A 57,671-nucleotide genomic window follows, 5' to 3' on the forward strand; every position below is an offset into this window, starting at 1 on the left:
CGCCGCGGTTGTCCCTGCTGCACGGCGTGGCCGCGGGGCGGGATTTCGAGGGCTACCTGCGACGACGCGCCGCGCGCAGTGATCCGTTCGCAGTCGGGTTCCCCGGGTTTCCGCCGGTGCTGTTCACCGGAACTGCCGAGGGCGCACGCGCGTTGTTCCGGGCGCCGGTGGCGCTGCTGGAGCCGCCGCGGCCCAATCCGATCGAGCCGATGGTCGGGGCCGCATCGCTGATTCTGAGTTCGGGGACGCGCCATCGCACCGATCGCGCGCTGCTGGCGCCCGCACTGCACGGCGCGCGGGTGCGACTGCTGGGCAAGGTGATTCGCGAGGCGACACTGAACGAGATCCATCATGGTGCACGAGGTCCCTGGCAACTCGGCACGCGAATCGATGCGCTCGCGGCCGCGCGCGCCATCACCTTGCGCGTCATCCTCGCCGCGGTGTTCGGCGCCGATTCCGATCGCGCGGCCGAATACGGCGGCGTGGTCACCGATTTCCTCACCGCCTTCACCACCCCGCTTCTGGTGGCACCCGTATTGCGCCGTGACATCGGCGGTTTCGGTCCGTGGGAGCGGTTCACCGCGGCTCGGGAGCGGCTCGACGAGCTGATCCTGGCCGACATCACTCGCCGGCGCCGCACCGGCCCCGCCGACGGTGACCTGCTCGATCTCCTCCTCGCCACCCGCTACGACGACGGCACCACCCTCACCGACGCCGAACTGTTCGAGCAGCTGCGCACCCTGCTCGTCGCGGGCCACGAAACCACCGCGACCACTCTCACCTGGGCGCTCTACCACCTGCACCGCGAACCCGGCCTGCTCGCCCGACTGCTCACCGAACTACCCGCCGCGGGCGGCGACCCGGCCGAGCAAGCCCGGCTACCGCTGCTCGACGCCGTCTGCCAAGAAGCCCTGCGCCTGCATCCACCGGTGCCGATCGTGCTGCGCACGGTGAAGGAGCCGCTGCGCTGGCTCGGGGTCGACGTGGCGGCGGGCGCCACCATCGGCCTCGCCGTCGGCGTCCTGCACAGCCAACCGTCCACCTGGCCCGCACCGCACCTGTTCCACCCCGACCGGTTCCTCGACCGCACCGTCACGCCGTTCGAGTTCGCGCCGTTCGGCGGTGGTCACCGGCGCTGTATCGGCGCGACGCTGGCCGACTACGAGCTGCGGATCGTGCTGGCAACGCTGCTGACCGAGGTCCGGTTGACCCTGGATCCCGCGCTGGCGCTCGGTGGACGACCGCGCACCGTGCCCCGCAATCTCGCGACCGCACCGGATCGGGCGATCCACTTCACACGCATCGGGTGATCTGCCTCACGTGACGTTTGAGAGTCACACCGGTGTGTTTCCCCGCTGTTCGCACGCACCGCCGCCGACTCGCCGCTGTGAGCGCGGCGTTTGACGGAAGCCGATGAATAACAGCATGTTATGTGACCCACGGCACATAGTTGCGCGCCTGTTATCACCGCTCGGCGCGGCTGGCACCGTGTCACCTGGTGCGGGTAGTAATGGAGGGTCAGGGTCGGGGAAGTCGTTACCCCGTAGAGACCCGTTGCGGCCTCTACGGCATATGAGAACGAGCGTCACTGAGTAGATCTCGCGCCGCCGCATGCGGAACGAGAGATGGAATGGACGAGAAACCTATGCACTACGAGGCAAATATGCGGCAATCGCACTGGCTCCGCCGGGGTCTGCTGCTGTCGGCGGCGATCGCAGCGACCGGCGCGTTGATCGCCGTGCCCGCGCAGGCTCAGCCGACTCTGCCGGGCTTCGGCGCCGGTTCGAGCCAGCCCGCGGTGAACGAGCCCGCGCAGCAGGCGCCCTTCGCGCCGCCGAACATCAACATCGCCGACGGCGAGACCGTCGGCGTCGCGCAGCCGATCATCATCACCTTCCAGGAGCCGGTCGAGGACCGCGCGGCCGCCGAGCGGGCCATCAAGGTCACCTCGAGCACCAACGCGCCCGGCTACTTCTACTGGACCTCGAGCAAGCAGGTCCGCTGGAAGCCCACCGAGTTCTGGCCGGCCAACACCAACGTGACCGTGGTCGCGGGTGGTACCTCCAGCGCGTTCCACATCGGTGACGCGTTCGTCGCCACCGTCGACGACGCCACCAAGATGATCGTCGTGACGATCAACGGTGAAGTCGTGCGCGAGATGCCGACCTCGCTCGGCAAGACCGGCCACGAGACCCCCAACGGCACCTACATCGTGGGTGAGCGGCTCGAGAAGATGACCATGGACTCGTCCACCTACGGCGTGCCGGTCACCGATCCCGAGGGCTACAAGCTCGAGGTCGAATACGCGACCCGCATCTCCAACAGCGGCATCTTCGTGCACGCCGCACCGTGGTCGGTTGCGCAGCAGGGCTATTCCAACGCCAGCCACGGCTGCCTCAACGTGAGCACCGAGGACGCGAAGTGGTTCCTGGAGAACTCGCACCGTGGTGACGCCGTGGTCATCACCGGCACCCAGGGCGGAACCCTCAGTGCGGGCGACGGTCTCGGCGACTGGAACTGATGTACTGAGCGCACTGCGCTGAACAAAACCCGAACAATACGATCAATCGAGGTCGTGTTGTTCGGGTTTTTGCTGTAATCGGCACTGTGTGCCCGATGTTCAGGAAATCGGCGGGCAGGGTTAACCAATGGTTCGCCATGCACCGTAAAGCTGCCGCGGTGCGAAAGAGTCCAGAGCGGGTACTCCCCGGGAGAAGCCGTCCGTGGCAGGACTACGCGCTGTTCGCGGTACTCGTGGTGCCGAACCTGGCGCTGCTCACCCTGTTCGTTTACCGACCGCTTGCCGATAACATCCGGCTATCGTTCACCGACTGGAATATCGCTGACCCGGTGGCGAATTCGGTCGGGTTCGACAACTACATCGAGTGGTGGCAGCGCGACGACTCATGGAAGGTCGTCAGCAATACGCTGATCTTCACCGTGGCGGCGGTTGTGGTGAGTATGGCGCTCGGTCTCGCGCTCGCCATGCTGCTCGATCGAAAACTGTTCGGGCGCAATGTAGTCCGCTCGGCGATTTTCGCCCCGTTCGTGATTTCGGGCGCGGCGATCGGCGTAGCTTTTCAATTCATCTTCGATCCGAGTTTCGGTCTGGTACAAGACGTCCTGCACCGGCTCGGCGTCGACAATGTGCCGGATTTCTATCAGGACCCGAATTGGGCCCTGTTCATGGTGACGCTCACCTACATCTGGAAGAACCTCGGCTATGCCTTCGTGATCTATCTGGCCGCGCTGCAAGGCGTGCGCGCCGAATTGCTCGAAGCAGCCGAAATGGATGGCGCGAGCAGCTGGACCCGATTCACGAAAGTTCTTCTGCCACAACTGCGTCCGACAACCTTCTTTCTGTCGATCACCGTGTTGCTGAACTCGCTGCAAGTCTTCGACATCATCAATGTGATGACGCGCGGCGGACCGCTCGGCAACGGCACGACGACGATGGTGTTCCAGGTGTACGAGGAGTCGTTCCGCAATTTCCGGGCCGGCTACGGCGCCACCGTGGCCACGATCATGTTCGTGGTGCTGCTGGTGGTCACGTTGATCCAGGTGCGCGTGATGGACCGAGGCGAACGATGAAACATGTAGGCCCGCAGACACTCTCGTACAGGCGGCGCGAACGTGCCGTCACCGGACTCGGCTACGCGGCGATGGTGTGTGTGCTGATCATCGTCGGAGTCCCGCTGTTCTGGATCCTGATCACCTCGCTCAAGGACCGCTCCGACATCTACACCCAGCCCGCGGTCTACTGGCCGCACAGCTGGCACCCGGAGAACTACAGCCACGCCACCACCACGGTGCCGTTCTGGACTTTCCTGCGCAACTCGCTGATCGTCACCGGCGTGGTGTCGGTGGTGAAGTTCGCGCTCGGGGTGTTCAGCGCGTACGGCCTGGTGTTCCTGCGCTTCCCCGGCAAGAACATCGTGTTCCTGGTGATCATCGCGGCGCTGATGGTGCCCAACCAGATCACCGTCATCTCCAACTACGCGTTCATCGCGCAGCTCGGCTGGCGAAACACCTTCCAGGGCATCATCATTCCGCTCTGCGGGGTCGCCTTCGGCACCTTCCTGATGCGCAACCACTTCCTGTCGCTGCCCGCCGAGGTGATCGAGGCGGCGCGGATGGACGGGGCGAACTGGTGGCGGCTGCTCACTCGCGTGGTGCTGCCCATGTCGGGACCGACGATGGTGGCGTTCGCGGTGGTGACGCTGGTCAACGAATGGAACGAGTACCTCTGGCCGTTCCTGATGGCCGATTCCGCCGATGTCGCGACGCTGCCGGTGGGGCTGACCCTGCTGCAGAACACCGAGAACCCCAGCGTCACCAACTGGGGGCCGGTGATGGCGGGCACCGTGCTCACCATGTTGCCGATCCTCATCGTCTTCCTTGCCCTGCAACGTCACATGATCAAGGGCCTCACCTCCGGTGCGGTCAAGGGATAGATCTCGAACAGGAGTTCGCCAGTGTCCAACTCACGATTCCCGGCGTTGAGCCGCCGTGGCTTCCTCGGCCTGACCGGCGGCGTCGCCGCTGCCGCGGCGCTGTCCGCGTGCGCGGGCACCGGCGGCGGATCCGGTGATTCCGGTGACGCCAACACCATCACCTTCTGGTCCAACCACCCCGGCACCTCCAAGGAGCTGGAGCTGGAGCTGATCAACCGGTTCCAGGCGAAGAACCCCGACCTGAAGGTGAACCTGGTCGACGCGGGCAAGAACTACGAGGAGGTGGCGCAGAAGTTCAACGCCGCGCTCACCGGTGGTGACCTGCCCGATGTCGTTGTGCTGTCGGATGTCTGGTGGTTCAACTACGCGCTGAGCAAGGCCATCGAACCGCTCGACGGACACTTCGGCGCCGCGGGTGTGCAGCTGAGCGACTACGTCGACTCCCTCGCCGCCGACTACCTGTTCGACGGCAAGCACTACGCGCTGCCCTACGCCCGCTCGACGCCGCTGTTCTACTACAACAAGGACGTCTGGGCGAAGGCCGGACTGCCCGACCGCGGCCCGAACTCCTGGCAGGAATTCGACGAGTGGGGCCCGAAGCTGCAGTCGCTCGTCGGCGCCGACAAGTTCGCGCACGCCTGGGGTGACGCGAAGAACTACCTGGGCTGGACCTTCCAGGGCCCTAACTGGACCTTCGGCGGCGCCTACTCCGATCAGTGGAAGCTGAAGTTCACCGATCCGGGTTCGATCGCCGCGGCCACGTACCTGCGCGACTCGATCAACGTCAAGAAGTACGCCGCGATCCGCCCGCAGATCGCGGTCGACTTCGGCACCGGCGTCGCGGCCTCGACCATCGCCTCCACCGGCGACCTCAAGGGCATCAAGAAGAACGCCGACGGCAAGTTCGAGGTCGGCACCGCGTTCCTGCCGCACCCGAACGGTCCCGGCGTCACCACCGGCGGCGCCGGTCTGGCGATTCCGTCGCGGATCTCGGATACGCGAAAGGTCAACGCGCTCAAGTTCATCGAGTTCATCACCAATGCGGCCAACACGGCGTACTTCACGCAGAACACGGGCTATATGCCGGTGCGCAAGTCGGCCGTGACCGACCCCAGCGAGATCGACTTCCTGGCGAAGAACCCCAACTCCAAGGTCGCCATCGACCAGCTCTCGGTGGCGAAGTCGCAGGACTACGCGCGCGTGTTCGTGCCCGGCGCCGATCAGATCATCGGTACCGGCTACGAGCAGATCGGTCTCCAGAACGCCGATCCGGCAACGGTTCTCGCGAAGGTGGCCGCCGACGTGCAGGCGATCATCGACCGGCAGATCACGCCCAAGCTGCCCAAGTAGTTCCCCCACGGGCCGGTGGTTCGTTGTGACCACCGGCCCGTTTCGCTTTCCCCGCTAGGAGAATTCGCCATGGCGACAGTGCAGTTCGACGGTGTGACCCATCGCTATCCCGGCGCCGACGCCCCCGCCGTCGACGCACTCGACATCGACATCGCCGATGGTGAATTCCTCGTGCTGGTCGGCCCATCGGGCTGCGGCAAGTCGACCAGTCTGCGGATGCTGGCCGGACTCGAATCCGTCGAGGCGGGCACGATTCGGATCGGTGAGCGCGATGTCACCGACCTGCCGCCGCGCGCCCGCGACGTGGCGATGGTGTTCCAGAGCTACGCGCTCTACCCGAACATGACCGTCGCCGAGAACATGGGCTTCGCGCTGCGCAACGCGGGAATGTCGAAGTCCGACACCTTGGTTCGGGTGAAGGAAGCCGCGGCGATGCTCGAACTCGAGCCGCTGCTCGACCGCAAACCGGCCAAGCTCTCCGGCGGCCAGCGTCAGCGCGTGGCCATGGGCCGGGCCATCGTGCGCCGCCCCCAGGTGTTCTGCATGGACGAGCCGCTGTCCAACCTGGACGCGAAGTTGCGGGTGAGCACCCGATCCCAGATCGCCGCGTTGCAGCAGCGACTCGGCACGACCACTGTCTACGTCACCCACGACCAGGTGGAGGCGATGACGATGGGGCACCGTGTCGCGGTGCTGCGCGACGGAAGGTTGCAGCAGATCGCGTCTCCGCGTGAGCTGTACGACAATCCGCTGAACACCTTTGTCGCCGGGTTCATCGGCTCGCCCGGCATGAACCTGCTCGAAGCGCCCGTCGTCGACGGCGAGGCGGTGCTCGACGGACTGCGAATCCCGGTGCCCCGCACTGTTTCCGGTACGCGCGTCGTTCTGGGCATCCGCCCCGAATCCTGGGAAGTCACCACCGATCCCGCCGGGATCACCGTCGTCGCCGAACTACTCGAGGAACTCGGCGCCGAATCCTTCGTCTACACCCACGGCGCGGGCACCGACTGGTCCACCCGCTCGGGCAAGATCGTGGTCCGAGTCGATCGCCGGTTCCAGACCACGCTCGGCGAGACCTTGCACCTGCGGCCGAAGCCGGAGGAAGTCTTCTTCTTCGACGCCGGCACCGAACTGCGTTTGCGCTGATCAGGGCATTCGGTCAGGCGGTACCGCGACGCTGCGGAGCGGCCTGCGCTAGGACAGGCCCGCCGCGGTGCGTCGGCCGATCGCGGCGTTGAGGGCGTCGAGTTCGGCGAGGATGTCGGTGGCGGCCCATATTCGGTTTCGTTTGGAGTCGGAGACGACGTCGAGGATCCCCACGTCGACGAGTCGTTCGAGGGCACGGTAGGTAGCCGAATCGGTGGTCGCCGTGATGGCGTTCGCGCCGGCGACAGTGAGAATCGGGTGCTCGACCAGGTTCGCCAGGAGCGCTTCGTCCGCGGAACCGCCGCGAGGGCGGGCGCGGTCTCGCCATCGCTGGGGGAGCGCGGCGAGCGTGCGGGCCGAGTCGATCGCCGCCTCGCTGGCGTACACCGCGGCGAGCGCCAGATAGATGACGAATTCGTCGGCGGCGCCGGCGCGGTAGGCGGCCAGTTGGGCGAAATAGCGCGAGGTGTCGGCGAGCATGACCGATGCCAGGGGAACGGTGACTCTGTCGGTCAGCCCGCGTCTGCGCAGAATGGCGCTCACCAGGGCGCGTCCGATCCGGCCGTTGCCGCTGACGAACGGGTGGATCGACACGAACTGCGCGTGCGCGATCGCGGCTTGGACCAGGATCGGCAGATCACCACGCGCGACGAAGGCCAGCAGGTCGGCGACCAATTCGGGCACGAGTTCCGGTGGCGGCGGTACGTACAGGGCGTGCAGCGGCGTGTAATCGCTTCCGCCGATCCAGGTTTGGACGGTCCGGAAGCGTCCCGCCTTCTCCCATTCCGGAGCGATCAGCACGCGATGGGCGCTGAGCAGATTCGCCTCCGTGATCCGGCCGGTCGCCGCACTGTCGACCAGTCCGGTGAGAGCCCGGACCGCACTGACCTGTGACGCCGCCTCAGGTCCGGTCGTCGCGCCGCCGAAGGATTTGCTGAATGCTCGCCACCCCGCATCGATGTGCTCGATCCGCGACGACGCGACAGCCTCGCTGCGCAGCAGGAATTCGCGCAGCGGTGCCGAATACTGGCCCTGGCCGGCTTCGAGATGTGTCACCGCGATCACCGCGGCCTCGCTCGCCGATGTTGTTCGCCTGGTGGCGAAGTCGAGTTCGGCGATGCGCGGTGGGATCGACACCGCTGCCTGCTCGGGGACGGGGCCGACTCGCGGACTTCGTCCGTCACGCGCCTGCCAGGAATGTTGTTCCGTGCGGTGGGCCGGCCAATCCATCTGCTCTTACTGTACTTTCGCTATCGCAAACTCTACTTACCTGGTCACTACTCGCGTTTGCCCAGAGTGACGACAGCAATCAGCTGACTACTCGTTATTCGCGCCGTTCGGTTCTCGCGTGGGTTCGCGCACGGTCGACAGCTTGCCGGATGCCCTCGGTGAAGGGGGCACCGTGGCCGGGGAGAACCAGATCGGCGGCGAGCGCCTCGAGGGCCTCGAGTGCGGTGAGGGTTTCCGGGGTCGAGTGGTTGAAGAAGTCGGGAAGTAATTGGGGGCCTGTAAATTTCGAGGTGGGATGCGCGGTAACCAGGGTGTCGCCGGTGACTACCGCACCGGCCGCTGCGAGATGGAAGGCCGAATGGCCCGAGGTGTGTCCCGGGGTGGCGATCGGCGTGGGGCGGCCGGGAAGATCCAGCTCGCCCGCGGTGCGGAAGGGCTGGATATGGGGGACCGGGTTCTTGCGGAGGCCACCCGCGCGAGTGATCCGCAGCGCCCAGCCGCAGGTGGAGACGTCGGTGAGCCTTTTGATGACGTCGAGCGGAGTGGCGGACTCGTGGACCTCACCTTTGGCATGGGCCACCTCGAGCCGGCTGGTGTAGGCGGGGATGCCGTACTTCGCGTGGAGGTGGTTGAGGGCGCCGACGTGATCCAGGTGCGCATGGGTCAGCAGAACCGCGGCGATGTCTTCGACGCGATGACCGAGGGCCTCGACACTGGCTTCGATCAGGCCGGCGTCGCCGTACCACCCCGCGTCGATCAGCGTGAGGTCACGGCCCTCGCGGAGTAGGACCATGTTCACGTCTGTACCCGCGATGGTGAAGACGTTGTCGGCTACCTGCTGGTGACGCATGAGATTGCCCCTCTGCGATGGAGTGGTGTCGACCCTACCGGCGACCGGCAGGGTCGAGACCTCGTCACCAGATGGTCACACGTTCCTCCGGCTTCAAGTAGAGCTTGTCTTCCGGAGTCACGCCGAAAGCGTCATAGAAGCTGTCGATATTGCGGATCACCGCGTTGCAGCGGAACTCCGGCGGGGAGTGCGGGTCGACGGCGAGGCGGCGGATGGCCTCCTCGGTGCGGGCCTTGGTGCGCCAGACCTGCGCCCAGCCGTAGAAGACGCGCTGCAGACCGGTGAGGCCGTCGATCACCGGAGGCTGCTTGCCTTCGAGCGAAATCTTGTAGGCGGCAAGGGCGATGGACAGTCCGCCGAGGTCGCCGATGTTCTCACCGATGGTGAATTCGCCGTTCACGGTGTGCTCGTCGTCCAGGTCGGCGGGGGAGAGCACGTTGTACTGGTCGATCAGGGCCTTGGTGCGCTTGCCGAACTCGGCGCGATCCTCGTCGGTCCACCAGTCCTGCATGTTGCCGTCGCCGTCGTATTTCGCGCCCTGGTCGTCGAAGCCGTGGCCGATCTCGTGGCCGATCACCGCGCCGATCCCGCCGTAGTTGGCGGCGTCGTCGGCGTTCATGTCGAAGAACGGCGGCTGCAGGATCGCCGCGGGGAACACGATCTCGTTCATGCCGGGGTTGTAGTAGGCGTTCACGGTCTGCGGGGTCATGAACCATTCGCCGCGATCGACTTCGCCACCCAGTTTGCCCAGGTCGCGGTCGTGCTCGGCGGCATGGCCACGGCGGTAGTTGCCGACGAGGTCGCTCGCGTCGATCTCGACCGCGGAGTAGTCGCGCCAGGTGTCGGGGTAGCCGATCTTGGGGGTGAACTTCTCCAGCTTGGTCAGTGCGGCCGCGCGGGTGTCGGGCCCCATCCATTCGAGGTCGGCGATATTGCGGCGGTAGGCCTCCTGGAGATTGGCCACCAGCTCCACCATGCGGGCCTTGGCCTGCGGCGGGAAGTGCCGGGCCACATACAATTTGCCGACCGCTTCGCCGAGCAGTTCCTGCACCAGCGACACTCCGCGCTTCCAGCGTTCGCGGTTCTCCTCGGCACCGGTGAGGGTGCGTCCGTAGAAGTCGAAGTACTCCTCGACGATCTCGTCGGTGAGGAACCCTGAGCGCGCGTGCAGCACCTGCCACGCCGCCCACGCTTGCCAATCCGCCTGCGGCACCTCAGCCCAGGCGGTGGCGAAGGCGCGCAGGTAGCCGGGCTGGCGCACGACGAGCTCGGCGAACAGGTCCTTGCCGTCACGGTCGAGTCCGGTGGCGACACCGTCTACCCAAGCGGCCCAGTCGAATTCCGGGTTCTCGGCGACCAGGTCGGCGAAAGTGGTGAGGTTGTAGCTCTTCTCGGCGTCGCGGCGCCGCACGACATCCCAATGACCCGCGGCGAGTGTGCGTTCCAGCTCGAACACGCGACGGGCGGCGTCGGCCGGGTCGGCGGGGAGCAGGCCCGCCAGCGACGCGTCCGCGGCGGCGATGGTGAACGTCTTGGTGATGTGCGCGAGGTACGCGTCGCGGATGTCCGCGAACTCGTCGGCGCGGTAGTAGGACTCGTCGGGCAGCCCGATGCCCGACTGGGTCGCGTGCACGAGGTAGCGGGTGGAGTTCTTGTCGTCGGTGTCCACGTAGTAGGCGAGCGCGCCACGGACCCCCGTGCGCTGCAAGCGCCCGAGCAGCGCGGCGAACGCGCTCGGATCGCCGACCTCGGCGATCGCGCGCAGCTCCTCGGCGACAGGCGTGAACCCGGCCGCCGCGACCACATCGGTGGCCATGAAGCTCGAGAACAGATCCCCGATCTTGCGGGCATCGGCATCGTCGGCGGCACCGGCCGCGCTATCGGTGATGATCGCCTGCACATCTAGCTCGGCCTGGTCGTAGAGCGTGCGAAACGCACCGTCGACAGCCCGGTCGGCCGGGATCTCGTACCCGGCCAACCACTGCCCGTTGACATGCGCGAACAGATCGTCCTGCACCCGCACATCCTGATCGCGGAAGGACAGATCAATACCGGAGGGAGCGCTCAGATCAGAAGTCACGCCCCCCAGTATGCCGAAATACCGATGGCCGGCGATGTGGTCTTACACGCAGGCGAACTCGTCGTCTCGGACGCCGGCGGTGAAGGCATTCCACTCTTCGGGGGTGAAGTGCAGCAGGACGGCTTCGTGGCGGAGCGTGGTCGAGCCGTCGGAGGAGGTGCGGGCTACCAGGTCCGGGTGGGGGCGGGCAGTGAGCAGGCAGTGGAGGAAGGCTGTCCACAGGGGGGCGTCGACGGTGATGACGGGCTCGACCAAGCCGGCGTTCATCGGGTTGCGGCGAAATTTGCTGTCTCGTATCTGGACAGCGTCTCCGTCGAAACGAACCTCGACACACTGGTTGCCGTTATTCGAGCGTGACGAGGTGAACCAGCCGTGTTCGGCCGGGCGGCGGCGAGCGGTGGTGGACATAACCAGAATCTTACACGCTTGCATACTCCCTGATCAGGGCGAGAGATTCGGTGCGGGAAAGGGATTGCTCGCGGGCGCGTACGTAGGCGAAGCCGAGATCGCGGACCTGTTCGGCATCGTCGACATGGCCGCCGAACACCGCGCTCTCAGCCCAGGCGAAGGTAGGTAGCTGATCGCTTGCGAAGTCGAGCAGATGGAAGCTGGAACCGCCGAGCACGGCCCCCTCGGGCGCGCTGAACGGGATGACGCGCACGTCGACGGTGTCGAGTTCGCGCACCAGCGCGACCAGGTGCCGCAACTGCCCGCGCAGCACCTCGCCACCGCCGGTCTGCTGACGCAAGGTCGCCTCGCCGAGCACCGCGGTGAGTTCCAGCGGATCGGGCCCGCGCAGCCGCTGCTGGCGGCGTAGTCGTATCGAGACTAATTGGTCAACCTGAACCGGGCGGATCATCACATCGGCACTGATCAGCGCCCGCGCGTACGCCTCGGTCTGCAGCAGACCGGGCACGATCATGCTGTCGTAGCTGCGGATACTCTGCGCGCCCGCCTCCATCCCGTACAGCCGCTGCAACTCGGGACCGATCAGCGCCGAGGAGGCCGTCGTCCACCAGCCGCGCTGTTTACTCGCCTCGAGCAGGGCGAGCAGTTCGCGGCGTTCGTCGGGTGTCACATCGAGAACATCGAGGACCGGCTCGATGGTGGTGCGGGTGAGCACCCGCCTGCCCTTCTCGACATGCGACCAGTTCGCGGGCGTGAACCCGACACGACGGGCGAACCCGGCCGAATCGAATCCGCGCTGCTCGCGGAGTTCGCGCAGCCGCAGGACGAGTTCCCAGCGCGCGACGGTCGGCGAAACGGGAGCCATGGGCGAATATCGTACGCCGATCGACACGCCAGCTACTGACTATTGTCAGCATGGTTGTGCGGCTATAGGCTGTCCGGAACGGTCTTTTTCTCTCACGTCCTGCCGTTATGAAAAAGTTTCCCGCGCCACCCGGTCGTAATGCTCCACCACCCACCGAGTTTCGCCCCGATCGAGCGAACTCACAGCTACATCGAACCACCGTCGACAGAGACGAGGTCGTGATGAGCACGTTGCACACCGATGAGGACAAGGGCGGGTATACGGCGGCCGAGGAATACTCGGCCACCCAGGACGCTTTGGCGCGCTGTCGCCAATACCGCAAGCACCATGGCCTCTACGGCGTCGTCGACGCGGCGCTGGGGCGGATCGTGCTCGAGATCGGCTCGGTCGGCGCGGTGGTGATGCCGTCGACGCTGGGCGAACGGGTCCGCGGGCTGCTCGTCACGCGGGGCCTGCGCTGCGGGCCGATCATCGCCCACCCGCGCTCCGGTCGCTGGACCTTCCTCACCGGCCCGGTAGACAACTCCTACCTCGACACCGTGCTGTTCGCCGAGCTGTTCCGGGTCTGCGCCTCGGTCGCCCTGCCCGGTAGCGAGGTGGTGCTGCCCTCACCGGCCGACGAGCGCAGCGGATATCGCACCTGGATGCAGGCGCCAGACGGCGACTTCCGACCCGAATTCGCGCAGATCGTCGCCGCTACCAGGACAAATGCCAAGTCGGCGACCTTGACCCGGCAGCCGGGTTCAGCCTGAGCTACCCGCCGCCGAGGCGCGCGTGCATCTCCCAGACGAGCACCTCGGCGTCGCCGTGCGGACGGATCAACTGACCACCGGAGCGGGTCAGCCGAATCGCGTCGCCCTGGGACAGGGTGCCGAGGCCCTCGACGTCGACCTCACCGCGTGCGACGAAGACATGCAGGTAGGGAGCGTCGGGGAGGGTGACGCCGGGACTGTCGGCCGTCATCCTGGCAACGTGCATGGCGGCATGTGAGGAATTGATCGCGATGGCCGTGCGGTCGCGATAGCGGGGTAGGCCCGACGCGACCGTCACCAGATCGCCGCGCGCGAGTTCGTCGTCGATCTCGAGCTGCTGGTAGCCGGGGTCGACGCCCGGCTCATCCGGAACCACCCACATCTGCACGAAGTGCACCGGCTCGTCGTGGGTCTTGCCGTCGAGGCGCCACGAATCGTTCTTCTCCGAGTGCTGGATGCCGGTGCCCGCGCTCATCCGCTGGGCCAGACCCGGATAGATGACGCCGTTGTGGCCGAGCGAATCCTGATGCACGAGGCTGCCGCCGAGCACCCAGGTGACGATTTCCATGTCCCGATGCGGATGGGTATCGAAGCCCTCGCCGGGCAGCACCACGTCCTCGTTGTTCACCAGCAGCAGCCCGTGATGGGTGTTGTCGGGGTCGTAGTGCTCGCCGAAGGAGAACGAATGCTTGGAGTCGAGCCACGGGATCCGCGTCTTCATCCGGTCGCCACCGCGGTGTAGTTCGATCCGCGGCGGTGTCGTCGATGTGGGCGTCACCCTTCAATTCTGGCACCACTATGGTCATGACGTGTCGACTCATCCCCCTGACGGCTCGAATACGGCGGATGAGCAGCCGATCTCGATGAGACATCTGCTTCGCGACACCCGCGAGGTGGTCCGCCGGAACCCGCGGGTGCCACGTCTGGCCCTGCTGCGGCTGGCCGCGCAGTTCGGTGACGGGATGTTCCAGGCGGCCCTGTCGGGCGCGATCCTGTTCAACCCGGAACGCGAGACCGATCCGCTGGCCATCGCCGCCGGTTTCGCGGTGCTGCTGCTGCCCTATTCGGTGCTCGGGCCGTACGCGGGCGCGCTGCTGGATCGATGGGATCGGCGCAATGTGCTGCTGGTGGCGAGTGTGGCGCGGGCGGTGCTGATCGGCGTGGCCGCGATCGGGCTGTTCGTGGGCGTGGGGGAGACGCCACTGCTGGTGCTGGCGCTGGCGACGGTGGGGATCAGCAGGTTCGTGCTGGCCGGTGTGTCGGCGGCGCTGCCGCGCGTGCTCGAACAGCGCTGGCTGGTGCCGATGAATTCGGTGCTGGCGACGGTGGCCTCGGTATGTGCCGGGATCGGCGCCGCGGCGTCGGTGGCGGTGATCGCGCTGATCGGCGCGGGTGACGCGGCCTCGGCGGTCGCGGTCGCGTTGAGCGGGATCGGCTCGCTGGTCGGCGCGGTGCTGGCCTTGGGGTTCCGCCCGCATGTGCTCGGTCCCGACCGCGGCTCGGCGGGGACCGAGAGCACCGTGCACGCCATCGCGACCGGTCTGCGCACCGGCGCACGGGCCGTGTGGCATTCGGCCCAGGTGACCACGGCGATGATCGGGATCGGCGCGCATCGCGTCGTCTTCGGGATGAACACGCTGATCATGGTGCTGGTGCTGCGTCAGCCCACCGACGGCACCGAGATGAGCGGCGGGCTGGTCGGGTTCGGGGTCGCGATCGGCTTCGCGGCGGCGGGCATGCTGCTGGCCGCGATCGGCGCGCCGATCCTGATTCCGCGACTCGGCAGGCCGCGCACGGTACTGGTGGGGCTCTCGACGGCGGTGATCGTGCAACTCACGCTCGTGACGCCCATCGCGCTGGCCACCGGTCCCGCGGTCGACAACGCGCACCGGCTGCTGCTGGCAGGCGCGTTCGGGCTCGGCCTCGCCGGGCAGACGATCAAGCTCACCGGCGACGCGAGCATGCAGATCGACATCGACGACGACCAGCGCGGGCAGGTATTCGCCCTGCAGGACACGGTTTTCAACGTCTGCTTCGTCTTGGCGATCGCGGTGACCGCGCTGGTGATCCCGGCCGACGGACGTTCGATCGGGGTGGTGCTGGCCGGCGCCGGGGTGTACGCCCTCGGCATCGCGGCCATCGCGCTCAATTCCCGTCGAGCCAGGGTGGCCTGCTGAGGGTGCCCGCGGTTTCCTGGGCCAGCACCGTGCGGTGATCGGCGGTGGCCAGCGGGATATCGGGGAGGAGCGTGTCGTGGTCGATGCCGGTGTCGTAATCGATCCAGAGGGCGTCGACGACGCTCGTGTCGGCCAGTTCGTCGTGGCTCGACCAGTGGTGCACGACCGCGTCGCCGGTTCCGAAGACGTACTCGATTTCGTTCACATGTGTTTGGACGCACGGCAACAGCGATCGGTTCCGGTAAGTTCTCACAAGATCACAGGTGTTCCTCGCCGACACCGATTCGAGGGAGCCAGATGCGCGCAAGACCGGTATCGCACGGAACTGCCGCCGTGGGTGTGGTGCTGTCCGCCATCCTCGCCGTCCCCGCGCAGGCGGGCCCACTGCCGTGGGTGCCTCCGCCGGTGAATCTCTGCGGAGAAACAGGATTCGACCCGGTCAACCGGCTGCCGGACCCGGCCGCACCGCCGGCGCCGGTCCTGCCGCCGAGCATCGACATCCCCGTCTGGGTGCCGCAGCTGACGCCGGTACCGATTCCCGACCCGCCGCACGACAACACGCGCGTCGCACAGGTTCCGCTGCCCACCGATCCGTGCCGCAATCCGTGCCCGGAGGTCCGTGACACGCCGGAACCCGAACCCGAAAGTTCGGACGAGTCCACCTCGACCGGATCGGCGATCGCGTTGCCGCGGATCAGGATCAACCCGGAGATCGAGCCGATTCCGATCCCGGTGCCCGGCGGCGAGAGCGAACCGGCCCAGGAAGCGCCGGAACCGGTGATCCGGCCGATCGAACGTGGCCCGCTCGCGGCGCCGGTCGCGCCCGCGAAGGTGGAGTCCGTCCGCCTCGTGGACCAGGTCACCGGACACGGCTCGACCAACCGGACCGATATGCGCTGGCAGGTCGACGGCACCGACCTCGGGCTGTTCTGGGAAACCGAACCGGGCAAGGTGGCCATGGTGTTCGGCGACACCTTCGGCGAGGGCTGGGCCTACGGCGGCGCGGGCTCCGACGGCGCCGACTGGCGATCGAATGTGCTGGCCTACAGCACCGACAAGGATCTGAACGACGGCATCACCATCGACTCGATGGTGCAGGACAGCCCCTGTCACGCCGCCGAACTCCTCGGCAGCCGCAAGATCAAGAACTGGGAGACCACCACGATCCCGACCTCGGGGTTCGCGCTCGGCAAACGGCAGTTCATGAGCTACATGTCGGTGAACCACTGGTCGAAGATCCCCGGCATGTGGATGACGAACTACGGCGGACTCGCCTACTCCGACGACGGCGGCTCGACCTGGACCAAAGATCAGCATGCCCGCTGGGAGAACATGTTCGGTCTCGGGCAGTTCCAGGTGGCGGCGATGGTGCCGCACGGGGATTACGTCTACATGTTCGGCACGCCCAACGGCCGGATCGGGATGATCGGCCTGGCCAGGGTGCGCAAGGCCGACGTGCTCAACAAGACCGCCTATCAGTACTGGGTGGACGGCAATTGGGCGCCCGCGGCGCAGAACTCGGCGACACCGCTCGTGAACGGGATGGCCAGCGAGCTGTCGGTGCGGTTCGACGAGGAAAGCCGGCAGTGGCAGATGGTCTATCTCGATTCGGCCGCGAGCCAGATCGTGTTGCGGACCGCGGGCCAGCCGCAGGGCGCCTGGACCTCGACCGTGCCGCTGGTGTCCACCGAGATGTATCCGAAGGCGTACGGCGGGTTCATCCATCCCTGGTCGACCGCGCAGGACCTCTACTTCACGATGTCGGCGTGGGACAGCTACAACGTGTACCTCATGCACGCGCGATTGAATCCGCCGCGCTGAGTCAGGACGCCGCCACGAACAGCAGCCGGTCGCCGGGGCGAGCCTGCGCGACACGGTCGACATCGGCATCGAGGACGACGGCGATCACCGGATAACCGCCGGTGATCGGGTGATCGGCCAGGAAGACGACGGGCTGACCGCTCGGTGGCACCTGCACCGAGCCCAGCGCCACACCCTCGGAGGGCAATTCGCGGCCGATCGACCGCACCAGCGGGGGTCCGTCGGCGCGATCCAGCCGGGCGCCGACCCGGTCGGTGTCGGTGGAAACGATCCAGGAACCGCGGAACAGCTGATCGGGATCGGTGAACCAGTCCGCGCGCGGGCCCGGACACGCTCGGACCGTGAGCACTTTCGGCGGCAACGGAACCGGCGCGAATTCCACGGTCGGCAGGGTGCGCGGCGGGGGACCGACCGGCAACTGCGTGCCGACCACCAGCGGGTCGGGACCGATACCGGACAAGGTGTCGCGGCTACGCGAACCCAGCACCTTGGCCACATCGATACCGCCACGCACCGCCACGTAGCTGCGCAGACCGGTATTCGCGAGGCCGAGTCGCAGCACCTGGCCCTCGTCGAGTTCGAGCACACTCGCATGCCCGACCGGGGTGCCGTCGACGGTGGCGGGGGCGGGCGCGCCGGTGACCGCGACGGTGAGGTGACCGTCGGCGCGCAGGGCGAGGCCGCCGAGCAGTGCTTCGATGGCGGCGAAGTTCTCCGGATTGCCGACCAGCCGGTTCGCCAGCCGCAGCGACCCGCGGTCGGCCGCACCCGCCTGGCCGACGCCGGAATCGAACCAGCCCTGTCTGCCCAGGTCCTGCACTGTCGCGAGCGGCCCCACCCGTTCGATGAAGATCAGCATTCGATCTCTCCCCGATTCGCTGTCGAGGCGGCGCACCGTTGAGCAGCCCTTGATTTTCCGCCGAAGCAGCTATTCCTCGGAAGCGACGAACCTGATCGCCGAACCCGCCCGCACCAGCGCGGGTGGATCGCGGTCCACCGCCCACATTCGCAGATCGGTGGTGCCGATCAACTGCCAACCGCCCGGCGTGCCGCGCGGGTAGACCGCCGAATATCCGCCGGCCAGCGCCACCGCGCCCGCCGGGATGGCCGTGCGGGCATGGGTGCGGCGTGGCACCGTGAGCCTGCCGTCGGGCGAGGTGAGGTAGCCGAAACCGGGCGCGAAACCGACGAACGCGCACCGCCAGACAGTGCCGGTGTGCGCCGCGATCACCTCCGGGATCGACAGGTCGAGCAACCGGGCCACCTCGGGCAGGTCCGCGCCGTCGTAGTGCACCGGGATCTCCACGACCGCCTCGGTATCCGGCACTGTTCCACGGGAAACATCCGGCGAATCCGCTTGCGGTGGCTCGTGATCCAGCCGGTCGAGCAGCGCGACGAGTTCACGGCGGACCTGCACGCCATAACTCACCGAATGCATGGTGACCAGCACGGTTTCCGCCGCGGGCAGCACATCCTCGACACCGGCTATCGCGTGCACGCGCAGCGCGGAGGCCAACCGCTGTACCGGGCGCGGGTCGTCGAGGGTGATGAGCACGGCGCGGTCACCCGCGGGCCGGATCCGCGCGTTCCAATCGATGTCCATCGTGCCTCCCACCCCTCAGCTGAACGGCTCCACCGGTATCCCGGCTTCGTCGAGCGCCCCCCGGATCCGGCGGGCCATCTCGACGGCCGCCGGAGAGTCGCCGTGGACGCACACGCTGGCCACGGACACGGCGACCGTACCGGGACCGTCTACGGTACGCGCGGTCCCCGACAGCGCAAGAGTTGTCGCCTGGGCCACGGCGTCGTCGGCCGACAGCACCGCCCCGGCAACTCCGCGCGGGGCCAGCGAACCCGTTGCAGTGTAAGCCCGGTCGGCGAATCCCTCACCGACGAAACGCACCCGCTGAGCGGCCCGTTCCAGTTCGGTACCCGCCGGTCCGAGCAGCGCGAGACCGGGTTCGGCTTCGGCCACCGCGGCGACAAGGGCTTCGGCGAGCAGGCGATCGCGGGCGGCCGCGTGGTAGAGCGCGCCGTGCGGTTTCACATAGCGGACCCGGTCGCCCGCCGCCCGCGCGAAGGCCGCGAGCGCGCCGATCTGATAGAGCACCTCGTCGCGCAGATCGGCCGGGGCGATGGCGATATCGCGGCGGCCGAAACCGACCAGATCGCGATAGCCGACGTGCGCGCCGATCCGCACACCCTTGGCCACGGCGAGTTCGCAGGTGCGGCGCATGGTGGCCGGATCGCCTGCATGGAAACCACACGCGATGTTCGCGCTGGTCACGATGTCGAGCATGGCGGCGTCGTCGCCCATCCGCCACGGGCCGAAGCCCTCGCCCAGATCACTGTTCAGGTCCAGCGGCATGTGATGCCCTCCGGTCTTCGCGGGTCACTCGCCGGGAATGTACCCCGGTATTTCGAGCATGAACGCACAGATTCATACCGTTATCACCCGGGGCGTGGTTCAGCAGGCGTACACGCGGACCTCGGTGGCCTTCACCGCGAAGTACACCCGCGCACCGATAGTGAGCTGGAGTTGGGCGACGGCCGCCGGGGTCAGATCGGCACACAGGCCGGGAGCCCGCGGTGCGTCACCGCGGACTCGGACGATGCCGCCCCGGTCGGTGATCTCCGCGATGTCGACGGTGAAGACGTTGCGTGGGCTGCCGCCGGGCCGGGTGCGGAAGACCGACACCGCGGCCGGGGAGAACACCGCGGCCGCGCGGGCACCGGGTACGAAATCCCCGACAACGCGGCCGTCGACGCCGAGATCTTCGACCAGCACAGTCCCGAAGGCCGGGGCCTGCTCGTCGAGGGGCGTACGCGGCATCGCCGGTTCATCGGCACCTGGCTGATCCGCTGAACTCGGCTGATCCCAGGATTGAGCCGCCGACGCGGGCAGCAGCGCCGACTCGACCCCGGTGCCGCGCAGGAGGTTGAGGCCGGCGACGCGGGCGGCGAAGGGGTTGCGCGGATGCGACATCACCTCCGCGACCGGGCCGGACTCGACGATGCGGCCCGCCTCCAGAACGACGAGGCGGTCAGCGAGGGTGATGGCATCGATGATGTCGTGGGTGACCAGGACGGCGCATCGGGGGTGGGCGCGGCCGGGTTCGTCGCGCAGGACACGACGCAGCAGGGTGCGCATGGCCGGGGCCACGTCGACGTCGAGCGCCGACATGGGTTCGTCGAGGAGCAGCAGGTCGGGGTCGACAGCGAGGGCGCGGGCCAGGGCGACGCGCTGAGCCTGGCCGCCGGAGAGGGCACCGGGGTGGCGGTCGGCGAAGGCGGTCGCGTCGACCGCGGTCAGCCAGTCTTCCGCGATTTTCCGGGCGGTGCGGGTGCTCGCGCCGCGGCTGCGCGGGCCGAACGCGACGTTGTCGCGCACGCTGAGGTGGGGGAACAGGAGCGGATCCTGGGCGAGGAGGGAGACGGCGCGTCGATGTGGCGGTAGCGCGATGCCTTCGGCGGTGTCGGTGAGGCTGCGATCGCCGAGTCGTACGTGGCCTTCGTCTGGGACGACCAGCCCGGCGATCACCTGGAGCAGACTGGATTTACCCGCACCGTTGGGGCCGAGCACGGCAAGCACCTCGCCCGGGGCGACGTCGATCCGCACGTCGAGATCGCGGGCGGCGATCCGCGCCGATACCGACAGACCGGTCGGACGGTTCGACGCCGCAGCGGGCGAGGACGCGGATTCCTCGGTCACTTCACGCCGCCGATCGCTCGCGGAGCACCGGCGCCGCTGCGCAGCTGGGTGCCGGGGATCGGGCTGGTGCGGCGGTAGGCGAGCAGGACGATCAGGACGGCGACGACGATCAGCACCACCGACAGGGCGACGGCAGCGTCGGGATCGGCTTCCCGCTGGAGGTAGATCTCCAGCGGGAGGGTGCGGGTGCGGCCTTGGAGACTGCCCGCGAAGGTGAGGGTGGCGCCGAATTCGCCGAGGGCGCGGGCGAAGGCGAGGACCGCGCCGGAGATCAGCGCGGGTCGAAGCAGGGGCAGGGTGATCCGCCACCAGACCGTATTCGGACCCGCACCCAGCGTCGCGGCGATCTGCTCGTAGCGGCTACCCGCCGTCCGCAACGCCCCTTCGAGGGTGAGCACCAGAAAGGGCAGTGCCACAAAGGTTTGCGCCAGCACGACCGCGGTCGTGCTGAACGCGATCTGAATCCCCGCGGCTTCCAGGTGCTCGCCGAGCAGCCCCCGTCGGCCGAAGGTGTAGAGCAGCGCGATACCGCCGACCACCGGCGGTAATACCAAGGGCAACAACACCAGAGCGCGCAACACCGGCATCCCCGGCCACCGGGCCCGGGCCAGCACCGCCGCCATCGGCACCCCGAACACCAGGCACAGCACGGTGCTCGCGGTCGCGGTGCGCAGGCTCAACCACAGTGCGTCCCTTGATGCTTCGGTACTCACCAGCTCGACGAACCGACCCCACTCCACTCCCCAGGCCAACGCGGCCAGCGGAAGCACCACCAGCGCGAACCCGATGACGGCGGGCACCGGCAACCACCGAGGCAACCCGGTGCTCACGCGACACCGACCCCCGGCCGATCCGGAATCTTCACGACACCAGCCAACCAGCAGGACCGGGCACCGCCCGCGCAACACGCGGCGATGCCGGGTCCGCCTGCGCCGCCGATGCCGACACCGATCACGGCGCGCCGAACCCCGCCGCGGCCAGGGCTGCCCGACCGGTGGGGCCGGTGACCAGTTCGGAGAATTTCTGCGCGTTCGCGGCCTGCTTCGAATCCGCCACCACGGCAATCGGATACGAGTTCACGGCCGCCGACGCCTCGGGCACCGCCACGACGCCCACCTTCGCGCCCGCGGCGGACGCATCGGTGACGTAGACGAAGCCGGCGTCGGCCTGGCCGGAGGTCACCTTGGTGAGAACATCGGCCACGGAGGACTCCTCACTCACCGGACGCAGCGTGGCGCCCGCGGCGTCGGCGACCTTCTTCGTCGCCCGGCCGCACGGAACCTGGGGAGCACAGACCACCAGGGTGGCGTCGGCGAGGTCGTTGATTCCGGTGATGCCCTTGGGATTTCCCGGTGCGGTGACCAAGGTGAGGACGTTGGTGGCGAAAGTGGCCGGGGCCGCGGTGATTCGGCCGCTCTGGACCGCCTTGTCCATGGTCGGCTGGTCGGCCGAGGCGAAAACATCAGCGGGAGCGCCCGCTTGGAGCTGGGCGGCCAGATCCGACGAACCGGCGAACGAGAACTGCACATCCACACCGGGATTGGCGGTCTCGAAGTCCTTCTCCAAACCGGTGAACACGCTCTTCAGCGACGCCGCGGCGAACACGGTGAGCGTGGATTGCTCGGTATCGCCACTCCCGCAACCACTCACGGTGACCAGCACCAGCGCGGCACCGAGCGCGACCCGGCCGATCATTCGGCGGCCTTCTCGACCACCACTGTCGTGGCCTTGACGCTCGCCAGCGCGACGCTGCCCGGCTCGAGCCCCAGCTCGCGCACCGATTCGCTGCTCATCAGCGAAACCACCGTGAAAGGACCGCATTGCATCTCCACCTGTGCCATCACCGTGTCGGTCACCACGCGAGTGACCAGACCCGGAAACCGATTGCGTGCCGAACTGGCACTACCCACCTGGGTGTGTGGCGTGCGTGCCTGGTCGACGGCGTGTTCGGCCAGCTCCCGGCCGTCCAGCACCAGGCGGCCCGCGGCGTCCTTGGTCGCCGTGAGGGCGCCCGTGTCGATCCAGCGACGCACCGTGTCGTCGCTGACACCGAGCAGATCGGCCGCTTCCTTGATTCGCAGTTTCGCCACCCGATCAGGATATGTCCGCATATTCGGATGTAACAAGAAAACAACTCCGCACCTTCGGAAGCAACCGGTGGTGATATCCCATAATCGGGTCACACTTCATGGCCACCGGCGACGCGGCCAAGTACGCTCGGAGCCATCATGGCCACGTATTTCGATCCGAAGTCCTGGTCACTGGCAGGCGCTGTCGATATGGGCAAACGTCTGCTCGACCCGTCATGGATCGACCAGTGGCTCGGCTTCACCACGTCCTGGGCCGACCCCGTCGCCGACCTCGGTTCCGGCACCGTCACCGCGCTCATGCCCGATGTGCTGATGACCGTGCTCAGCGAGGGCATCCTCAGCCGTTTCGGCGGCCAGGAGATCAGTGCCACGCTGCTCGGGCACGACCTCACCGCCACCCTCGACACGTTCAAGCTGCGCAGACGCGGCGCTCACTTCCAGAGCAAGACCGTGCTGTCGAACCTGGTCTGGGACTCACATCCGTTCGACACGGTCACCGTGGTCGCGCACGGTGTGCGGCTGATTCCCGGTGTGCCCACCAAGGTCCGGGTCCAGCAACTCGACATCGAGGGCGCCATCGGCATCGGCGCGCTGGCGGACTGGGTGGACGCCCAGAACCTGGATTGGCGGGTGCGCCTCGACCAGCGCGGACAGATCGTCGCGACGCATCGCACGCGCAAGATGCGGGCGGTCGTCGACGGGCAGGTCTACGACAACCTGCTCACCCTCGACATCCGCAAGGCCAGTTGGTACGGCATCCGGCTCCCCAAGCGCGTGGTGCCCGCGCCCGCGCTACTGCTCGACGACCTGCCCAACCGGGCCAGCATCTCCTACGCGCACCGGCGCGGTGACGTGGTGAAATTCCGGCTCGAACTGCCCGAGACCACCGGCTCGTTCGACCTGACCCAGATCCGCGACGCCATCATCGCGGGAACAACGCTGATCGTCTTCTGATCAGTTCTGCGTGGCCCACCATTCCCGCAGGGCGGCTTCGGCCTCGTCGCGGGTCATCGGGCCGCGGTCGAGTCGCAGATCCTTCAGGTACTTCCATGCCTTACCGACCTGCGGCCCCGGCGGCAGCCCGAGCAGTTCCATGATCGCGTTGCCGTCCAGATCCGGGCGCACCCGGGCCAGGTCCTCCTGCTCGCGCAGCGCCGCGATCCGCTCCTCCAGCTCGTCGTAGGTCGAGCGCAGGGCCGCGGCGCGGCGCTTGTTGCGGGTGGTGCAGTCGGCGCGCACGAGCTTGTGCAGGCGTTCGAGCAGGTCGTCGGCGTCGGTGACGTATCGGCGCACCGCCGAATCCGTCCACTGTCCCTTGCCGTAACCGTGGAAACGCAGGTGCAGGAACACCAGGCGCGCAACCTCTTCGGTGAATGCCTTCGGGTACTTCAGCGCTCGCATCCGCTTGCGCACCATCTTCGCGCCGACCACCTCGTGGTGGTGGAAACTCACGCCGCCCGCGGGCTCGTTGCGTTTGGTGTCGGGCTTGCCGATGTCGTGCAGCAGTGCCGCCCAGCGCAATACCAGGTCGGCGTCGCCTTCCTCCTGGTCGATCGCCTGCTGCAGCACGGTCAGCGAATGCTGGTACACGTCCTTGTGCTGGTGGTGCTCGTCGATCTCGAGCTTCATCGCGGGCACCTCGGGCAGCACGCGCTGCGCCAGTCCGGTGTCGCACATGAGGTTGATGCCGTCGATCGGGTGGTCGGCGCCGATCAGTTTGTCGAGTTCGGCGCGCACCCGCTCGGCGGTGATCCGGTCGATCTGATCGGCCATCTCGATGATCGCCGCACGCACCCGCGGCGCGACCTCGAAACCCAGCTGGGCGACGAAGCGCGCGGCCCGCAGCATCCGCAGCGGATCGTCGTCGAACGAATCCTGTGGCGCCGCAGGAGTATCCAGCACGCCTTCGAGCAGCGCTTCGATCCCGTTGAGCGGGTCGACGAATTCCAGCGACCCGTCGGCGGCGATCTTGACCGCCATCGCGTTCACCGTGAAATCGCGGCGCACCAGGTCGCCCTCGAGTGAGTCGCCGAAGGTGACCTCGGGATTACGCGAGACCCGGTCGTAGGTATCGGCGCGGAAGGTGGTGATCTCGAGCTGCTGATCTTTCTTGGCCGCGCTGACCGTACCGAAGGCCAAGCCGCCGGTATCCCACAGGTGGTCGGCCCACCCACGCATCAGCTCCTGCACGACCTCCGGCCGCGCGTCGGTGGTGAAATCCAGGTCGTTGCCGAGCCGGCCGAGCACCGCGTCACGCACGCTGCCACCGACCAGATAAAGACTGTGCCCCTTCTCGGCGAACATCGCCCCCAACGGCGTCAAAACATCATTGAGCTGCCCCAAAGTCACCGCCGCCCCCGCCAGCAGGCGAGCACGACGATCCGCCACAGCATCAGGGACAACATCGGGGGAAACCACGAACGTCGACTTTACCGACCCGGTCCAATCGATTGCGCCCCTGCCGCCTCTGAGCGCCCCCAACTGCGGGACACCAGGGGGCGCAAACCCCGCGGCACCGCAGGTGCCGCAAAAACAAACCCAGCTAAGCTGGCGAGGTGTCTCCTCCGGCCGATCGCGCGAACAGTCGACGCCGCCAGCCGCGGCGGCGCGGTTCGGCGAACAACGCCGGCAAACCCCGCATGCGCACCGTCCGGGAAACCTCGGCGGGCGGCCTGGTCGTCGAAGGGCTCGACGGCCCCAAGGAACAGCGCACCGCCGCGCTGATCGGGCGCACCGACCGTCGCGGACGACTGTTGTGGTCGCTGCCCAAAGGGCATATCGAAGAGGGCGAGACCTCCGAGCAGACCGCGATCCGCGAAGTCGCCGAGGAAACCGGAATCGACGGGGAAGTGGTCGCCGAGCTCGGCAGCATCGATTACTGGTTCGTCACCGAGGGCAGACGGGTACACAAGACCGTGCACCATTTTCTGCTGCGGTGTCTGGGCGGTGAGCTGTCCGACGCCGACGTCGAAGTGACCCAGGTTGCGTGGGTTCCGTTGAGCGAGTTGGATTCCCGACTGGCCTACGCCGACGAACGGCGGTTGGCCGAAGTGGCGAACCGATTGATCGACCGGATGGAGACCGGCAAGCGATGACGGGTGGACTGATCCGGCTGATCACGGCGGTCCTGACCATCTTGGGTTCGATGACGCTGCTGCCCGCGGTCGCGCACGCTCAAACGGACGGGTCGGGAACGCCGAAGTTTCTCAAGCTGACCCTGGACGCGGTGGCGCCGGGCACGGTCACCACCGGCAGCGACCCGAAGCTGACCATCTCCGGCACAGTCACCAATATCGGCGACCGGGTCGTCGACGACGTGAGCGTGCGGATCCAACGGGCCGCCGCGGTGGCTTCGCCGAGTGGGTTGCGCAGTTCGCTACGGCTGGACCAGGTGAACTACGAGGTGACCGGTCCGTTCCAGGATGTGGCGCCGCAGTTGAGTCCCGGTCAGCGCAAACAGTTCTCGGTGAGCATCGCGTTGCGCGCGGGCTCGGAGGCATCGCTCGGGCTCACCGATCCCGGGGTGTATCCGCTGCTGCTCAACGTCAACGGTGAACCCGCCTACGGCACCCAGGCCAGGCTCGACGACGCGCGCTTCCTGCTCCCCGTCCTCGGACTGCCGCCGACCGGTGTGGACGGCAGCGCGGAACCGGCGGTGACACCGCCGCCGGAAGCGTCACCGATCGCGACCACGATGATCTGGCCGCTGGCCGACCGGCCGCGCATGGTCGCGGGCAAGCCCGGCTCGGTGAACGGCCAGGCCGAACTGCTCGATGACGAACTGGCGGCCTCGGTCGGCAAGGGCGGGCGGCTCGAACAGCTCGTCGCCGCGCTGGAATCGGTGGTGCCCGCGCCGGGCAAGGACAGAAGTGTGGCCGGATCGGTGTGTATCGCCATCGATCCGGACCTGGTCTCGACCGTGCAGACGATGACGCGCGGCTATCGGGTGCTGGCCAGTCCGTCGGATCCGAGCGGGGCGACCAGGGAAGGGACCGGGGCGGCCAACGCGCAAGCCTGGCTCGACCGGTTGCGTGCGCTGGCCGGGTCGATGTGCACGGTGGCCCTGCCGTTCGCGCAGGTCGACGTGTCGGCACTGGCTGCGGTGAACGATCCGGGTCTGTCGGCGCGGGCCCTGCTCGCGCCCGCCGACGTCGTGGACTCGATCCTCGGCACGCAGTCGCTGCGCGGGGTGAGCCTGCCCGATTCGGGCAGCATCGACGATCCGGCCGGGCTGTTGTTGCGCGAGCACGGATACGGCACGGCGGTGCTGGCCGGTTCCGCGGTGTCGGGTGACGGGTCGCCCGCCGATACCGACAACGCGCTCACCTCCGCTCCGACCACGCTCACGCCCGATGTGGTCGTCGGTGGGGAACAGTCCGCGCCCGATGTCGTGCGGGTGCCGGGCGTGAGCGTGGAACCGCCCGCCGGCGCCGCCGCCGGGACCGATCCCGCGCTGCGGGTGACCACCTTCGACATCTGGTCGGCGACCGCGCTGGCCGCGGTCGGCTCGAACCCCCCGACGCCGTCGTTCACACCGTCGAAGGTGCGGTTCGACGTCACCAACGACTCACGCGCGGCCCGGTTGCAGGACGCGCTCGGCGCGATGGCCTGGAGTGCGCTCAATCCGTCGCCGGACCGGCCGCGCTCGCAGCTGCTGATGCCACCGCAGCAGTGGGGTGCCAGCCGGGAGGAGGGCGTCGCGCTGCTCAAGCAGGTCGAACTGCTCACCCGCAACAACCTCGCCGGCCCGCGCAGCTTCACCGACCTCGTCACACAGGCACCCGACCCGCGGCCGTTCGCGCTGGAGTATCTGCCGCGCGCCGCCCAGGACGCCGCGCCGGAACAGTTCATCGGACCGGTGCACGACCAGGGCGCCCGGGTGACCGAGCTGATGCGCGCGCTGGTCGAACTGCCCGAATCCGAGCTCACCCCGCACGCGTTCCTCACCCCGGCACGCGAGGATCTGCTGCGCGCGCTGAGCCTGTCCGACCGCAGGGCCGACAACGACACGCTCGCCGACCTGCACGCCCAGCGGCGCATCGACCAGGCGACCCGCGAACTGGACACGATGTTCTCCTCGGTCTCGGTGCTGCCACCGGGCGGGGTGTACACGCTGGCCTCCGAGCAGAGCCCGTTGTTGCTGGTGGCGCGCAATGAACTGCCCGTCGCCATCCGGGTGATGTTCCGGATCGAAGCGCCCGCCGAGACGAACATCACCGATATCGGCGAACAGCTGCTTCCGCCGTCCGGGACCCGGTCGTTCCAGATCCCGACCGAGGTGAGCGACAGCCGTAAGCTGGTCATTCCGATCGCCCTTACCACCCCGGACGGGATAGCGCTAGGAGAGGCGACCTCGGTCTCGGTGCGCTCGAACGCCTACGGTCAGGCCCTGGCCATAATTACCGCATGTGCCGCGATACTGCTGTTGCTGCTGGCCGGGCGCCGACTGCTGCGGCGGTTCCGCGGACAGCCCGACCCCGCCGACGAAGGGTTCACCCCGGAGACGGTCGAACGGGCGGGTCGGTTGCGGCGCGCACGTCAGCGGCTGCAACGGCAGTGAACACCCGCGCCTGACGCGCGGTCAGGGCACCATGACAGACAAGGACGAGAGTGGCACTGGTGAGCGAAACGCTCATCGGACCGGCGGGATTCGCGGGTTACGCCGGGTACAGGAGGCATGATGGGCGACGATGATTCCGCTCATCGGCGTGACCACGACGACGACCCGACCCTGCGCCGGGCGCCCAGTGCTCCGTGGGAACGCGGGATGACGGCCGGACAGGACGCCGACCGCGACGAGGCTGCACAGCACGTGGATCGGCGGCCCGGCGCGCCTGGTCATCGACCGGACGCCGCGCCTCGCGATGGCCGACCGCCGGTACGCCCCGGTGATCCGGCGTTCGAACAGCCCGGTGGATTTCGTCAGCCGGGGAATCGGCCCGCGGTGGATCTGCCCGGCGCGCCACGTCATCCCGCTGCGCCAGGTGCTCGGCCCGGGGTGCGGCCCGAACAGGCCGGATACCGTCCCGGGCCGGATCACGGCGCCGCGCCGGCTCCCGGTCGCCCCACTGAACAGCCACCGGCCGGGTTCCGCCCGGCACAGGGTCAGCCACGCCCGGCCGACTACCGCCCGGATCAGCAGCGCCCGCCCCAGGGCGACCGCCAAGGGCGCGGGCCCGCTCCACGTCAACGACCGCCCGGCCAGGCGAATCGTTCGGGTGAATTCCCGCAGCAGCAACGTCCCGGACCGCCGCCGCGCCCCGGTGTAGGCGGCCCTCCCGGCGCACCGCAGCCTCCTGCCGGTCCGCCCGGCCTGCCACCGCGCCCCCCTGCTTACGGGCCGGACGGTCGCCCTGTACCTCCCCAGCAACGCCACGCACCTGGTTCCGGCGCGCGCTCGGGCGAATTCCCGCAACAGCAACGGCCCGGACCTGGTTCCGCCGGCCGTTCGGGCGAATTCCCGCAACAGCAGCGCCCCGGACCTGGTTCCGCCGGGCGCTCGGGTGAGTTTCCGCAGCAGCAACGTCCCGGACCGGACGGATTCGCCCCGCGGCGATCCGGGCCGAACCCGTCGGGCGAGTTCCCCCAGCAACGACCGGTCCCGCCGCGCGGTGGGCAGTCCGGCGCCATTCCGAGACAGGATCGGCCCGATCAGGCCGGTGGCCGCAGGCAAGGCCCGCCGGAGCAGGGACGTCCGATGCCGTCGCGGGGGAGTTTCCCCGGGATGCCCGCCGCGGACCCCGCCCGGGATGGCCGCCAGGCAGGCGCCGGATTCGGCGATCGTGGCCGGAACGCGAGCGGTGTGCCCGCCGGCGATCGGTCAGCGGAGCGGACTCAGGTCATCGCCCGGCCCCAGAAGGTAGCGGCCGAACCTGCCGGCAAGGCGGGCGGCGCCCCGATGAGTGCCAACGCGAAGCTGCTCAAGGACTCGGGTTCGATCGCCGTCGCGACGCTGATCAGCCGGATCACCGGATTCGCCAAGCAGCTGCTGTTGCTGACCGTGCTCGGTCCGGCCATCGCGAGTGCGTTCATCTCGGCGAACCTGATCCCGAACATGGTCGCCGAGCTCGTCCTCGGCGCCGTGCTCACCGCCATCGTCGTGCCGACCCTGATCCGCGCCGAGCAGGAGGACGCCGACAACGGCGCCGCGTTCGTGCGCAGATTGGTGACAGCGGCCTTCACCGTGCTGTTCGTCGCCACGGTGCTCACCTTGGCGGCCACGCCGATCCTGGCCGGTCACGTGCTCGTCTCCTCCGACGGCAAGGTGAATACGAACCTGACCGTCGCGCTGACCTACCTACTGGCACCCGCGCTGCTCTTCTATGGCATGTCCGCGCTGTTCACCGCGATCCTCAACACCAGACAGGCGTTCAAACCGGGTGCGTGGGCACCCGTGATGAACAATGTGGTCGCGTTGACGGTGCTGGCGGTCTACGCGCTGACACCCGGCGAGATCACGCTCGACCCGGTACGCATGAGCGACCCGAAACTGCTGGTCCTCGGCCTCGGCATCACCGCGGGCGTGGCGACACAGGCACTCTGTCTGCTGCCCGCGATCCGCAGGCACGGGATCAACCTGCGTCCGCTGTGGGGAGTCGACGCGCGGCTCAAGCAGTTCGGCAAGATGGGCATCGCGATCATCTTGTACGTGCTGATCAGCCAGGTCGGCTTGGTGGTCGCGAACAACATCGCCTCCTCGGCCGACGAAGCGGGTCCCGCGATCTTCGCGAACGCGTGGGCGCTGTTGCAGCTGCCCTACGGCGTGATCGGGGTAACCCTGCTCACCGCGATCATGCCGAGGCTGAGCCGCAGCGCCGCCGACGACGACACCCCCGCCGTGGTCGACGACCTGTCCGTAGCCACGCGACTCACGATGATCGCGATGCTGCCGATCGTCACCTTCATGACGCTCGCGGGCCCGGAGATCGGCCAGGCGCTCTACGGCTACGCGCGATTCTCCGGTGACGCCGAACGGCTCGGCAGCGCGGTGAGCTGGTCGGCGTTCTCGCTCATCCCGTATTCGCTTGTACTCATCCATCTGCGGGTGTTCTACGCGCGCGAGCAGGCATGGACACCGACCTGGATCATCCTCGGCATCACGACGATCAAGATCCTGATCTCGGCGCTGGCACCGGTCATCGCCCGCGACAGCGACGACGTGGTGATCGTTCTCGGTGTCGCCACCGGCCTCGGTTTCACCGCGGGCGCGGTGATCGGCGGCGTGCTGCTGCACCGCAGCCTCGGCGACCTGCGAATGGTCAATGTCGGCCGAACTGTGACCAGAGTGTTGCTCGCCTCGATCGCGGGCGGCGCGGTGATGCTGATCGTCGACTCGGTGACCGGACTCGACCGCGTCTCCGGCGGCGCGGGCTCGCTGCTGCGCGTCGTCGTCGATTCGCTGGTCATGTTCTCGGTGGCCTTCGGCCTGATGCGTCTGGCCGGTATCCCCGAGGTCGTCGCCATCACCGTGGCGATCTCGCGCAAGCTCGGCATCACCCCGCCCGCGCCGGATCTCGGACTCGACGACACCCCGGCAGACGACATCTACGCGACCACCGTCCTGCGCCGTCCCGATACCTACGGATTCCCCGCATATGGGCAGTCTTTGGACACCCAGACCATGGTGCTTCCCGTCATTCGACCGGGCGCTGTTGACAGCACCGGTAAAGCACAGTTCCCGTACGCTGTTCCGCAGACCGACACGGGTTTTCAGGCCGAAGGAGGACCGAGGGTGAGCGATGACGCGGTGGGCGGCGTCCCGGCCGCTGATTCTGCGGCGCGCGCGGCAGCAGGAATGTCCACCGAGGTCGGGCCCGATGCGCCGAACTCGACGGATTCCGAACATACCGACGCGCCAGACGAAGGCGATACGCACGAAGACGACGCACGTTCGGCCATGCCGCCGCACGGTCCGACATACGACACCGGCATGCTGCCGATTCCCCCGCAGGTGCCCCCGAGCGCCGCGGCCAACCGTGGGCAGCGTGGCCCCAAGCTCATCCCCGGCGCGTCCGTCGCCGGTGGCCGGTACCGATTGCTGGCCGGTCACGGGGGTGCGCGCGGGCTGAAGTTCTGGCAGGCACTCGATATCAAGCTCGATCGCGAGGTCGCGCTGACCTTCGTGGACGCGGATCAGACCTCGGGCGAGAACTCCGGTCACGACGGCCCGCAGGCGGTGCTGTCGCGCACGCTGCGATTGGGCCGGATCAATTCGCCCGGCCTGGCCAGGGTGCTCGACGTGGTCCGTGGCAGCTCCGGCGGCATCGTCGTGGCCGAGTGGACCCCCGGTCGTTCGCTGCGTGAGATGGCCGAGACCGTGCCGTCGCCGGTCGGCGCGGCCAGGGCCATCAGGGCGCTCGCCTCGGCGGCCGAACTCGCGCACCGTGGCGGCGGCTCGCTGTCGATCGATCACCCCGATCGGATCCGGATCAGTGCCTCCGGTGACGCCGTCCTCGCGTTCCCCGGCACCCTCGGCGATTCCGACGCGCAAGGCGACGTCCGTGGCCTCGGCGCGATGCTCTACGCCCTGATCACCGCACGCTGGCCGATTCGCGTCGGCGGTGTCACCGGGTCGGCGGCCACCATCGGCGGCCTGCGACTGGCCGATTTCGGGCCGGACGGCACGCCGGTGGAACCGCGGCAGATCCGGCCGGAGGTGCCGTTCGAGATCTCGGCCGTCGCGGTTCGCTCGCTGGAATCCAACAAGGGCGTGCGCACCGCTGCCACCGTGCAGCACGTGCTCGAGCAGGCCTCGGTCGTCGATCAGAAGACCGACTTCATTCCGGTCTTACGTCTGGGTCAGCGGGCTGTGGCCCCCGGTGCCGATTCACTCGCCGACCCGGAACTGCTCGCGGCCGAGCGGGAACGCTCCAAGCGGATGATGTGGATCATGGTCGGCCTCGGCGTGCTCGCCGCGCTGGTGGTCGGCGTGCTGATCTGGTGGATGGTCAGCATCTTCGCGCCCGGCGCGTCGGACAAGCCGCTGGACCAGCAGATCAATATCGGCCTCACCTCGAGTGTGGCTCCGCCCGCGGCGTCCGCACCGCCCGCCGACGACCCCGCGGCACCGCCGACGAGTGTGCCGGTGCCGGTCACCGGTGCCGCGGTGTTCTCCCCGGAGGGCACCCCCGACGGCGCCGCGGCGGCGGGCGCGGTGCTCGACCACAACGCGGCGACGGTGTGGCGCACCGATCAGTACTTCCAGCAGTTCCCCGCCCTCAAGAAGGGCGTGGGGCTGCTGGCCACGCTGCCGACGCCGGCCAAGCTCACCAATGTGTCGATCACCTCACCCAGTGCGGGCAGCACGGTCGAGATCCGTACCTCGCCCACCGAGGCGCCCACGCTCGACCAGACCCAGCTGATCGGTTCGGCCAAGCTCGGTGACGGCGTCACCGATATCGCCGTGCAGACCGATCAGGCCGCTCGTTTCGTGCTCGTCTGGATCACCGGACTGGCGAATTCCGGCGGTCAGTTCCAGACCGCGATCGCCGACGTCCGCTTCGACGCGGCCCCTTAGTCTCATCGCGCCGTAAAACCCTCCCACCTCTGCTATCTGCGCAGGTGGTCGATCATTTCCGGGCCCACTGTCGATCTTCATCGAACCGCGGTCCGGTTGGTGCGTAATTGTTATCAACGATATGATCCCCCCGCGCTCTCGGTTGAGAGTTACCCAGGATTTGTTGACGTCGATCCTGGACGTCGCGTTGTAGTCAGGTGATGGATCGGCCTTGTTCGTCGGCTCGAAGTCGCCGTAATGAGCGCTGTCCAAGGGGTCAGTTTTGTCGCCGGATGTCAACGAGCAAGTCCGCGGTGTGCCACCGCGGCAGGTCGCGCCCAGCGTCCGCTCGTTCCTGGAGAACGGCAGCGACAAGCAACTGCTTGCCGCCCACGTTCGCGGGGAACCGTATGTCTTCGCCGAACTGCTGCGCAGGCATTCCGACCATCTCTGGCAGACCGCGCTGCGCACGTCCTACAACCGCGAGGACGCTGCCGACTGTCTGCAGGACGCCTTGTTCTCGGCCCATCGCACCGCCGACTCGTTCCGCGCCGAATCCGAGGTGCGCAGCTGGCTGCACGCGATCGTGGTGAATGCCTGCCTCGACCGGATCCGGCGCAACAAGACCCGTCGCGCCGTGTCGATCCTGCCCGACACCATGCCCGAGGCGGTCGACCCGCACGACGCCTTCGCGCACTACGAACTGTCCACCGTCGTGAGCGAGGCGCTGTTCACCCTCCCTGACGAACAACGATTAGCCCTGGTCATGACCGAGATGGAGGGCCGCAGCGTCGCCGAAACCGCCGCTGCGCTCGGCGTGGCGCCGGGCACGATCAAGAGCCGATGCGCCCGAGCGCGCGTACGTTTGCAAGAACGTTTGGAATTTTTCCGGGATCCAGGGAACCGGATGTAGTCGGGATGCGTCATTAACAGTGACGAACAAGTCAGCGATGTAAATCCTGCGATCCGATATCGACAGAACAGGGGAGGTGCGAGGGTGTCTCGATCCGTGCCGCAGCCTCCGTTCCCGTCGGAACTGCTGGCCGATCTGCATGCCGACAACCTCGCGCCCGAATTGTGCGAGCAGCTGTGGCCCGTGGTCCGCACCGACGAAGACGCGCTGCACTACCTGAACAAGCTCGACGAGGTGAACACCCACCTCCGCACGCTCGCCACCGACGAGCGGGTCATGCACCGCATGCCCGACGACGTGGCCGACCGCATGTTCCGATTCGTCGCCGAACTCGACGCGGGGGAGGGCCCGACCGAGCGCATCACGCCGCTCGCTGCTGTTCCCCCCGCACCGGCCGGCGAGGCCCCGATCTCGCTGGATCGCTACCGCTCCCGGCGCCGACTGGGGCTACTCGCCGCGGCCGCCGCCACCGTGGCCGTCCTGGCGGGCGCCGGTGCCGTGTTCAGCACGTTCGACACCACCGAGGGCACCCCCACCGCCGCGCCGTTCACCGAACCGGCGGCCGCCGACGAACTCACCACCGCCGCCGCACTCCGCGCACTGGGCAAACGCGACGTGATCGGCCCGCTGGCCGACGAAGCAGCCCTCACCCGCTGCGTGCAAGCCAACGGCATCGACCGCGCGGTACTGGGAGCGTCGAATATCACTTTCCGTGGCTCCGACGCCGTCCTGGTCCTCGTCCAGGGCGAGCAGGCCCCCACCATCACCGCCCTGGTGGTCGGTACCGGCTGCACCACCGGCACCCCGGAACGGCTCACCCTGCGCGACATCGGTTGAGGGACCAGCCGCAAAGAAATACCGGGAACAACACCGTTTAGGCTGTTGTTGACCGACACGTCCCAGCTTTACTTCTCGGAAGGTCCCCATGAGCACGCCAGTTCGCGACCTGATCATCGTCGGCTCAGGACCCGCCGGCTACACGGCGGCCGTCTACGCCGCCCGCGCGGAGCTTTCGCCGCTGGTCTTCGAGGGCACCCAGTTCGGTGGCGCCCTGATGACCACCACCGAGGTGGAGAACTTCCCCGGCTTCCGCGACGGCATCATGGGCCCCGACCTCATGGAGCAGATGCGCGACCAGGCCAAGCGTTTCGGCGCCGAGCTGCGCACCGAGGACGTCGACGCGATCGACCTGTCCGGCCCCGTGAAGAAGGTCACCGTCGGTGACGAGACCTTCGAGGCCTACGCCGTGATCCTCGCGATGGGTTCGGCCGCGCGCTACCTGAACGTGCCGGGGGAGCAGGACCTGCTCGGCCGCGGTGTGAGCGCCTGCGCCACCTGCGACGGCTTCTTCTTCAAGGGCCAGGACATCGTCGTGGTCGGCGGCGGCGACTCCGCCATGGAGGAAGCGACCTTCCTCACCAAGTTCGCCGCGAGCGTCACCATCGTGCACCGCCGTGAGGAGTTCCGTGCGTCACGGATCATGCTCGAGCGTGCCAAGGCCAACGAGAAGATCAAGTTCCAGCTCAACTCCGAGGTCGTGAAGGTCAACGGTGAGAAGAGCGTCACCAGCCTCACCCTGCGCGACACCCGCACCGGCGCGGAGTCCGAGCTCGACGCGACCGGCCTGTTCGTCGCCATCGGGCACGATCCGCGCAGCGAACTCGTCAAGGGCCAGGTCGCACTCGACGGCGAAGGCTATGTGCAGGTGACCGATCCGGGCACCGCCACCGATGTCGCGGGCGTTTTCGCCGTGGGCGACCTCGTCGACCACACCTACCGGCAGGCGATCACCGCCGCGGGCACCGGCTGCCGCGCCGCGATCGACGCCGAACGCTGGCTCGCCGAGCAGGGCGACATCACCGCCAACACGCTCGACCACGCCGATGGCCCGGCCGCCGTGCGCGCCAACTGATTTCGAGTTCCACCCCTGTCGAGGAGACACCCATGGCCGAGAGTGCCAACACCATCACCGTCACCGACCAGTCCTTCGCCGACGACGTCCTGCTCAGCGAAAAGCCGGTGCTCGTCGACTTCTGGGCCGACTGGTGCGGCCCGTGCAAGATGGTCGCCCCCGTGCTGGAGGAGATCGCAGGCACCCACGCCGACAAGCTGACCATCGCCAAGCTCGACACCGAGGCCAATCCCGGCACCGCCCGCGACTACCAGATCCTGTCGCTGCCCACGATGATCTTGTTCCAGGGTGGCAAGCCGGTGAAGCAGATCGTCGGCGCGAAAGGTAAGGCGGCGCTGCTGCGCGAGCTCGACGGTCTCATCTAACACAGAGCATCCGATAAAAGCGTCTCCTACCGGCCGACGCGCCGTAGGATGCCTGGACCCGGGATTCCCGCAAAGCGGCCCGGGTCTGAGACAATCGACGGACGCTCCGGCCGAAGGAAAGGGCTCTTACGCATGCACCGACTTCGTCACGGCGATTCAGGACCAGCCGTCGCAGAGGTTCGGAGCACCCTCGCAAGCCTCGGTTTCCTGCATCTCCCACACGTCGAATCCACTGACGGACCGGAGTATTGGAAGGACACCGAGGCGGTGTTCGATCGGCCCCTCGATTCGGCGATCCGCGCGTTCCAGCAGCAGCGCGGTCTTCTCGTCGACGGGGTGGTCGGTCCGGCCACCTATCGCGCGCTGAAGGAAGCCTCCTACCGGCTGGGTGCTCGCACGTTGATCTACCAATTGTCGGCGCCGCTCTACGGTGACGACGTGGCCACCCTGCAGCGCAAGCTGCAGGATCTCGGCTTCTACGTGTACCGGGTGGACGGGCACTTCGGCCCGCACACCCACGACGGGCTCAGCGCGTTCCAGCGCGAGATCGGCCTGTCCGCCGACGGTATCTGCGGACCCGACACCTTGCGCTCGCTGGATCTGCTCGGCGCGCGCGTGACCGGTGGCAACCCGCATCGCATCGCCGAGGAAGAAGTGGTGCACCGGGCGGGCCCGCAGCTCACCGGCAAGCGGATCGTCATCGACCCCGGATTCGGCGGCGCCGACAAGGGTTTCGCGGTACCCACCGAATACGGTGACGTCTACGAGTCGGAGATCCTGTGGGATCTCGCTTCCAGGCTCGAAGGCCGGATGGCCGCGACCGGTATGGAAACCTTCCTGTCCCGGCCGTGGGGCGCCAACCCCACCGATGTCGAACGCGCCGACACCTCCAACGCCTTCGATGCCGACCTGATGATCTCGCTGCGCTGCGCGACCAGTGACAACCCGTCCGCTAAGGGAGTGGCCGGTTTCTACTGGGGCAACTCGCACGGTTCGGTGTCGATGATCGGTCAGGTACTGGCCGGTTTCATCCAGCGCGAAGTGGTGGCCCGAACCTCGGTGCAGGACTGCCGGACTCATCAGCGCACTTGGGACCTGTTGCGCCTGACCAAGATGCCGACCGTGCAGGTCGACCTCGGCTACCTCACCAACGACTACGACGCCTCGGTGCTCACCAACCCGCGCATGCGCGACGTGATCGCCGAAGCGATTCTGATCTCGGTGAAGCGGCTCTATCTACTCGGCCAGGACGACCAGCCGACCGGCACCTATACCTTCGCCGAGTTGCTCGCCGAAGAACTGGCGGCCGCCGACGCGGGCAACGTTCCCGCCCCGCGCGTCTAGCCCCACACAAGACCAACGGCCCCGCGGTTGTCCGCGGGGCCGTTCTTGTTGTCTCGGGTCAGTGCGCGCCGACGCGCGAGGGCGGTTCCATCGACGCCGCCGCCAGGAGTTGGTCGAGCGCGCGCTCGACGTCTTCCTTCCAGCCGTGATCGGAGTCGAGTTCCAGGCGCAGCCGGGGGAAGCGGTGGTGCGGGGCCACCACTTCGAAACCGACCTCGGCGAGGAAATCCGCGTCGATCATGCAGGTTTCGGGAGTGCACCTCGTCGCGGACGACGGGTCCCGCAGCGGCGCCGCGATCCGTTCCATCAACCGCATCGACGATCCGAAGCCGCGATCGGCTACCGAACTCGACGGTGGGCCGTTGCGAATGCCGAATGCTTCCAGCGCTCGCACGCCACGACGCACCAGATCGGCCACCACGGCCTGAACAAGGCGATGGGCTACATCGGCCTCATCGTAGGGGAATTCGGCCTGCAGCGTGGTCAGCAGGACCGCGTCCGGGCTTACTGGGGACGTGGGGAACAGCGCGGAACGTGGCACGGCACTCGGGGGGGAGTACAGCGCACAGCCCGCGAGGTTGTTGTCCACGTGGGCCACCTGCCCGCACGAACCCCACTCGAGCATCACCGTCGAGAGCCAGGCTTCCTTTTCGAAGACTGGATCGCTGAACGCGTGCGAGTCCGCGGCGACGGCCGGGTCGAGCTCCCAGAACACACACCGCCGGGTGTGCGCCGGGAGCTGACCGAGCCCGTCGAGAGTCAAAGCCGTGACGCTGGTCGACACCGCTCTGTTCAGCCTCCAGCTGTCGGATTCATCCACGCTCACGCCACATCACTATCCACAGTACGTGCCGCCTCTTTCAGTCACAGTGACGTTTCGGGGCCGACTTGCTCCATCAGCGCCACGATGCGCTCGAGATCTTCGACGGACCCGAACTCGACAACGATCTTGCCCTTGTTCTTGCCGAGGCTGACCGTGACTCGGGTGTCGTAGGACCCCGACAGTCTCTCGGCAACATCTTGCAGGCCCGGCATGTGGATCGGTTTGCGCTTCGGTGCCGGGGGAGCGGTCGGCGTGGGCTCGCGGTTCGCGAGTTGCACCGCTTCCTCCGTAGACCGAACCGACATTCCCTCACGAACGATTCGTGCAGCCAATTCTTCCTGTGCGTCCGCGCCGGCATCCAAGCCGAGCAGCGCCCTGGCGTGTCCGGCCGAGAGCACCCCGGCGGCCACCCGACGCTGCACGGGAATCGGCAGCTTCAGCAAACGAATCATATTCGTCACCACCGGCCGCGAGCGACCGATTCGCGAAGCCAATTCCTCGTGCGTGACGTCGAACTCCTCGAGCAGCTGCTGATAGGCCGCCGCCTCCTCGAGGGGGTTCAGCTGCACGCGGTGAATGTTCTCCAGGAGCGCGTCGCGCAGCATCGAGCCGTCGTCGGTGTCCCGGATGATGGCCGGGATCGTGGCGAGTCCGGCCTCTTGGCATGCGCGCCAGCGGCGCTCGCCCATGACCAACTGGAACTTGTCGACGCCCGGTTCGACGCGGCGCACGACGATCGGCTGCATGAGACCGAACTCGCGAATCGAGTGCACGAGCTCCGCGAGTGCGTCTTCCTCGAAGACCTGACGCGGCTGCTTCGGGTTCGGCTCGATCAGGTCGGCGGGGACCTCGCGGTACACCGCGCCGCCGGGGGAGACCAGATCGGATTCGGGCTCGGGCTCGGGCTCCGGCGCGGGCTCCGCGTCCGGAACACGATGCAGGAACGCCTCGGCCGGTTGCGGGCCGATCGGGTTGATTCCGATCACGCTCGCGGCGGCACTGCTCAAGCCCGGCGCCACTGCCGGACCCGTCGGGATCAATGCGGCCAACCCGCGACCGAGACCGCCCTTTTTCGCCTGACTCATCGGCTACCGATCCCTTCCTCGTTCCAACTCACGCTTAAGACGCGTCTTGCTTCAGCTGCGCACGAGCGGCCAGCTCGCGCCCCGCGTCCATGTAGCTCATCGCACCGCGCGAGCCTGGATCGTAATCGAGCACGGTCATCCCATAGCCCGGCGCCTCCGAGACCTTCACGCTGCGCGGGATCATCGACTTGAGGACCACATCGCCGAAGTGATTACGCACTTCCTCGGCCACCTGGTCGGCCAGCTTGGTGCGGCCGTCGTACATCGTCAGCAGGACGGTCGACACGTGTAGCTCCGGGTTCAGGTGCGCCTGCACCAGCCCGATATTGCGGAGCAGCTGACCGACACCCTCCAGCGCGTAGTACTCACACTGGATCGGAATCAGCACCTCCTTGGCCGCCACGAGCGCGTTGACCGTGAGCAAACCGAGGGAGGGCGGGCAGTCGATCAACACGTAATCGATGTCGAAGCCGACCATGCCCGCCTCGCGGATCGCGGTCTTCAACCGGCCTTCCCGGGCGACCATCGAGACCAGTTCGATCTCCGCGCCGGCCAGGTCGATCGTGGCCGGGACACACAGCAATCGCTCGCTGTGCGGGCTCACTTGGATCGCGTCCTTGACCGTCACTTCACCGATCAGGAGCTCGTAGCTGGACGGCACACCCGAGTTGTGTGCGACGCCCAGCGCCGTACTCGCGTTGCCCTGCGGATCAAGATCGACCACAAGGACCATCATTCCCTGGTGCGCTAGCGCCGCAGCGAGATTGACCGTCGTAGTCGTCTTACCGACGCCGCCCTTCTGGTTGGCGATAGTGATGATCCGTTGCTCGCGAGGTTTCGGCACAGTGACCTTTCCTGGATGCAGAATCTGGCTGGCGCGTTGCGCTTCCGCCGCGATCGGGGTCTCGGCCGGGGAGATGTGCCCGAAAGGAGTATTCCCGAACGTCTCCGCGTCGAAGCTGCTGGAATCCAGCATCCCCGGGACCCGCGACGCTGTTTCCCGTGAAACATTCGCCGGACCGCTCGACATAGATTGCTCCTAACCCGAGAAACTTCAGATCACGTATCCCCGACGAACGTCGGCGCCGTGTCGTCACAAACTAACTGTGTCGGTGGAGAACTCGAAGACTCGAGGAGGGTGGCTCACTCCCGCCCGACTCTGACAGCTTGCCAGCCTCGAGACACTTAGGAAAGCTGAATCGCGGCACGCCGACAAGGACACACCCAACACTCACAAATTAGAGCCCGCGATCGATGTTTCACGGGAAACAACGGGGGAGCGGGGCACCACATCAGACGGCCGATGAGTGCGTCAACGCATGGTCCGAGCTCGCCCAAGAGCTCCCACACTCAGCCCGCCCCATCCACCCCTGCCCTCAAATCCATCTGGGGTCCGCACTCCCACCCAGCATCCAGACCACGCACCGCACTCCCATCCAGACAGCACGCCCAGCCACACCGCACTCCCCAGATCCGCCATGACCGCACACCCAACCCCGCACCCGCGACCCCTAGGGAGCGGCGGCCACGAAGTGGCCGGTCCGCGGCCGGGTCGCCGGTCAGCGCTCGAAGCGCATGCGCCGCAGGCGCGAGTCTCGAGCGCTAACCGGCGGCCCCTCAGGGCCGCGGACACGCGCGCGCCAGCGCGCCAAAAACACAGCCTCAAACCCCTGGGACTACCGAACACCCAATCCCAGCCACAAATCCCACCCGCACTCCCCATCACCCACGCACCCCGGAGTCAGCCGAGAAGCACCCCCCTCAGCATCGGCACAGCACCCCAACCAATTCACCACTCGCCCCGCGCCCCATCTCACACAGATCCACATGAATCGTCGGCCAACAGTCCCAGCCCGTCTCGCCGACATCCGACCCGCCAAGTTTCTGACCCCACCCCTACGTGGACCAAACGACGCCCGATCACCACCAGACTTCTCCGCACCGATCTCCACACACCCAAGCGATCGACGAGCGTCCGGCCGAACACGTCGCCCACGACGACCACCGTGTCGCTACTCAACGAGAGAAGCGGAGCCCAGCTGCCACCGAGAAGAACCGATGCCACACATCTTCCGATAAGACACCAACGCCCATTGCTGATCGGCAAACACGCGCTGCCGAACACGCTCGCTCACAGCAACTTCCATCCCAGGAACTGCCACACAACAGACGACCAGATTTTCCCTCGACTTCGCCGACGCTCACCCACCCAACGGACGCCCGACGATCACCCCCACCCATGAGCCCGAAGATTCGATCTCACCAGACCTGCCTCGACTCACAGGCAACGCACTTCCCGGACAGATCGCGTTCCGCTTCAAACCGAGCGAGCTAATCCACCACGACCAAACCCGACTGGCGAAGCCCGCCCGACGCATACGAAATTCGATCAACAACGAAGAGGAGCGGCTGTCGCGTTCCACGTGAAACACTTCCGCTCCCCGAACGCGACACCCATCCGCGACTACCGAAAATAGACCCGCCTCAAGCCCATACAACGACCCTCGGCATGATTCGTCACGTTACGAAACGCGCGAACCCGCTAGATGGAAGAGATTTCAGGTCGATCAGGATTCGCGACGCTTCCGAGCCTTCTTCTCCACTCCGGCGGCCTTCCGTTCACTGCGACGAGTCGGACGCTCGGCGCGGGGGAGTAGCTCGGCACTGATGACAAGAGTGGGGATTTCCACGATGCCGGCGCCACACCCGACAACCCGGAGATCGGTCGCACCGTCACGAATCAGCTCGGCACCATCGCGCTCGAGTTCTTCGGCGGCACTGGTTCCTTTGAGAGCGAGCATGCGACCGTGGTCGCGAAGAAGGGGGAGCGACCAGTGGGCGAGTTTGGCGAGAGGAGCCACCGCGCGCGAAGTGACGACATCCGCGCCGCCCGCTTCTTTGATCACGCCGGACTGCTCCGCCCGACCTCGAACCACCGTGACATCCAACCCGGCTTCTTCGATGAACTCGCTCAGGAAGATCGTCCGCCGCAGCAGCGGTTCCACGAGCGTGATGCGAAGGTCGGGCCGGGCGATCGCGAGGGGGATTCCGGGAAGCCCGGCACCGCTGCCGATATCGACAACCGAAGCGCCTTCATCGATCAGCTCGCCGATGACGGCACAGTTGAGAATGTGGCGCTCCCACAGCCGGGGAACCTCACGGGGACCGATGAGACCGCGTTCCACACCGGCCGTCGCCAGCGCCGCGTAGTACCGGCGGGCGATGTCCAAGCGGTCGCCGAACACTCGGGCAGCGGCGGCGGGCGGTTCCTGCTCGTCGGACGGCGCACCCAGTTCTCGTTCCACGTGAAACATCCTTCCGAGTGATGGCAATGAAAAAGCCCCCGGTCCGAGACCGGAGGCCTAATCACATCGTTCGTGGTTACGGCGGAAGTCAGCCTACTCGGGCACTACCACCACATGACGATTCGGCTCGACGCCTTCGCTCTCGCTCGCTACGCCATCGATATCGGCGACAGCATCGTGCACGATCTTGCGCTCGAACGGAGTCATCGCGGACAGCGCTTCGGGTGCGCCCGACTCGAGCACCCGCTTCGCGGCGGCGACGCCGATCTCGCTCAGATCGGTCCGGCGCTGTGCACGCCAGCCGGCCACATCGAGCATCAGACGGCTACGCACGCCGGTCGCCTGCTGCACGGCGAGCCGAGTCAGCTCCTGCAGCGCGTCGAGCACTTCACCGTTTCGCCCGACGAGCTTGGTCAGATCACGGCCGCCGTCGATGCTCACGATGGCGCGGTCGCCCTCGACATCGAGGTCGATATCGCCGTCGAAGTCGAGCACATCGAGTAGCTGCTCGAGGTAGTCGCCCGCGATCTCGCCCTCTTCGATCAACGCTTCTTCGGCGTCGTTCACGACGTCAACAGCAGTCGTCGCCACAGTGGCGTCCCCTCCGTCGGTCTCGGTCTCAACAGTCATTGGATTCCCTCTATCCGATCGCGTCTCAGCGCTTACGCTTCTGGTTCGCACGGCCACGGTTACCCGGCCGCTGCTGCCCGCCGGGCCTGCGCTTGCCACCGCCCTGCTTGGCCGACTGTTTAGGAGTGGTGCCGTTGGTCGCCGCGGTGCCGTTCACCGAAGGCTCGTCATCGACGGCCGGGGCGTCCTGCTTCTTGCGGACGTCGACCGGCTTGGCACCGGGCTTGGGCGCGTTCTGCGACCGCAGCTCCAGCTTCTTCTGCTTACGCTCTTCGTCTTCCTTTTCCATCCGGCCGAACACCAGGTGCTGCTGTCCGTAGGTCCAGATGTTGTTGGCCACCCAGTAGAGCAGGATGCCGATCATCAGGAAGGGGCCACCGACCATCACGCCGAGCGGGAAGACCCACAGCGACAGCTTGTTCATGATGGCGGCCTGCGGGTTGGCGGCGGCTTCGGGAGTCTGCCGCTGCACCGAGGCGCGGGCGTTGAAGTGGGTCGCCAGACCGGCGATGATCATCAGCGGCACGGCGACGAGAGCGATGTTCAGCTTCGTGGGCGTACCGCCCCAGTCCGCGAAGGCTTCCAGCTGCTCGGGCGGCGCGGTGATGAACGCCGCGATCGGCGCACCGAAGATACGGGCACTCAGGAACGACTGGACGTCGGCCGCGCTGAAGATGTAGTTCGCGGTATGCGCGTTGTCATAGTTCGACATCCCGACCTGGCCCCAGCCGGTGCCGGTTCGGTTGAACGAACGAAGCACGTGGAACAGACCGAGGAAGACCGGCACCTGCACCAGGACGGGCAGGCAGCCCATGAGCGGGTTGAAGCCGTGCTCCTTCTGGAGCTTCTGCATCTCCTTCGCCATGGTCTCGCGGTCGTTCTTGTACTTCTTCTGCAGCTCCTTGATCTGGGGCTGCAGCTCTTGCATCTGTTTGGTTGTGCGTACCTGCTTGACGAACGGCTTGTACAGCACCAGGCGCAGCGTGAACACGAGGAACACGATCGCCAGTGCCCAAGTGAGACCGCTGTCAGGCCCGAACACAAAGCCGAAGGCTTTGTGCCAGAACCACAGAATTGCGGATACCGGCCAATAGATGATGTCGAGCACGGCTCTAGGTACTCCCGTCGTTCGTATCGCCGATCAGCGCGGGCGATGACTTTGTGCAGGCATTCGACCCGCGCTCTGGCACGGGATCCCACCCTCCAGGGTGCCAGGGCGCGCATTTCGCGAGCCGCACGACCGTGAGGGCCGATCCGACGACCAGCCCGCGGGTACGCAAGGCAGTCACCGCGTACTCACTGCAGGTGGGGGTGAACCGGCAGATCGGCATTCGGGTGGGGGAGACATAGGTCCGGTAGAGCTCGATCAGGGCGATCAGGGCTTTCGCGGGCAGGCGGGTGAGGGTCCTCATCGCCGTTCACCGGCCGAGGTGCGACCGAGCGCGAGCTCCGGTTCCCCGCGCAAGCCGAGCTTGCGCAGGCCGGTGCGCAGCTGGCGCAGCAACTCGGCGGAATCGGCGGTGGCGGCGCCGGGCAGTGCCCGGATCACGACATCGGTGCCGACCGGCAGTTCATCGACCACCTGGGCGCACATATGACGCAGGCGGCGGGCCACCCGGTGGCGAACCACCGCGTTTCCCACCGCCTTGCTGACAATCAGTCCGAACCGAGGACCACCTACGCGGACCAGAGAATCGCCGTCGGCGACATCGTCGTACGCGTGCGTGAGCGCGTGTACGACGAGATCTCGCCTCCCGATTCGCTGACCGCGGCGCACCGTGCGGGAGAATTCGGCACGGTGGTGCAACCGATACGGCTCAGGCAACACCCGAGCGTCCGACTACGCGCGATCAGGCAGTCAGTTCGGTACGGCCCTTACGGCGACGCGCCGCAACGATGGCGCGGCCCGCACGGGTCCGCATCCGGAGACGGAAGCCGTGGACGCGCGCCCGACGACGGTTGTTCGGCTGGAACGTCCGCTTGCCCTTGGCCACGGTCAACACTCCTGTAGTAGGTGGGCACCATTCGGCGCCCGAAGTCTGTACAAATGATTTGTCTGCGCTGCGGACCGCGGTCTACGCACAGATTGCCTTGGCGATCGATGTGCAGCAGACAGCCGCCAACCGCGCCAAGGGGTGACTGTACGAGGGTACTTATCCCGAAGGAACGGGTCAAACTCGGCCCCCACGTACCTGTCACCGGCACAGGTCAAGGCTACCGGACGCCCGAACGGACCAGAGGTCTGGCCCGACCAGGCACGACACGCCCGGGCCGCAGTGACGCATGCGGCCACTTTTCGTGAGTTCTTCCACACCCCTGGCGTTGTGCGGCGCGGCCAGCTAGCCTCTGTAGCCGGGGGATTGCTGAAGAACCGCAGGTCCAGCCCCATTCACTGCCACACGCTGGCAGAATTCCTTTATCCCCAGGTTTGTCCACATCTGTGGATAATTATGTGGACAGACGGCCGCAGTGGCATATTCGTAAGGCCGTCGGTGCCCGCGCCGCAGTCCGAATTACCGGGCCACAGCGTTCGAACCGGCTTCGGTTGTACGCAGGATCACTGGATTACACCTGTTCACGGGTGCTTTCCGGCGTGCGCGAAGGCCGTGGGCCCCAACAAACCGGTCCGGGGAGGACGCTGTATGGACGACGAGCAGAACGTGCTGGCCACAGTGTGGCCGGAGGTGGTTGCCGAGCTCACCACCGGCTCTGCCGACGGCGCCATCCCCGCGGTGAGTCGTGCACAGCAGGCCTGGTTGAAGCTGGTGAAGCCGCTCACCGTCGCGCAGGGTTTCGCGTTGCTGTCGGTCCCGTCCTCGCTGGCACAGGAGGCGATCGAGCGTGATCTGCGCGAGCCGATCCTGCGATCGCTCGGCCGTCGGCTGGGTCCCCAGGTGGAAGGACTCGGGGTGCGCATCGCCGCGCCGAGCCCAGCCGCGGGGGAGCGGGCCGGTAGTTCGCCCCGGCACGCCAGGATGACGAGCAGGCCGGAGCGTCCGCGCGAGCAGGTGCGCCCACCCGCCGGTTATCCCGGTCCCGATTTCAGTGTTCCCGATTACGCCACCCGTGGTGAGTACGGCAGGCCGCGCTACGGCGCGGGCGAGTACCCCGGCCAGGGTGGCGAGTACGGCAACGACTATCAGTCGTCCCCCGACTATCCGGCCAACGGCGAGTACCCGAGCAGCTACGGCGGCCGTGAGTACCCCGGGCAGGCCGGCGAGTACGGCGAGCGCAACGACTACGCGGGGCACCGCGAGTACCCGGCCGAATCGGAGTACCAGCAGCAACAGCCCGATTACCAGCAACAGCCGGATTACCAGCAGAATCCGTCGGAATTCGGCCAGCAGCCCGAGTACCAGCAGGCACCGCCGGAGTACGGCCAGCAACCGGAGTACAAGCAGCCGCCCGCGGAATACGGCCAGCAGCCCGAATACCAGCAGGCACCGTCCGATTTCGGCCAGCCTGCCGAGTACCAGGGCGACCGCAACGAGTTCCCCGGCACCGATTTCGAGCCGACTGGGGCGTACCCCGTCCCCGACTATCCCGGCGCCGAGTTCGGTGGGCGCGGTGAGTTCCGTGGCGCGCGTCCGGACCAGCGAGTTCCCGAGACCGCACCGCCCGCCCGCCGCGAGCAAGCCGCGGCACCGCGTCGCGACCACTCCGGCCAGGAGTCGCTGTTCACTCCCGACCCGGCGCCGCAGCGCGCGCCGAACCGCGGCAGGCCGTCCGAAGAGCCCGCCGCCGCTCGTGCCGAGGAACCGAGCGCCGAGGGCCAGGACAAGCCGTTCCCCGGTCAGCCCGGCGCGCAGCCGGCCGACGACGAACCCGTGGTGAGCAACCGCAACAACTGGCCGACCTATTTCAGCAAGTCGCCCGAGGCGCCGCCGCAGTCCTCCTCGTCGGCCAGTCTCAATGCCAAGTACACGTTCGAGACCTTCGTCATCGGCGCGTCCAACCGGTTCGCGCATGCTGCCGCGGTCGCCATCGCGGAGGCGCCTGCGCGCGCCTACAACCCGCTGTTCGTCTGGGGCGCTTCGGGATTGGGCAAAACCCACCTGCTGCACGCGGCGGGTCACTACGCACAGCGGCTGTTCCCCGGCATGCGGGTGAAGTACGTCTCGACCGAGGAATTCACCAACGACTTCATCAACAGCCTGCGCGACGACCGCAAGGTCGCGTTCAAGCGGCGCTACCGCGAGACCGACATCCTGCTGGTCGACGACATCCAGTTCATCGAGGGCAAGGAAGGCATCCAGGAGGAGTTCTTCCACACCTTCAACACCCTGCACAACGCGAACAAGCAGATCGTGGTGTCCTCGGACCGCCCGCCCAAGCAGCTGGCCACCCTGGAGGAACGGCTGCGGACTCGCTTCGAGTGGGGCCTGATCACCGATGTGCAGCCGCCTGAGCTGGAGACTCGCATCGCGATTCTGCGCAAGAAGGCGCGGATGGACCGGCTCGATGTGCCGCACGACGTGCTCGAGCTGATCGCGAGCCGGGTGGAGCGCAATATCCGCGAGCTCGAGGGTGCGCTGATCCGGGTGACGGCGTTCGCCTCGCTCAACGGTCAGCCGCTCGACCTCTCGCTGGCCGAGGTGGTGCTGCGCGACCTGATGCCCGACACGGCGGCACTGGAGATCAACGCGGCGACGATCATGGCTGTCACCGCCGAGTACTTCAACACCACGCTCGAGGAGCTGACCGGCCCGGGTAAGGCGCGTCCGCTGGCGCAGGCCAGGCAGATCGCGATGTACCTGTGCCGCGAGCTCACCGATCTGTCGCTGCCCAAGATCGGGCAGGCGTTCGGTCGAGACCACACCACGGTGATGTACGCGGAGAAAAAAGTCCGCAAGGAGATGACCGAGCGCCGTCGGGTCTACGACCAGGTCCAAGAACTCACAGCCCGAATCAAACAGCGCTCCCGCTGATTTCATCCCCAACCCGGAACACCGCCCTGACCTGGGGCGGTGTTCTTTTTTGCCCTGGGGATTCCTCGAGGAATTCCTGTGGATTCCTCGAGGAATCCACACCTTTGTGCACCGGTCGGTGCACAGGGTGTTGGGCGAGGGTGTGCAGCGTTCATGCACAGGCAGTTGTCCACATCATCCACAAGACGCTCCACTAACACCTGTGCACTAGCGGTGACCTGCGGCGTCACCGAATCCGGCCTGTGGATTCCTCGAGGAGTCCCTGTGGAGTCCTCGAGGAATCCACACCGTTGCCACCAGGCTGACCCGACGTGTGAACAACTGGGTGAATCCGGTGGAACAACTCGAGGACAACTCGAGGATGGAATGGGGACAACTTCACGCCTCCACAGCCACCGCTGATTCATCCTCGAGTCACCCCAAGGCCATCCCCATGCCATCAAGCGCTCTGACCTGCGGATTCGGGCGAAATCCACAGATTCCACAGTGCCTACTACTACTTCAGTTCTCCTTCTAGAGAGAACTCTTTTAAAACAGGGTGTGTGGAAACTCGGTTGGGGAGGCTCGAGTCGAGCGGTCGTTCACTCACAGACAGGCAAGGAGGAACGGAGTGGTTCGACGAGCGGGAATCGACCGGGAGGGTCGATGCGGAGTTCGCGCACTGCACGGGTACCGTTTGGTTGTCGGTCGGTTGTGCGAGACTCAATGCGCGGCCGACACAGCAGTTCAACTCCGCTGACACACACCCGCACACGGATTCGAAACTCGGAGAGGACAAATCGGGCGATGGAGCTTGCGAGCATGAAGTTTCGGGTCGCCCGAGAGGACTTCGCCGAATCGGTGGCCTGGGTGGCGCGCAGTCTCCCGTCCCGGCCTCCGGTGCCTGTTCTGGGCGGTGTGCTGCTGGTGGCCGACGAGAACGGCCTGACGGTCTCCGGGTTCGACTACGAGGTCTCCGCGCAGATGCGCGTCGCGGCCGAGGTCGCCGGTCCCGGCCAGGTGCTGGTCTCGGGCCGCCTGCTCGCCGACATCACCAAGTCGCTGTCGAACAAGCCGGTCGATGTCTCCGTCGACGGCACCCGTGTGCTCATCGCCTGTGGCAGCGCGAAGTTCTCGCTGCCGACCATGCCGGTCGAGGACTATCCCCAACTGCCCGAGGTTCCGCAGCAGACCGGTGAACTCACCGTCGACGTGTTCGCCGAGGCGGTCGGCCAGGTCGCCGTCGCCGCGGGCCGTGACGACACCCTGCCGATGCTCACCGGCATCCGGGTCGAGATCGAGGGCAACGACGTGGTGCTCGCCGCCACCGACCGTTTCCGACTCGCTGTGCGCCACTTGCAGTGGAACCCGACCCGCTCCGACATCGAGACCGCGGTGCTCATTCCCGCGCGCACGCTGTCCGAGGCCGCCAAGACTCTCGGTGCCGCCGAGGCCCCGGTCCAGCTGTCGCTGGGCAGTGGTGGCGGCGCCGACGGCCTGCTCGGCATCGTCAACGGCGGCCGGCGGACCACCACCCGACTGCTCGACGCGGAATTCCCCAAGTTCCGCCAGTTGCTCCCCAAGGAGCACACCTCCATCGCCACCCTGCCCGTCGCCGTGCTGTCCGAGGCGATCAAGCGTGTCGCCCTGGTGGCCGAGCGCGGTGCCCAGGTGCGGCTCGAGTTCTCCACAGACGGCGTGCTGCTGTCGGCGGGTGGGGACGATGCGGGCCGGGCCGAGGAATGGCTGGAAGCCGATTTCCGCGGCGAACCGCTCACCATCGCGTTCAACCCCGGCTACCTGACCGAGGGCCTGGCCGCGCTGCACACCGACCGGGTCACGTTCGGGTTCACCACGCCCAGCCGTCCGGCGGTGCTGCTGCCCGCCTCCGACGAGGAGCCCAAGGTGCTCGAGTCGGGTGCGTTCGCGGCGCTGGAGAGCCAGTACATCTACCTGTTGATGCCGGTCCGGCTGCCCGGCTGAGCAGGCAGGGGCGGCTAGGCCTACATGTTCATCCGTGAGCTGTCGGTCCGTGATTTCCGTTCGTGGGAACACGCCGATCTCGAGTTGTCCCCAGGGCGCACGGTGCTCCTGGGGGCAAATGGCAACGGCAAGACGAATTTGCTCGAGGCCGTCGGTTATCTGGCGACGCTCGGCTCACACCGGGTCTCCGCCGACGCACCGCTGATCCGGATGGGCGCCACCCAGGCCAGGATCGGGGCCACCGTGGTGAACACCGGGCGGGAACTGCGCGTGGATGTGGAACTCAAGGCGGGCAGCGCCAACCGCGCGCAGATCAATCGCTCGCCGGTGCGCCGCTCGCGCGAGATCCTGGGGATTCTGCAGACCGTGTTGTTCGCGCCGGAGGATCTGGCGCTGGTGCGTGGGGATCCGGGGGAGCGGCGCCGGTTCCTCGACGAGTTGTCCACAGCCCGGTTGCCCAGGCTCGCCGGTGTGCGCGCCGATTACGACAAGGTGCTGCGGCAGCGTTCGGCGCTGTTGAAAACCGCTGGGCGCCAATCGCGTTCACGTGCCGATCTGGGCACCCTCGACGTGTGGGACGGGCACCTCGCCGATCATGCGGCGGTGCTGCTCGCCGAACGATTGCGCCTGGTCCACGACCTGTATCCCCATCTGTCCCAGGCATATCGGTCGATCGCACCCGAATCACGTCCTGCCGCAATCACTTACCGCTCCGGGTATCTCCCACCGGAACTCCTCGATCCGGCCAGAGTGCCCGCGGCCGGTGACGCACAGCTGCTGCACGAGATCATGCTGCGCGAGCTGGCCGCTGCGAGGAACCGGGAACTCGATCGCGGGGTCTGTCTGGTCGGCCCGCATCGCGACGATCTCGAGTTACTGCTCGGCAGCGCACCGGCGAAGGGATTCGCCAGTCATGGGGAGTCCTGGTCGTTCGCTCTCGCGCTGCGGTTGGCCTCGTTCGAGCTGTTGCGCGGAGAAGGTTCCGAACCGGTGCTGCTGCTCGACGACGTGTTCGCCGAGCTCGACCGCCGGCGGCGCACCGCGCTCGCGGAGGTGGCCGCGGGTGCCGAGCAGGTGTTGATCACGGCCGCGGTGGCCGAGGACGTGCCGTCGGAACTGGCCGCCGAACCGTTGCGTGTGCACACGACCGGCGAGGCGGACCGGCGTACCTCACAGATCGTCCCCGAAGTCGTCCAACACGCCGAAGATATGCACAGATCGCGATAGTTATCCCCAGCCCCTGTGGAAAACCGGCAACATGCTGGATATATGCCGGATCGGTGCTCGACGAGCCCGTCGGCGCCCCGGCGTAGACTCCATCCACACTCGGCCACCCTCGACACCGGAAGGCGGAAACCCGTGCCGGAAGAACCCGCACCGGAGCTGCGCGGCATCGATCTGGCCCGCCGGGCGCTGGAAGAGGCGCGGGCCGCGGCCAAGGCCAGCGGCAAGTCCGTGGGGCAGGGCAGGGCCTCGCCGGTACGCAAGCTGCGGGCCGGTGGCAGGCGCCGCAGTGGTTGGTCCGGGTCGGGTCCCGATGCCCGTGATCCCCAGCTCCTCGGTGCGCTCAGCGGCACGCTCGCGAAGAATCGTGGCTGGTCAGGCAAGGTAGCCGAGGGCACGGTGTTCGGCAGCTGGCCGCGGGTGGTCGGTGAGGACATCGCCTCCCACGCCACTCCGGTGACCTTGGAGAACGGTGTGCTCAAGATCGCCGCCGAGTCCACCGCGTGGGCCACCCAGCTGCGCATGTTGCAGAGCCAGATCCTGGCCAAGATCAATGCCGCGGTCGGTCATGGCGTGGTGACGTCGCTGCGCATCACCGGCCCCGCCGCGCCGAGCTGGCGCAAGGGCGATCGCCACATCAAGGGCCGCGGCCCGCGCGACACCTACGGGTAGCCGCGCGGTGACCGGAGCGAGATCCGTTGCGCCCGCGCCGCTCTCAGGCCCCAAGTTGTGGACATGTGCATAGAGCCTGTGGATAACTTCGGAGGCGACATCTGATCCCGCGCGGACACGGTAACTCCCCGGGAACCCCACAAATCTCACGCGTCCCGGCAGCCGGTCCGAGGACATACTCTATTCGCGCCTACGACCGGCAAAATACCCGAGGAGGCGGAACCGCCTCGCGGTCGGACGATTTCTTGCATTCACGGCGAAGCCAGGGGTGTCGTAGGTGCACTGTAAGTTGGGCTTACCAGTAGGATGGTGACGTAACCAGCGGCGAACCCTCGGCGCGTGCTGTGCAGTCCGTGATATTCGATGGCTCTTTCCGAGCCGTGCGCGTGCTGCCCGGATCGCTGCGCCAGGGATCAGCAAGTAAGGAGAGCTACCGAGAAGTGGCTGCCAACGACTCCAACGCATCGGGCAACAATTCAGGCTACGGTGCCTCTTCCATCACGGTCCTCGAAGGCCTCGAGGCGGTGCGCAAGCGCCCTGGCATGTACATCGGTTCCACCGGTGAACGCGGTCTGCACCACCTCATCTGGGAGGTTGTGGACAACTCGGTCGATGAGGCGATGGCCGGCTACGCCACCAAGGTCGAGGTGACCTTGCTCGCCGACGGCGGCGTCGAGGTGATCGACGACGGCCGTGGTATCCCGGTCGGGATGCACGCACAGGGCGTGCCCACGATCGAGGTCGTCATGACCCAGCTGCACGCCGGTGGCAAGTTCGACTCCGACTCCTACGCGGTGTCGGGTGGTCTGCACGGTGTCGGTATCTCGGTGGTGAACGCGCTCTCGACCAAGGTCGAGGTCGAGATCGACGTCGACGGCTACCACTGGACCCAGACCTACAAGGACGCCAAGCCCGGCAAGCTGGCGCAGGGCGAGCCGACCAAGGTCACCGGCACCACGGTGCGTTTCTGGGCCGATCCCGACATCTTCGAGACCACGACCTACAACTTCGAGACCGTGGCGCGGCGCCTGCAGGAGATGGCCTTCCTGAACAAGGGCCTCACCATCAAGCTCACCGACGAGCGGGTCGCCGTCGGCGACGTGACCGACGAAGTGGTCAGTGAGACCGCCGAGGCGCCCAAGCACGCCGAGGAGGTCGCCGCCGAAGCGGTCGAGCACAAGGTGAAGACCCGCACCTACCACTACCCGGGCGGCCTGGTGGACTTCGTCCGCCACATCAACCGCACCAAGTCGGCCATCCACAACTCGGTCGTCGGCTACACGGTCAAGGGCACCGGCCACGAGCTCGAGGTCGCGATGCAGTGGAACTCGGGCTACTCCGAGTCAGTCCACACCTTCGCCAACACGATCAACACCCATGAGGGCGGCACCCACGAAGAGGGCTTCCGCGCGGCGCTCACCACGGTGGTCAACAAGTACGCCAAGGAGAAGAAGCTCCTCAAGGAGAAGGACGGCAACCTCACCGGTGACGACATCCGCGAGGGCCTGGCCGCCATCGTGAGCGTCAAGGTCGGCGAGCCGCAGTTCGAGGGCCAGACCAAGACCAAGCTCGGCAACACCGAGGTCAAGTCGTTCGTGCAGCGTGCCTGCAACGAGCACCTGCAGCACTGGTTCGAGGCCAATCCGGCCGACGCGAAGACCATCGTGCAGAAGGCGGTGTCCTCGGCGCAGGCCCGCATGGCCGCCCGTAAGGCGCGCGAGCTGGTGCGTCGCAAGTCGGCGACCGACCTGGGCGGACTGCCGGGCAAGCTGGCCGACTGCCGGTCGAAGGACCCGGGCAAGTGCGAGATCTACATCGTCGAGGGTGACTCCGCCGGTGGCTCGGCGAAGTCGGGCCGCGACTCGATGTACCAGGCGATCCTGCCGCTGCGCGGCAAGATCATCAACGTCGAGAAGGCCCGCATCGACCGCGTCCTCAAGAACAACGAGGTCCAGTCGATCATCACCGCGTTCGGCACCGGTATCCACGACGAGTTCGATATCGCCAAGCTGCGCTACAACAAGATCATCCTGATGGCCGACGCCGACGTGGACGGCCAGCACATCGCGACGCTGCTGCTCACGCTGCTGTTCCGCTTCATGCGTCCGCTGGTCGAGCACGGTCACGTGTTCCTCGCGCAGCCGCCGCTGTACAAGCTCAAGTGGATGCGGTCCGATCCCGAGTTCGCCTACTCCGACCGTGAGCGCGACGCGCTGGTCGAGGCCGGGCTCGCCGCGGGCAAGAAGATCAACAAGGACGACGGGATCCAGCGCTACAAGGGTCTGGGCGAGATGAACGCCAAGGAGCTGTGGGAGACCACGATGGATCCCTCGGTGCGGGTGCTTCGTCAGGTGACGCTGGACGACGCGGCCGCGGCCGACGAGCTGTTCTCCGTGCTGATGGGCGAGGACGTGGAGGCGCGTCGCAGCTTCATCACCCGCAATGCCAAGGACGTCCGTTTCCTCGATGTGTAAGCGGCGCTGCGCCTGATAGGCGCGCCCGCTCGCATGTCGGCCCCTCGAAGGAGATTTGATGACTGAGACCACGCTGCCCCCGTCCGGCGGTGCGGGCGACCGGACCGAACCGGTCGATATCCAGACCGAAATGCAGAACAGCTACATCGACTACGCGATGAGCGTGATCGTGGGCCGTGCGCTGCCCGACGTGCGCGACGGCCTCAAGCCGGTGCACCGTCGCGTGCTCTACGCGATGTACGACAACGGCTACCGCCCGGACCGCGGCTACGTGAAGTCCGCGCGCCCGGTCGCCGAGACCATGGGTAACTACCACCCGCACGGCGACTCGTCGATCTACGACACCCTCGTGCGCATGGCTCAGCCGTGGTCGCTGCGCTATCCGCTGGTCGACGGCCAGGGCAACTTCGGTTCCCGCGGCAACGACGGCGCGGCCGCCATGCGCTACACCGAGTGCCGCCTGACGCCGCTCGCGATGGAGATGCTGCGCGATATCGACTCCGAGACGGTCGATTTCGTCCCGAACTACGACGGTCGCTCGCAGGAGCCGACCGTGCTGCCCGCGCGCGTGCCCGCCCTGTTGATGAACGGCTCCAACGGCATCGCGGTCGGCATGGCCACCAACATCCCGCCGCACAACCTCAACGAGCTGGCCGACGCCATCTACTGGGCGCTGGAGAACTACGAGGCCGACGAGGAATCCACCCTCGCCGCCTGCATGGAACGGGTCAAGGGCCCCGACTTCCCGACGCACGGTCTGATCGTCGGCAGCCAGGGCATCCACGACGCGTACACCACCGGCCGCGGTTCCATCCGCATGCGCGGTGTGGTGGAGATCGAGGAAGACGCGCGTGGCCGCACCACGATCGTCATCACCGAACTGCCGTACCAGGTCAACACCGACAACTTCGTCAACTCCATCGCCGAGCAGGTGAAGGACGCGAAGATCGCGGGTATCTCCGATATCCACGACGAGTCCTCGGACCGCGTCGGCATGCGCATCGTGGTCACGGTCAAGCGTGACGCGGTGGCCAAGGTGGTGCTGAACAACCTCTACAAGCACACCCAGCTGCAGACCAGCTTCGGCGCGAACATGCTCTCGATCGTCGACGGTGTCCCGCGCACGCTGCGGCTGGATCAGATGATTCGCTACTACGTGAATCACCAGCTCGAGGTCATCGTGCGGCGCACCCGCTACCTGCTGCGCAAGGCCGAGGAGCGGGCCCACATCCTGCGCGGCCTGGTCAAGGCACTGGACATGCTCGACCAGGTCATCGCGTTGATCCGCGGCGCGGCCAACACCGATACCGCGCGCACCGGCCTGATGCAGTTGCTCGACATCGACGAGATCCAGTCGACCGCCATCCTCGACATGCAGCTGCGTCGCCTGTCGGCCCTGGAACGTCAGCGCATCATCGACGATCTGGCCAAGATCGAGATCGAGATCGCCGACTACAAGGACATTCTCGACAAGCCCGAGCGTCAGCGCGCGATCGTGCGCGACGAGCTGGCCGAGATCGTCGAGAAGTACGGCGACGACCGCCGGACCAGGATCATCGCCGCCGACGGTGACGTCGCCGACGAGGATCTGATCGCCCGCGAAGACGTGGTGGTCACGATCACCGAGACCGGCTACGCCAAGCGCACCAAGACCGACCTCTACCGCTCGCAGAAGCGCGGTGGCAAGGGCGTGATGGGCGCGGGTCTCAAGCAGGACGACATCGTCAAGCACTTCTTCGTGTCGTCCACGCACGACTGGCTGCTGTTCTTCACCAACAAGGGCCGCGTCTACCGGGCCAAGGCGTACGAGCTGCCCGAGGCCAACCGGACCGCACGTGGTCAGCACGTGGCCAACCTGCTCGCCTTCCAGCCGGACGAGAAGATCGCCCAGATCATCCAGCTCAAGACCTACGAGGACGCGCCGTACCTCGTGCTCGCGACACGCGCGGGTTTGGTGAAGAAGTCGAAACTCACCGATTTCGACTCCAACCGCTCCGGCGGCATCGTCGCGGTGAACCTGCGCGATGACGACGAATTGGTCGGTGCGGTGCTGTGCTCGTCCGACGATGACCTGCTCCTGGTCTCGGCGCACGGTCAGTCGATCCGCTTCGCGGCGACCGATGAGGCGCTGCGTCCGATGGGCCGCGCCACCTCCGGCGTGCAGGGTATGCGCTTCAACACCGACGACGAGCTGCTCTCGCTCAATGTGGTGCGTCTGGAGACATATCTGCTGGTCGCGACGGCCGGCGGGTACGCGAAGCGGACCGCGATCGAGGAGTACACCGCGCAGGGACGTGGCGGAAAAGGCGTATTGACAATCCAATACGATCCGAAGCGTGGCAGCCTGGTGGGTGCGCTCATCGTCGACGACGAGGACGAGTTGTACGCGATCACTTCCAGTGGTGGCGTCATCCGCACCGCAGCCAAGCAGGTTCGTAAGGCCGGACGCCAGACCAAGGGCGTGCGATTGATGAACCTCGCGGATGGCGATACCTTGCTAGCGATCGCGCGCAACGCCGACGAGCCCGATCCCGATCAGCTCCTCGGCGACGTGGCTTCGGAGTAACACACCAAATAGCGGCGGCAACGAACGGATCTGAGGAT

At 67.1% G+C, this 57,671-nt stretch carries 49 protein-coding genes (1 of these 49 cut by a window edge); 24 read left to right on the forward strand and 25 right to left on the reverse strand.

Annotation, left to right across the window (positions count from 1 at the left end):
- From ACWGCN_RS01035 to ACWGCN_RS01060, 6 genes are all read left to right on the forward strand, one after another.
- Positions 1-1,310: the 3' portion of a cytochrome P450 gene (locus ACWGCN_RS01035; RefSeq protein ID WP_452458670.1), read on the forward strand. It extends 28 nt beyond the left edge of the window; only the last 1,310 of its 1,338 coding nucleotides appear in the window; the start codon falls outside the window, past its left edge; its stop codon occupies positions 1,308-1,310.
- A 320-nt stretch (positions 1,311-1,630) separates the two neighbouring features.
- Positions 1,631-2,521 (forward strand): L,D-transpeptidase, encoded by an 891-nt coding sequence (locus ACWGCN_RS01040; protein WP_378989345.1) that lies wholly within the window; start codon positions 1,631-1,633, stop codon positions 2,519-2,521.
- Positions 2,522-2,679: 158 nt separating this feature from the next.
- A complete protein-coding gene (locus ACWGCN_RS01045) occupies positions 2,680-3,591 on the forward strand; it encodes a carbohydrate ABC transporter permease (protein ID WP_378989547.1) in 912 nt (303 codons plus the stop codon).
- Positions 3,588-4,454: a carbohydrate ABC transporter permease gene (locus tag ACWGCN_RS01050; protein ID WP_449966698.1), complete on the forward strand. Its 867-nt coding sequence runs from the start codon at positions 3,588-3,590 to the stop codon at positions 4,452-4,454. The genes ACWGCN_RS01045 and ACWGCN_RS01050 overlap by 4 nt, the downstream gene beginning before the upstream one ends.
- A 21-nt stretch (positions 4,455-4,475) precedes the next feature.
- Positions 4,476-5,804, forward strand: coding sequence for an ABC transporter substrate-binding protein (locus tag ACWGCN_RS01055; RefSeq protein WP_378634671.1), 1,329 nt, complete (start codon positions 4,476-4,478; stop codon positions 5,802-5,804).
- A 69-nt stretch (positions 5,805-5,873) separates the two neighbouring features.
- Positions 5,874-6,950: an ABC transporter ATP-binding protein gene (locus tag ACWGCN_RS01060; RefSeq protein WP_378989348.1), complete on the forward strand. Its 1,077-nt coding sequence runs from the start codon at positions 5,874-5,876 to the stop codon at positions 6,948-6,950.
- Between the two features lie 48 nt (positions 6,951-6,998).
- On the opposite strand, the gene ACWGCN_RS01065 is transcribed toward ACWGCN_RS01060, so the two are convergent.
- The 5 genes from ACWGCN_RS01065 to ACWGCN_RS01085 form a co-directional block, all read right to left on the reverse strand.
- Positions 6,999-8,180, reverse strand: coding sequence for a Fic family protein (locus ACWGCN_RS01065; RefSeq protein WP_378989349.1), 1,182 nt, complete (start codon positions 8,178-8,180; stop codon positions 6,999-7,001).
- Between the two features lie 94 nt (positions 8,181-8,274).
- Positions 8,275-9,030: an MBL fold metallo-hydrolase gene (locus ACWGCN_RS01070; RefSeq protein WP_452458669.1), complete on the reverse strand. Its 756-nt coding sequence runs from the start codon at positions 9,028-9,030 to the stop codon at positions 8,275-8,277.
- Positions 9,031-9,094: 64 nt separating this feature from the next.
- Positions 9,095-11,110, reverse strand: a complete 2,016-nt coding sequence (locus ACWGCN_RS01075) for a M13 family metallopeptidase (RefSeq protein WP_452449736.1) — start codon at positions 11,108-11,110, stop codon at positions 9,095-9,097.
- A gap of 42 nt (positions 11,111-11,152) precedes the next feature.
- Positions 11,153-11,518 carry a DUF397 domain-containing protein gene (locus tag ACWGCN_RS01080; RefSeq protein ID WP_452458668.1) on the reverse strand — a complete coding sequence of 122 codons (366 nt, stop codon included), beginning with the start codon at positions 11,516-11,518 and terminating at the stop codon, positions 11,153-11,155.
- A 10-nt stretch (positions 11,519-11,528) separates the two neighbouring features.
- Positions 11,529-12,383: a helix-turn-helix domain-containing protein gene (locus tag ACWGCN_RS01085; protein ID WP_378989353.1), complete on the reverse strand. Its 855-nt coding sequence runs from the start codon at positions 12,381-12,383 to the stop codon at positions 11,529-11,531.
- A gap of 221 nt (positions 12,384-12,604) precedes the next feature.
- On the opposite strand from ACWGCN_RS01085, the gene ACWGCN_RS01090 reads away from it, so the two are divergent.
- The gene (locus ACWGCN_RS01090) at positions 12,605-13,135 is read left to right on the forward strand and encodes a hypothetical protein (protein WP_378989354.1); all 531 of its coding nucleotides are present in this window, start codon (positions 12,605-12,607) and stop codon (positions 13,133-13,135) included.
- Position 13,136: 1 nt separating this feature from the next.
- Here the strand turns inward: ACWGCN_RS01090 and ACWGCN_RS01095 are convergent, their stop codons facing one another.
- Positions 13,137-13,856: a pirin family protein gene (locus ACWGCN_RS01095; protein ID WP_378989548.1), complete on the reverse strand. Its 720-nt coding sequence runs from the start codon at positions 13,854-13,856 to the stop codon at positions 13,137-13,139.
- 142 nt (positions 13,857-13,998) lie between these two features.
- On the opposite strand from ACWGCN_RS01095, the gene ACWGCN_RS01100 reads away from it, so the two are divergent.
- Complete coding sequence (locus ACWGCN_RS01100) at positions 13,999-15,312, forward strand: MFS transporter (protein WP_387446040.1); 1,314 nt, start codon at positions 13,999-14,001, stop codon at positions 15,310-15,312.
- Here the strand turns inward: ACWGCN_RS01100 and ACWGCN_RS01105 are convergent.
- A complete protein-coding gene (locus tag ACWGCN_RS01105) occupies positions 15,281-15,517 on the reverse strand; it encodes a hypothetical protein (protein WP_387446039.1) in 237 nt (78 codons plus the stop codon). The genes ACWGCN_RS01100 and ACWGCN_RS01105 overlap by 32 nt on opposite strands.
- Positions 15,518-15,609: 92 nt before the next feature.
- Here ACWGCN_RS01105 and ACWGCN_RS01110 point away from each other — a divergent pair, with 92 nt between their 5' ends.
- Entirely contained in the window at positions 15,610-17,133 is a 1,524-nt protein-coding gene (locus tag ACWGCN_RS01110) for a DUF4185 domain-containing protein (RefSeq protein ID WP_378989358.1), read from the forward strand.
- Position 17,134: 1 nt separating this feature from the next.
- On the opposite strand, the gene ACWGCN_RS01115 is transcribed toward ACWGCN_RS01110, so the two are convergent.
- The 7 genes from ACWGCN_RS01115 to ACWGCN_RS01145 all read right to left on the reverse strand — a co-directional run bounded on the left by ACWGCN_RS01115 (position 17,135) and on the right by ACWGCN_RS01145 (position 22,935).
- Entirely contained in the window at positions 17,135-17,992 is an 858-nt protein-coding gene (locus ACWGCN_RS01115; RefSeq protein WP_378989359.1) for a 5-oxoprolinase subunit C family protein, read from the reverse strand.
- A 69-nt stretch (positions 17,993-18,061) separates the two neighbouring features.
- Positions 18,062-18,736 carry a 5-oxoprolinase subunit B family protein gene (locus ACWGCN_RS01120; protein WP_378989360.1) on the reverse strand — a complete coding sequence of 225 codons (675 nt, stop codon included), beginning with the start codon at positions 18,734-18,736 and terminating at the stop codon, positions 18,062-18,064.
- 15 nt (positions 18,737-18,751) lie between these two features.
- Positions 18,752-19,501: a LamB/YcsF family protein gene (locus ACWGCN_RS01125; protein WP_378989361.1), complete on the reverse strand. Its 750-nt coding sequence runs from the start codon at positions 19,499-19,501 to the stop codon at positions 18,752-18,754.
- A 99-nt stretch (positions 19,502-19,600) separates the two neighbouring features.
- Positions 19,601-20,845: a sulfate/molybdate ABC transporter ATP-binding protein gene (locus ACWGCN_RS01130; RefSeq protein ID WP_452458667.1), complete on the reverse strand. Its 1,245-nt coding sequence runs from the start codon at positions 20,843-20,845 to the stop codon at positions 19,601-19,603.
- Positions 20,842-21,675: an ABC transporter permease gene (locus ACWGCN_RS01135; protein WP_379315135.1), complete on the reverse strand. Its 834-nt coding sequence runs from the start codon at positions 21,673-21,675 to the stop codon at positions 20,842-20,844. Before ACWGCN_RS01135 ends, ACWGCN_RS01130 begins: the two co-directional genes overlap by 4 nt.
- 121 nt (positions 21,676-21,796) lie before the next feature.
- Complete coding sequence (modA, locus tag ACWGCN_RS01140) at positions 21,797-22,540, reverse strand: molybdate ABC transporter substrate-binding protein (protein WP_452449744.1); 744 nt, start codon at positions 22,538-22,540, stop codon at positions 21,797-21,799.
- Positions 22,537-22,935 carry a TOBE domain-containing protein gene (locus ACWGCN_RS01145; RefSeq protein WP_378653545.1) on the reverse strand — a complete coding sequence of 133 codons (399 nt, stop codon included), beginning with the start codon at positions 22,933-22,935 and terminating at the stop codon, positions 22,537-22,539. Before ACWGCN_RS01145 ends, modA begins: the two co-directional genes overlap by 4 nt.
- Positions 22,936-23,073: 138 nt before the next feature.
- Between ACWGCN_RS01145 and ACWGCN_RS01150 the strand changes: the two genes are divergently transcribed.
- Positions 23,074-23,889: a hypothetical protein gene (locus tag ACWGCN_RS01150; RefSeq protein WP_378989365.1), complete on the forward strand. Its 816-nt coding sequence runs from the start codon at positions 23,074-23,076 to the stop codon at positions 23,887-23,889.
- Here the strand turns inward: ACWGCN_RS01150 and ACWGCN_RS01155 are convergent, their stop codons facing one another.
- Positions 23,890-25,353, reverse strand: a complete 1,464-nt coding sequence (locus ACWGCN_RS01155; RefSeq protein WP_387446033.1) for a CCA tRNA nucleotidyltransferase — start codon at positions 25,351-25,353, stop codon at positions 23,890-23,892. It abuts the gene before it with no gap.
- Between the two features lie 221 nt (positions 25,354-25,574).
- Between ACWGCN_RS01155 and ACWGCN_RS01160 the strand changes: the two genes are divergently transcribed.
- Both ACWGCN_RS01160 and ACWGCN_RS01165 read left to right on the forward strand, forming a co-directional pair.
- Positions 25,575-26,030, forward strand: coding sequence for an NUDIX hydrolase (locus ACWGCN_RS01160; protein WP_228536794.1), 456 nt, complete (start codon positions 25,575-25,577; stop codon positions 26,028-26,030).
- On the forward strand, positions 26,027-28,495 hold the full coding sequence (locus tag ACWGCN_RS01165; RefSeq protein ID WP_378989367.1) for a DUF6049 family protein: 2,469 nt from the start codon (positions 26,027-26,029) through the stop codon (positions 28,493-28,495). The genes ACWGCN_RS01160 and ACWGCN_RS01165 overlap by 4 nt, the downstream gene beginning before the upstream one ends.
- Positions 28,496-28,567: 72 nt before the next feature.
- On the opposite strand, the gene ACWGCN_RS01170 is transcribed toward ACWGCN_RS01165, so the two are convergent.
- Positions 28,568-29,173 carry a hypothetical protein gene (locus ACWGCN_RS01170; RefSeq protein ID WP_452458666.1) on the reverse strand — a complete coding sequence of 202 codons (606 nt, stop codon included), beginning with the start codon at positions 29,171-29,173 and terminating at the stop codon, positions 28,568-28,570.
- A gap of 660 nt (positions 29,174-29,833) precedes the next feature.
- On the opposite strand from ACWGCN_RS01170, the gene ACWGCN_RS01175 reads away from it, so the two are divergent.
- The 6 genes from ACWGCN_RS01175 (at position 29,834) to ACWGCN_RS01200 (ending at position 37,964) form a co-directional block, all read left to right on the forward strand.
- The gene (locus ACWGCN_RS01175; RefSeq protein WP_452458673.1) at positions 29,834-33,451 is read left to right on the forward strand and encodes a murein biosynthesis integral membrane protein MurJ; all 3,618 of its coding nucleotides are present in this window, start codon (positions 29,834-29,836) and stop codon (positions 33,449-33,451) included.
- Positions 33,452-33,746: 295 nt separating this feature from the next.
- Complete coding sequence (sigM, locus tag ACWGCN_RS01180) at positions 33,747-34,343, forward strand: RNA polymerase sigma factor SigM (protein ID WP_378635242.1); 597 nt, start codon at positions 33,747-33,749, stop codon at positions 34,341-34,343.
- A 96-nt stretch (positions 34,344-34,439) separates the two neighbouring features.
- Positions 34,440-35,180 (forward strand): hypothetical protein, encoded by a 741-nt coding sequence (locus ACWGCN_RS01185; RefSeq protein WP_378989371.1) that lies wholly within the window; start codon positions 34,440-34,442, stop codon positions 35,178-35,180.
- 88 nt (positions 35,181-35,268) lie between these two features.
- Positions 35,269-36,255, forward strand: coding sequence for a thioredoxin-disulfide reductase (gene trxB, locus ACWGCN_RS01190; RefSeq protein ID WP_378634632.1), 987 nt, complete (start codon positions 35,269-35,271; stop codon positions 36,253-36,255).
- 32 nt (positions 36,256-36,287) lie between these two features.
- On the forward strand, positions 36,288-36,620 hold the full coding sequence (gene trxA, locus ACWGCN_RS01195) for a thioredoxin (RefSeq protein WP_189031738.1): 333 nt from the start codon (positions 36,288-36,290) through the stop codon (positions 36,618-36,620).
- 132 nt (positions 36,621-36,752) lie between these two features.
- Positions 36,753-37,964 carry an N-acetylmuramoyl-L-alanine amidase gene (locus tag ACWGCN_RS01200; protein WP_378989372.1) on the forward strand — a complete coding sequence of 404 codons (1,212 nt, stop codon included), beginning with the start codon at positions 36,753-36,755 and terminating at the stop codon, positions 37,962-37,964.
- Positions 37,965-38,022: 58 nt separating this feature from the next.
- On the opposite strand, the gene ACWGCN_RS01205 is transcribed toward ACWGCN_RS01200, so the two are convergent.
- The 9 genes from ACWGCN_RS01205 to rpmH form a co-directional block, all read right to left on the reverse strand.
- Positions 38,023-38,748 (reverse strand): GNAT family N-acetyltransferase, encoded by a 726-nt coding sequence (locus ACWGCN_RS01205; RefSeq protein WP_378635240.1) that lies wholly within the window; start codon positions 38,746-38,748, stop codon positions 38,023-38,025.
- A gap of 80 nt (positions 38,749-38,828) precedes the next feature.
- Positions 38,829-39,872, reverse strand: a complete 1,044-nt coding sequence (locus ACWGCN_RS01210) for a ParB/RepB/Spo0J family partition protein (protein ID WP_378989373.1) — start codon at positions 39,870-39,872, stop codon at positions 38,829-38,831.
- A gap of 34 nt (positions 39,873-39,906) precedes the next feature.
- Positions 39,907-40,902: a ParA family protein gene (locus ACWGCN_RS01215; protein ID WP_452460480.1), complete on the reverse strand. Its 996-nt coding sequence runs from the start codon at positions 40,900-40,902 to the stop codon at positions 39,907-39,909.
- Positions 40,903-42,439: 1,537 nt separating this feature from the next.
- A complete protein-coding gene (gene rsmG, locus ACWGCN_RS01220; protein WP_378989375.1) occupies positions 42,440-43,186 on the reverse strand; it encodes a 16S rRNA (guanine(527)-N(7))-methyltransferase RsmG in 747 nt (248 codons plus the stop codon).
- Between the two features lie 84 nt (positions 43,187-43,270).
- Positions 43,271-43,807: a Jag family protein gene (locus ACWGCN_RS01225; RefSeq protein ID WP_266294803.1), complete on the reverse strand. Its 537-nt coding sequence runs from the start codon at positions 43,805-43,807 to the stop codon at positions 43,271-43,273.
- A 25-nt stretch (positions 43,808-43,832) separates the two neighbouring features.
- Complete coding sequence (gene yidC / locus ACWGCN_RS01230; RefSeq protein WP_378989376.1) at positions 43,833-44,915, reverse strand: membrane protein insertase YidC; 1,083 nt, start codon at positions 44,913-44,915, stop codon at positions 43,833-43,835.
- Positions 44,916-44,919: 4 nt separating this feature from the next.
- Positions 44,920-45,219 (reverse strand): membrane protein insertion efficiency factor YidD, encoded by a 300-nt coding sequence (gene yidD / locus ACWGCN_RS01235; protein ID WP_101465063.1) that lies wholly within the window; start codon positions 45,217-45,219, stop codon positions 44,920-44,922.
- On the reverse strand, positions 45,216-45,635 hold the full coding sequence (gene rnpA / locus ACWGCN_RS01240) for a ribonuclease P protein component (RefSeq protein ID WP_378634616.1): 420 nt from the start codon (positions 45,633-45,635) through the stop codon (positions 45,216-45,218). The genes yidD and rnpA overlap by 4 nt, the downstream gene beginning before the upstream one ends.
- Before the next feature lie 22 nt (positions 45,636-45,657).
- Positions 45,658-45,801, reverse strand: coding sequence for a 50S ribosomal protein L34 (gene rpmH / locus ACWGCN_RS01245; protein ID WP_082843828.1), 144 nt, complete (start codon positions 45,799-45,801; stop codon positions 45,658-45,660).
- A 648-nt stretch (positions 45,802-46,449) separates the two neighbouring features.
- On the opposite strand from rpmH, the gene dnaA reads away from it, so the two are divergent.
- The 6 genes from dnaA to gyrA all read left to right on the forward strand — a co-directional run bounded on the left by dnaA (position 46,450) and on the right by gyrA (position 57,633).
- Complete coding sequence (gene dnaA / locus ACWGCN_RS01250; RefSeq protein ID WP_452460079.1) at positions 46,450-48,735, forward strand: chromosomal replication initiator protein DnaA; 2,286 nt, start codon at positions 46,450-46,452, stop codon at positions 48,733-48,735.
- Positions 48,736-49,521: 786 nt separating this feature from the next.
- Positions 49,522-50,697, forward strand: coding sequence for a DNA polymerase III subunit beta (gene dnaN / locus ACWGCN_RS01255; protein WP_378634611.1), 1,176 nt, complete (start codon positions 49,522-49,524; stop codon positions 50,695-50,697).
- A 24-nt stretch (positions 50,698-50,721) separates the two neighbouring features.
- Positions 50,722-51,924, forward strand: a complete 1,203-nt coding sequence (recF, locus tag ACWGCN_RS01260) for a DNA replication/repair protein RecF (RefSeq protein WP_378989378.1) — start codon at positions 50,722-50,724, stop codon at positions 51,922-51,924.
- A gap of 132 nt (positions 51,925-52,056) precedes the next feature.
- Positions 52,057-52,593 carry a DUF721 family protein gene (locus ACWGCN_RS01265; RefSeq protein WP_245914449.1) on the forward strand — a complete coding sequence of 179 codons (537 nt, stop codon included), beginning with the start codon at positions 52,057-52,059 and terminating at the stop codon, positions 52,591-52,593.
- Positions 52,594-53,033: 440 nt separating this feature from the next.
- Positions 53,034-55,067: a DNA topoisomerase (ATP-hydrolyzing) subunit B gene (gene gyrB, locus ACWGCN_RS01270; protein ID WP_378989379.1), complete on the forward strand. Its 2,034-nt coding sequence runs from the start codon at positions 53,034-53,036 to the stop codon at positions 55,065-55,067.
- A gap of 58 nt (positions 55,068-55,125) precedes the next feature.
- The gene (gene gyrA, locus ACWGCN_RS01275) at positions 55,126-57,633 is read left to right on the forward strand and encodes a DNA gyrase subunit A (protein ID WP_378634601.1); all 2,508 of its coding nucleotides are present in this window, start codon (positions 55,126-55,128) and stop codon (positions 57,631-57,633) included.
- Positions 57,634-57,671 lie beyond the last annotated feature (38 nt).

This window comes from Nocardia sp. NPDC055050, from assembly GCF_053608345.1.

Excerpts from the sequence above, each read along its gene's own strand:
- dnaN (WP_378634611.1), top strand. The coding sequence starts at position 49,522 with ATGGAGCTTGCGAGCATGAAGTTTCGGGTCGCCCGAGAGGACTTCGCC.
- ACWGCN_RS01175 (WP_452458673.1), top strand. The coding sequence starts at position 29,834 with ATGAGTGCCAACGCGAAGCTGCTCAAGGACTCGGGTTCGATCGCCGTC.
- yidD (WP_101465063.1), bottom strand. The coding sequence starts at position 45,219 with ATGAGGACCCTCACCCGCCTGCCCGCGAAAGCCCTGATCGCCCTGATC.
- ACWGCN_RS01225 (WP_266294803.1), bottom strand. The coding sequence starts at position 43,807 with ATGACTGTTGAGACCGAGACCGACGGAGGGGACGCCACTGTGGCGACG.
- ACWGCN_RS01050 (WP_449966698.1), top strand. The coding sequence starts at position 3,588 with ATGAAACATGTAGGCCCGCAGACACTCTCGTACAGGCGGCGCGAACGT.
- ACWGCN_RS01085 (WP_378989353.1), bottom strand. The coding sequence starts at position 12,383 with ATGGCTCCCGTTTCGCCGACCGTCGCGCGCTGGGAACTCGTCCTGCGG.
- ACWGCN_RS01065 (WP_378989349.1), bottom strand. The coding sequence starts at position 8,180 with ATGGATTGGCCGGCCCACCGCACGGAACAACATTCCTGGCAGGCGCGT.
- trxA (WP_189031738.1), top strand. The coding sequence starts at position 36,288 with ATGGCCGAGAGTGCCAACACCATCACCGTCACCGACCAGTCCTTCGCC.
- ACWGCN_RS01110 (WP_378989358.1), top strand. The coding sequence starts at position 15,610 with ATGCGCGCAAGACCGGTATCGCACGGAACTGCCGCCGTGGGTGTGGTG.
- ACWGCN_RS01100 (WP_387446040.1), top strand. The coding sequence starts at position 13,999 with ATGAGACATCTGCTTCGCGACACCCGCGAGGTGGTCCGCCGGAACCCG.
- ACWGCN_RS01165 (WP_378989367.1), top strand. The coding sequence starts at position 26,027 with ATGACGGGTGGACTGATCCGGCTGATCACGGCGGTCCTGACCATCTTG.
- ACWGCN_RS01200 (WP_378989372.1), top strand. The coding sequence starts at position 36,753 with ATGCACCGACTTCGTCACGGCGATTCAGGACCAGCCGTCGCAGAGGTT.
- ACWGCN_RS01115 (WP_378989359.1), bottom strand. The coding sequence starts at position 17,992 with ATGCTGATCTTCATCGAACGGGTGGGGCCGCTCGCGACAGTGCAGGAC.
- modA (WP_452449744.1), bottom strand. The coding sequence starts at position 22,540 with ATGATCGGCCGGGTCGCGCTCGGTGCCGCGCTGGTGCTGGTCACCGTG.
- ACWGCN_RS01215 (WP_452460480.1), bottom strand. The coding sequence starts at position 40,902 with ATGTCGAGCGGTCCGGCGAATGTTTCACGGGAAACAGCGTCGCGGGTC.
- recF (WP_378989378.1), top strand. The coding sequence starts at position 50,722 with ATGTTCATCCGTGAGCTGTCGGTCCGTGATTTCCGTTCGTGGGAACAC.
- dnaA (WP_452460079.1), top strand. The coding sequence starts at position 46,450 with ATGGACGACGAGCAGAACGTGCTGGCCACAGTGTGGCCGGAGGTGGTT.
- ACWGCN_RS01040 (WP_378989345.1), top strand. The coding sequence starts at position 1,631 with ATGGACGAGAAACCTATGCACTACGAGGCAAATATGCGGCAATCGCAC.
- ACWGCN_RS01210 (WP_378989373.1), bottom strand. The coding sequence starts at position 39,872 with ATGAGTCAGGCGAAAAAGGGCGGTCTCGGTCGCGGGTTGGCCGCATTG.
- ACWGCN_RS01125 (WP_378989361.1), bottom strand. The coding sequence starts at position 19,501 with ATGCCGCTGGACCTGAACAGTGATCTGGGCGAGGGCTTCGGCCCGTGG.
- trxB (WP_378634632.1), top strand. The coding sequence starts at position 35,269 with ATGAGCACGCCAGTTCGCGACCTGATCATCGTCGGCTCAGGACCCGCC.
- ACWGCN_RS01060 (WP_378989348.1), top strand. The coding sequence starts at position 5,874 with ATGGCGACAGTGCAGTTCGACGGTGTGACCCATCGCTATCCCGGCGCC.
- gyrA (WP_378634601.1), top strand. The coding sequence starts at position 55,126 with ATGACTGAGACCACGCTGCCCCCGTCCGGCGGTGCGGGCGACCGGACC.
- rsmG (WP_378989375.1), bottom strand. The coding sequence starts at position 43,186 with ATGTTTCACGTGGAACGAGAACTGGGTGCGCCGTCCGACGAGCAGGAA.
- ACWGCN_RS01150 (WP_378989365.1), top strand. The coding sequence starts at position 23,074 with ATGGCCACGTATTTCGATCCGAAGTCCTGGTCACTGGCAGGCGCTGTC.
- ACWGCN_RS01095 (WP_378989548.1), bottom strand. The coding sequence starts at position 13,856 with ATGAAGACGCGGATCCCGTGGCTCGACTCCAAGCATTCGTTCTCCTTC.
- ACWGCN_RS01090 (WP_378989354.1), top strand. The coding sequence starts at position 12,605 with ATGAGCACGTTGCACACCGATGAGGACAAGGGCGGGTATACGGCGGCC.
- ACWGCN_RS01080 (WP_452458668.1), bottom strand. The coding sequence starts at position 11,518 with ATGTCCACCACCGCTCGCCGCCGCCCGGCCGAACACGGCTGGTTCACC.
- ACWGCN_RS01160 (WP_228536794.1), top strand. The coding sequence starts at position 25,575 with ATGCGCACCGTCCGGGAAACCTCGGCGGGCGGCCTGGTCGTCGAAGGG.
- ACWGCN_RS01070 (WP_452458669.1), bottom strand. The coding sequence starts at position 9,030 with ATGCGTCACCAGCAGGTAGCCGACAACGTCTTCACCATCGCGGGTACA.
- ACWGCN_RS01120 (WP_378989360.1), bottom strand. The coding sequence starts at position 18,736 with ATGGACATCGATTGGAACGCGCGGATCCGGCCCGCGGGTGACCGCGCC.